Annotated in this window: 44 protein-coding genes and 1 tRNA gene (1 of these 45 cut by a window edge); 30 read left to right on the top strand and 15 right to left on the bottom strand. The window is 65.0% G+C overall.

Annotation, left to right across the window (positions count from 1 at the left end):
* Positions 1 to 77: 77 nt before the first annotated feature.
* From IEW15_RS06285 to pip, 3 genes are all read right to left on the bottom strand, one after another.
* Complete coding sequence (locus IEW15_RS06285) at positions 78 to 605, bottom strand: Fic family protein (RefSeq protein WP_188575899.1); 528 nt, start codon at positions 603 to 605, stop codon at positions 78 to 80.
* A 676-nt stretch (positions 606 to 1,281) separates the two neighbouring features.
* A tRNA-Arg gene (locus IEW15_RS06280) sits at positions 1,282 to 1,358 on the bottom strand.
* Positions 1,359 to 1,474: 116 nt separating this feature from the next.
* Positions 1,475 to 2,476 (bottom strand): prolyl aminopeptidase, encoded by a 1,002-nt coding sequence (pip, locus tag IEW15_RS06275; protein ID WP_188575897.1) that lies wholly within the window; start codon positions 2,474 to 2,476, stop codon positions 1,475 to 1,477.
* A 388-nt stretch (positions 2,477 to 2,864) separates the two neighbouring features.
* Here pip and IEW15_RS06270 point away from each other — a divergent pair, with 388 nt between their 5' ends.
* On the top strand, positions 2,865 to 4,304 hold the full coding sequence (locus IEW15_RS06270) for a M48 family metalloprotease (RefSeq protein ID WP_188575896.1): 1,440 nt from the start codon (positions 2,865 to 2,867) through the stop codon (positions 4,302 to 4,304).
* A gap of 3 nt (positions 4,305 to 4,307) precedes the next feature.
* On the opposite strand, the gene IEW15_RS06265 is transcribed toward IEW15_RS06270, so the two are convergent.
* From IEW15_RS06265 to IEW15_RS06235, 7 genes are all read right to left on the bottom strand, one after another.
* Positions 4,308 to 4,799: a PaaI family thioesterase gene (locus tag IEW15_RS06265; RefSeq protein WP_188575894.1), complete on the bottom strand. Its 492-nt coding sequence runs from the start codon at positions 4,797 to 4,799 to the stop codon at positions 4,308 to 4,310.
* A 45-nt stretch (positions 4,800 to 4,844) separates the two neighbouring features.
* Positions 4,845 to 5,285 (bottom strand): PaaI family thioesterase, encoded by a 441-nt coding sequence (locus IEW15_RS06260; protein WP_188575892.1) that lies wholly within the window; start codon positions 5,283 to 5,285, stop codon positions 4,845 to 4,847.
* A 333-nt stretch (positions 5,286 to 5,618) separates the two neighbouring features.
* Entirely contained in the window at positions 5,619 to 6,515 is an 897-nt protein-coding gene (locus tag IEW15_RS06255; RefSeq protein ID WP_188575890.1) for an RNA polymerase factor sigma-32, read from the bottom strand.
* A gap of 274 nt (positions 6,516 to 6,789) precedes the next feature.
* Positions 6,790 to 7,287, bottom strand: coding sequence for a CarD family transcriptional regulator (locus IEW15_RS06250; RefSeq protein WP_188575888.1), 498 nt, complete (start codon positions 7,285 to 7,287; stop codon positions 6,790 to 6,792).
* 470 nt (positions 7,288 to 7,757) lie between these two features.
* On the bottom strand, positions 7,758 to 8,096 hold the full coding sequence (fdxA, locus tag IEW15_RS06245; protein WP_188575887.1) for a ferredoxin FdxA: 339 nt from the start codon (positions 8,094 to 8,096) through the stop codon (positions 7,758 to 7,760).
* Between the two features lie 209 nt (positions 8,097 to 8,305).
* A complete protein-coding gene (locus IEW15_RS06240) occupies positions 8,306 to 8,806 on the bottom strand; it encodes an RNA-binding S4 domain-containing protein (RefSeq protein WP_229707856.1) in 501 nt (166 codons plus the stop codon).
* Positions 8,803 to 11,598, bottom strand: a complete 2,796-nt coding sequence (locus tag IEW15_RS06235; protein WP_188575885.1) for a helicase-related protein — start codon at positions 11,596 to 11,598, stop codon at positions 8,803 to 8,805. The genes IEW15_RS06240 and IEW15_RS06235 overlap by 4 nt, the downstream gene beginning before the upstream one ends.
* 236 nt (positions 11,599 to 11,834) lie before the next feature.
* Between IEW15_RS06235 and htpG the strand changes: the two genes are divergently transcribed.
* Complete coding sequence (gene htpG, locus IEW15_RS06230) at positions 11,835 to 13,808, top strand: molecular chaperone HtpG (protein ID WP_188575883.1); 1,974 nt, start codon at positions 11,835 to 11,837, stop codon at positions 13,806 to 13,808.
* Between the two features lie 123 nt (positions 13,809 to 13,931).
* On the opposite strand, the gene IEW15_RS06225 is transcribed toward htpG, so the two are convergent.
* The 3 genes from IEW15_RS06225 to IEW15_RS06215 form a co-directional block, all read right to left on the bottom strand.
* Positions 13,932 to 15,461 (bottom strand): MFS transporter, encoded by a 1,530-nt coding sequence (locus tag IEW15_RS06225; protein WP_188575881.1) that lies wholly within the window; start codon positions 15,459 to 15,461, stop codon positions 13,932 to 13,934.
* A gap of 261 nt (positions 15,462 to 15,722) precedes the next feature.
* A complete protein-coding gene (acnA, locus tag IEW15_RS06220) occupies positions 15,723 to 18,425 on the bottom strand; it encodes an aconitate hydratase AcnA (RefSeq protein ID WP_188575879.1) in 2,703 nt (900 codons plus the stop codon).
* Between the two features lie 355 nt (positions 18,426 to 18,780).
* Positions 18,781 to 19,638, bottom strand: a complete 858-nt coding sequence (locus tag IEW15_RS06215) for an alpha/beta fold hydrolase (protein WP_188575877.1) — start codon at positions 19,636 to 19,638, stop codon at positions 18,781 to 18,783.
* A 252-nt stretch (positions 19,639 to 19,890) separates the two neighbouring features.
* On the opposite strand from IEW15_RS06215, the gene IEW15_RS06210 reads away from it, so the two are divergent.
* The 18 genes from IEW15_RS06210 to IEW15_RS06125 all read left to right on the top strand — a co-directional run bounded on the left by IEW15_RS06210 (position 19,891) and on the right by IEW15_RS06125 (position 39,786).
* Positions 19,891 to 20,697, top strand: coding sequence for an ABC transporter ATP-binding protein (locus IEW15_RS06210; protein ID WP_188575875.1), 807 nt, complete (start codon positions 19,891 to 19,893; stop codon positions 20,695 to 20,697).
* Positions 20,697 to 22,625: a long-chain fatty acid--CoA ligase gene (locus IEW15_RS06205; RefSeq protein ID WP_188575873.1), complete on the top strand. Its 1,929-nt coding sequence runs from the start codon at positions 20,697 to 20,699 to the stop codon at positions 22,623 to 22,625. Before IEW15_RS06210 ends, IEW15_RS06205 begins: the two co-directional genes overlap by 1 nt.
* A 92-nt stretch (positions 22,626 to 22,717) precedes the next feature.
* Positions 22,718 to 23,611, top strand: a complete 894-nt coding sequence (locus tag IEW15_RS06200) for a branched-chain amino acid ABC transporter permease (RefSeq protein ID WP_188575871.1) — start codon at positions 22,718 to 22,720, stop codon at positions 23,609 to 23,611.
* 10 nt (positions 23,612 to 23,621) lie between these two features.
* Positions 23,622 to 24,692, top strand: a complete 1,071-nt coding sequence (locus tag IEW15_RS06195; RefSeq protein ID WP_188575869.1) for a branched-chain amino acid ABC transporter permease — start codon at positions 23,622 to 23,624, stop codon at positions 24,690 to 24,692.
* Positions 24,693 to 24,933: 241 nt separating this feature from the next.
* On the top strand, positions 24,934 to 26,166 hold the full coding sequence (locus tag IEW15_RS06190) for an ABC transporter substrate-binding protein (RefSeq protein ID WP_188575867.1): 1,233 nt from the start codon (positions 24,934 to 24,936) through the stop codon (positions 26,164 to 26,166).
* Positions 26,167 to 26,302: 136 nt separating this feature from the next.
* The gene (locus tag IEW15_RS06185) at positions 26,303 to 27,151 is read left to right on the top strand and encodes an ABC transporter ATP-binding protein (protein WP_229707857.1); all 849 of its coding nucleotides are present in this window, start codon (positions 26,303 to 26,305) and stop codon (positions 27,149 to 27,151) included.
* Between the two features lie 81 nt (positions 27,152 to 27,232).
* The gene (locus IEW15_RS06180; RefSeq protein ID WP_188575863.1) at positions 27,233 to 28,507 is read left to right on the top strand and encodes a phenylacetate--CoA ligase family protein; all 1,275 of its coding nucleotides are present in this window, start codon (positions 27,233 to 27,235) and stop codon (positions 28,505 to 28,507) included.
* 1,080 nt (positions 28,508 to 29,587) lie between these two features.
* Complete coding sequence (locus IEW15_RS06175; protein ID WP_012112309.1) at positions 29,588 to 30,334, top strand: hypothetical protein; 747 nt, start codon at positions 29,588 to 29,590, stop codon at positions 30,332 to 30,334.
* Between the two features lie 118 nt (positions 30,335 to 30,452).
* A complete protein-coding gene (locus tag IEW15_RS06170) occupies positions 30,453 to 30,665 on the top strand; it encodes an AlpA family transcriptional regulator (protein WP_012112310.1) in 213 nt (70 codons plus the stop codon).
* Between the two features lie 42 nt (positions 30,666 to 30,707).
* Positions 30,708 to 31,583, top strand: coding sequence for a ParA family protein (locus IEW15_RS06165; protein WP_012112311.1), 876 nt, complete (start codon positions 30,708 to 30,710; stop codon positions 31,581 to 31,583).
* Positions 31,567 to 31,827: a hypothetical protein gene (locus tag IEW15_RS06160; RefSeq protein ID WP_012112312.1), complete on the top strand. Its 261-nt coding sequence runs from the start codon at positions 31,567 to 31,569 to the stop codon at positions 31,825 to 31,827. The genes IEW15_RS06165 and IEW15_RS06160 overlap by 17 nt, the downstream gene beginning before the upstream one ends.
* On the top strand, positions 31,820 to 33,484 hold the full coding sequence (locus IEW15_RS06155) for a ParB family protein (protein WP_012112313.1): 1,665 nt from the start codon (positions 31,820 to 31,822) through the stop codon (positions 33,482 to 33,484). The genes IEW15_RS06160 and IEW15_RS06155 overlap by 8 nt, the downstream gene beginning before the upstream one ends.
* Before the next feature lie 15 nt (positions 33,485 to 33,499).
* A complete protein-coding gene (locus tag IEW15_RS06150; protein WP_012112314.1) occupies positions 33,500 to 34,060 on the top strand; it encodes a DUF2857 domain-containing protein in 561 nt (186 codons plus the stop codon).
* 3 nt (positions 34,061 to 34,063) lie between these two features.
* The gene (locus tag IEW15_RS06145; protein WP_012112315.1) at positions 34,064 to 35,314 is read left to right on the top strand and encodes an STY4528 family pathogenicity island replication protein; all 1,251 of its coding nucleotides are present in this window, start codon (positions 34,064 to 34,066) and stop codon (positions 35,312 to 35,314) included.
* A 331-nt stretch (positions 35,315 to 35,645) separates the two neighbouring features.
* A complete protein-coding gene (locus IEW15_RS06140; protein ID WP_012112316.1) occupies positions 35,646 to 36,434 on the top strand; it encodes a PFL_4669 family integrating conjugative element protein in 789 nt (262 codons plus the stop codon).
* Complete coding sequence (locus IEW15_RS06135; protein ID WP_003098978.1) at positions 36,431 to 36,958, top strand: DUF3158 family protein; 528 nt, start codon at positions 36,431 to 36,433, stop codon at positions 36,956 to 36,958. Before IEW15_RS06140 ends, IEW15_RS06135 begins: the two co-directional genes overlap by 4 nt.
* A gap of 73 nt (positions 36,959 to 37,031) precedes the next feature.
* Complete coding sequence (locus tag IEW15_RS06130; RefSeq protein WP_003098976.1) at positions 37,032 to 37,472, top strand: single-stranded DNA-binding protein; 441 nt, start codon at positions 37,032 to 37,034, stop codon at positions 37,470 to 37,472.
* 283 nt (positions 37,473 to 37,755) lie between these two features.
* The gene (locus IEW15_RS06125; protein WP_003116834.1) at positions 37,756 to 39,786 is read left to right on the top strand and encodes a DNA topoisomerase III; all 2,031 of its coding nucleotides are present in this window, start codon (positions 37,756 to 37,758) and stop codon (positions 39,784 to 39,786) included.
* Positions 39,787 to 40,509: 723 nt separating this feature from the next.
* On the opposite strand, the gene IEW15_RS06120 is transcribed toward IEW15_RS06125, so the two are convergent.
* The gene (locus IEW15_RS06120; protein ID WP_003098972.1) at positions 40,510 to 41,145 is read right to left on the bottom strand and encodes a cation transporter; all 636 of its coding nucleotides are present in this window, start codon (positions 41,143 to 41,145) and stop codon (positions 40,510 to 40,512) included.
* 384 nt (positions 41,146 to 41,529) lie between these two features.
* Here IEW15_RS06120 and IEW15_RS25795 point away from each other — a divergent pair, with 384 nt between their 5' ends.
* Positions 41,530 to 41,766: a hypothetical protein gene (locus tag IEW15_RS25795; RefSeq protein ID WP_003098970.1), complete on the top strand. Its 237-nt coding sequence runs from the start codon at positions 41,530 to 41,532 to the stop codon at positions 41,764 to 41,766.
* Between the two features lie 12 nt (positions 41,767 to 41,778).
* The gene (locus IEW15_RS26570) at positions 41,779 to 42,153 is read left to right on the top strand and encodes a DUF3703 domain-containing protein (protein ID WP_011516992.1); all 375 of its coding nucleotides are present in this window, start codon (positions 41,779 to 41,781) and stop codon (positions 42,151 to 42,153) included.
* A gap of 67 nt (positions 42,154 to 42,220) precedes the next feature.
* Here IEW15_RS26570 and cadR read toward each other — a convergent pair whose 3' ends face one another.
* On the bottom strand, positions 42,221 to 42,619 hold the full coding sequence (gene cadR, locus IEW15_RS06110; RefSeq protein ID WP_003098965.1) for a Cd(II)/Pb(II)-responsive transcriptional regulator: 399 nt from the start codon (positions 42,617 to 42,619) through the stop codon (positions 42,221 to 42,223).
* 91 nt (positions 42,620 to 42,710) lie between these two features.
* On the opposite strand from cadR, the gene IEW15_RS06105 reads away from it, so the two are divergent.
* The 8 genes from IEW15_RS06105 to IEW15_RS06070 all read left to right on the top strand — a co-directional run.
* A complete protein-coding gene (locus tag IEW15_RS06105; protein ID WP_003098961.1) occupies positions 42,711 to 45,623 on the top strand; it encodes a heavy metal translocating P-type ATPase in 2,913 nt (970 codons plus the stop codon).
* Positions 45,624 to 45,626: 3 nt separating this feature from the next.
* Positions 45,627 to 46,127, top strand: a complete 501-nt coding sequence (gene lspA / locus IEW15_RS06100) for a signal peptidase II (RefSeq protein ID WP_003098955.1) — start codon at positions 45,627 to 45,629, stop codon at positions 46,125 to 46,127.
* A gap of 336 nt (positions 46,128 to 46,463) precedes the next feature.
* Positions 46,464 to 46,775, top strand: a complete 312-nt coding sequence (locus IEW15_RS26730) for a hypothetical protein (protein WP_003108988.1) — start codon at positions 46,464 to 46,466, stop codon at positions 46,773 to 46,775.
* A 337-nt stretch (positions 46,776 to 47,112) separates the two neighbouring features.
* A complete protein-coding gene (locus IEW15_RS06090; RefSeq protein ID WP_003116833.1) occupies positions 47,113 to 47,325 on the top strand; it encodes a hypothetical protein in 213 nt (70 codons plus the stop codon).
* 21 nt (positions 47,326 to 47,346) lie between these two features.
* Positions 47,347 to 47,739, top strand: a complete 393-nt coding sequence (locus IEW15_RS06085; RefSeq protein WP_003116832.1) for a hypothetical protein — start codon at positions 47,347 to 47,349, stop codon at positions 47,737 to 47,739.
* A 182-nt stretch (positions 47,740 to 47,921) separates the two neighbouring features.
* On the top strand, positions 47,922 to 48,608 hold the full coding sequence (locus tag IEW15_RS06080) for a hypothetical protein (protein WP_003116830.1): 687 nt from the start codon (positions 47,922 to 47,924) through the stop codon (positions 48,606 to 48,608).
* 83 nt (positions 48,609 to 48,691) lie between these two features.
* Positions 48,692 to 49,429: a DUF5983 family protein gene (locus tag IEW15_RS06075; RefSeq protein WP_003116829.1), complete on the top strand. Its 738-nt coding sequence runs from the start codon at positions 48,692 to 48,694 to the stop codon at positions 49,427 to 49,429.
* A 97-nt stretch (positions 49,430 to 49,526) separates the two neighbouring features.
* On the top strand, positions 49,527 to 49,782 hold the 5' portion of the coding sequence (locus IEW15_RS06070; protein ID WP_003116828.1) for a hypothetical protein. 23 nt of this gene lie beyond the right edge of the window; the window shows 256 of its 279 coding nt (coding positions 1-256); the start codon lies at positions 49,527 to 49,529; its stop codon lies beyond the right edge, outside the window.

Genomic DNA, 49,782 nt, shown 5'->3' with positions numbered 1-49,782 from the left:
GCGCGAGACCCCCGCCAAGCTCCCAAGCCGTCAGCAGACGGCGTCAAACCATGGGTAGCGGGCATTCGGCAACAGCCTCAATAGGGTGTTTTATTAGCGGAAATCTGCTCGGGGATTGTCTTCTCACCCGGCAGAAGAATGCCGCTTTTGACACATAGTATAACGTAAGATACCGCTCTTGATGTTCTACCATTTCCATCATCAAACGGATGGATCCAATTTAATCTCCAAAGAACATATGCAGACAAATATGTCGCTGATTTTTGTCTCCAGTTGTCATTTATATAATCACACATATCCTCCACCAAGCGAGGAACTAAATGCGCCCCCGGAGGCTGGTGCGCCGATTTCGAAATCGTTACCGACGAAGCTCTAAAAGTTCCCGCATGACTACTAAGGCCATTCAAGGCAGCGCGCTGCAGATCCAATATCATAGAGGGCCGAAAACGGAATGGGCGGTCAGTGTAAGCCACCCACTCCGTTATATAACTCACCATAAGGTCAAACTGCGCACTAGCGTTCGCAATCTCACGGCGCGCCTTTTCATCGGCACCAGATATTAATGCAGGCTCATCCGTCTTGGAGTGCCGATCATCTTCAGCCATGCTTATCTATACCTTCGATAACCTCGTTGACCATTTTACGGGTTATGATTCCATTCTCGATATTTGTGTTCCCATAGACAAAGCTCCGCCTCTGCTCTTCTTTGTCATGAGCCGTCATGCGGACTGACTTGGCTCTCTCCAAAAGATATTCCAGATCGTGGTTCATTGACCGCCTCAAGTAAAACAAGAGAGCACCTAGCGTGCACACAGTCTCGAAAATACAACATGCGGATAGGCATAAGCAAGAGGACAATATGTGGCGTATATATACACACCTCTATATTATATTAAATCTAAATTAAGAGAAAGTATTCGAAAATTTTTGAGTAATTCAAGGAAATAAAAAAGCAAAAATGATGTTCATCTTTGCGATATTCACACGTGTCGACAGAGGGTCTGCCTCGATGTCCATGTGAATTTCGCCTAGGAGCGCCTACCCTCCACGTTTCTCAGACCCCGTGTACGCCCCCTCCACCAATAGAGAAAAGACGCTTCTGCCTCTCAAGAAATCCCCCCCCTTTCACAGGTACTCGCCGTGCAAAAAAGCCCAGCAGACCCGAAACAAGTATGATGAGATTCATGAACATAATGAAGATTTGCATGAAGCCCATTGTAAAACCAGCCCAGGCAAAACTGTAAAGCCCGTGACATGCAACAAACTAAGCTCTTGAAAAACTGGCGTCCCCGGCAGGATTCGAACCTGCGACCCCAGGATTAGGAATCCTGTGCTCTATCCTACTGAGCTACGGAGACGCCGGGCGCGGCGGCGGTGGCGTCTGAGGTGAGGCAGACAGGCGCGGCGGCGGCTGGACCTTTCCTATCATGAAAGCCCCTTGCCCGAAAGACCCAAGGCGTTCCCGGAAGGCCCCTCAGGCGCGCCCGCCGCGGGCAAGCTGGCGGCCGAAGCGGTCGGCGGCCTGGACCAGGGCACGGCGGGTGCCGGGCTCGAAAGCCGAATGGCCGGCATCGGGGATGATTTCCAGCACCGCCCGCGCGCCAAGCGTCGCCGCCAGGCGGTGGGCGGCGTCGGGCGGGCAGATCACATCATAGCGGCCCTGGGCGATATGCACCGGCAGTTCGCGCACCCGCTCGTCGCCCGCGATCCGGTCGAGCAGCGGCCGCGCGGCCAGGAAGCAGCGATGGGCGAAATAATGCGCCTCCAGCCGCGCCACCGCCAGCGCCCCGCGATCGAGCGCCACAGGGCTCGCGCCGGTGAAGGCGGCAGGCGGCGGCGGGCGCAGGGTGGCGCAGGCGGTTTCATAGCCCGACCAGGCCCGTGCCGCCGGCGCATGCACGCGCGGGTCCGGGTCCATCAACAGCGGCAGATAACCCGCCAGCGGATCGGCGCGGGCGCTGACCGGCAGTTGAGCCAGAAAGGCCGCATGGGCTTCGGGGAAGAACCGGCCCATATCGTGGAGGAACCACGCCACCTCGGCATCGGTGCCAAGAAAAATGCCGCGCAGCATCAGTGCCGTCACCCGGTCAGGGTGCGTGGTGGCATAGGCAAGCGCCAGGGTCGAGCCCCAGGACCCGCCGAACACCGCCCAGCGCTCGATGCCCAGATGCCGGCGCAGCCGTTCGATATCGGCCACCAGATGGTCGGTGGTGTTGGCGCGGGTTTCGCCATGCGGAGTCGAGCGGCCGCAGCCGCGCTGGTCGAACAGCACCGCCCGCCAGATCCGGGGGTCGAAGAACCGCCGATGCGCAGGCTCCACCCCGGTGCCTGGCCCCCCATGCAGGAACACCACCGGCACCCCGTCGGGGCGGCCGCAGGCTTCCCACGACATCACATGACCATCGCCCAGATCCAGTTGCCCGCCGGCATCGGCCTCGATCGGCGGGTGAAGATCGCGGGAGCCGGCATCCATCATCGACACTGTATCCCAAAGGGTGGGAGAACCGCGGCGGCGCCATCAACCGCAACGCAGGCAGCGATCGCCGCCTGTCGCCTGAGTGTCGCCCATCGCAGCCCGGTCATGCAAGCGGCGGTCACCGCTTTGGCACAGGAGGCGGATGCGATCGCCCCAGCCTTGTCACGCCGCCACGGGTTGCGCGCAACCGCCGCAGCCGCCATCTTGAGCGGAGCGTCCCCATGTCATCACTGCAGCAGCCCTGCCCGCAGCCGCCCCTGACCGCGAGGCCCAGCCCATGCCATCAGTCGTCCGCCCTGTCTCTACCAGCCCCTCACCCGCAGATGCCCGCCATGGGGAGGCGTCCGCCCTGGTGCCGCGCCCGGCGCGGCGGGGGCTGAAGCACGGCATGCGCCGTCTGATGGGGGCCGCCGCCATCGGTCTGGCGGTGGCGGGCTGCGCCGGCAGCCCCGCCGGCGGCCAGGGCTTCAGCCTGGTCGGCGACGAACAGGCGGCCCGGATGGGTGCCGAGGAACACCCCAAGCTGGTCGAGGCCTTCGGCGGCGAATACAAGGATGAGAAGCTCCAGCGCTATGTCGAGGATATCGGCTTCCGGCTGATGTCGGTGACCGAGATGGCCGACCAGCCCTTCACCTTCACCATCATCGACAGCCCGATCGTCAACGCCTTCGCCCTGCCCGGCGGCTATGTCCACGTTACCCGCGGCCTGATCTCGCTGGCGCGCGACGAGGCGGAACTGGCCGGCGTGATCGCTCATGAAATCGGTCACGTGACCGGCCGGCATTCAGCCCAGCGGATGACCAGCGGCATGATCGCCCAGGTCGGCGCCGGCCTGCTGGGCGCGGTGCTGGGCAGCGAGGTCGTCAGCCAGATCGCCAATATGGGCGCCCAGGTCTATCTGCAATCCTATAGCCGCGATCAGGAATTCGAGGCCGACGAGCGCGGCACCCGCTATCTTCAGGCCGCGGGCTATGACCCCGGCGCGATGGCGAGCTTCCTTCAGCGCCTGAACGATTATTCGGCCTATGAGGCCGCCCTGCGCGGGCAGGACAACCCGGCCGAGCAGTTCAACCTGATGGCCTCGCATCCGCGCACGCCCGAACGGGTGGAACGCGCGGTGCAACTGGCCGGGGGCGCCACCGGTGTGCGCAACATCGACCCGCAGTTGAACGCGATCGACGGCATGATCTATGGCTCGTCACTGTCGCAAGGCGTGCTCAACGGCCGCAGTTTCCGGCATCCGGATCTGCGCTTCGCGTTCGAGGCCCCGGAAGATTACGTCATCATCAACAGCGACGAGGCGATCACCGGCTATGGCCCCGATGGCGCCCGCTTCGTGTTCGACATGGGCGCCGCCCCCAAGGGCATGGCCCTGACCACGATCCTGTCGCGCAGTGCCGCCGAGGGCCAGCCGCCGCTTCAGAATGTCGAGCGGATCACCATTAACGGCCTGGATGCCGCCACCGGCCATGCCCGGGTGCGCGACCGCGGCGGCGCCACGCTGGAGGTGCGCCCGGTGATCATCCGCGCCGACGATAAATCGGTCTATCGCCTGCAACTGATCACCCCGGTGAACGTGCTGCCCAAGGTGGAAGACAGCCTGCGCCGCTTCACCTACAGCTTCCGCCGGCTGACCGAGGCAGAGGCCCGAGCCGTCAAGCCGCTGCGCATCGACATCGTCACGGTCGGGCGCAACGACACCACCGCCAGTCTGGTCAAGCGCATGGCGGTGAATGAACGGCCGGAAGACCTGTTCCGCCTGCTGAACGGCCTTGAGCCCGGCCAGAATCCCCAAACCGGCCAGAAAGTGCGCATCGTCACCGAGTGAGGATCACACCCCGGCGGGCCGCCCGGGGCGCAGGTCCACCCGCCGGGTGGAGACCAGCCCCGTCGCCACCGGCCGGTCGTCCGGCACGGCCCCGTCGGCGTCGCGGCAGACGACATCCACCGCGCTGACCGCGATGCGGCCGCCCGGATCGATCACCCGCGCGCGGGCCAGCAGCCCGGCCGCGCGGGCCGGGCGCAGCAGTTTCACGGTGTAATCCAGCGTCACCAGCGCCTGATCGGCGCCAAGCCCGGTGGCATTGGCGGACCCGCCGGCGAAATCGATCAGCGCACCGATGATGCCGCCCTGGAACAGCCCCTGATGCTCGCCAAGCTCGGGCCTGAACGGCAAGTCTAGCACCACCCGGCCGGGCGCCACCTCGACGAAACTGAACCCCAGCAGCCGGGCCGCGGGCATCGCCAGCACGAAGCCGCGCAGCCGCTGGCCCAGGGCATCGAGAGCAAGGGCATCAAGGGCGGAAGGGGATGTGTCGGTCATGGGATGTCTCCATGGTCTGCCGGGCAGCCGCCGACGTGGGGGATATCAGCGCCGGGCGACATGAAAGGTGGCGCTGCCGCGGGCGATGGCGGCGCCGTCGGCCGTGACCAGGCATTGTGCGAAACCGAGCGTGCCGCCGGCACGGATCACCTGCGGCGTCACCGCCAGCCATTGGCCGATCCGGCCGCTGCCGATGAAATCCACCGACAGGCTGACCGTCAGCGGTGCCGCCCCCTCGGGCAGTTGCAAGGCGCAGCTCAATCCCATGGCATTGTCGGCCAGGGCCGAGATCAGGCCGCCATGGGCCAGACCGCGTGAATTGGTATGGGGCACCGCCAGCCACAGCCCCAGGATCACCGTCCGGTCCACGATCCTGGACCAGAGCGGCTTCCACGGATCGGTCAGCGGGCTGTCGCGGAAATGCGGCGTGAAGCCTTCAGGGGGCGGGGCGTGATCGGTCGATGGTGGTGGAGGGCGGGTGGTCATCGGAGAGCCTTTCGATCGGGCGCCGGCGGTGAGCCGGCGATCAGGCACCTTCAGCCTATCACCCGCCCCCGCCATATTCGCGCCGAAGCCGCCCGAACAGCGCTTTAGTCACCATCGGGTTGCATTGGCCCGCCGGCTTCAACCCGGTCTCACCCGGCGCGGACGGTCCGCCCCGGCGACGGCATCCTTCGGGTGTTGCGCGCCGTGCAGACGAAAAGCGGCCCCGACCTGAACGGCCGGGGCCAAGGGATACTTGACATGCGACAGTATGTCCAATCCCCGACCGGCAACCTCGATGGCCGGAAGACTGAACCGCGTTTGAGGCGGCCGGGCTCAGCCCGCCACCGCCTCGATCCGAAGGCGTTGATCAGCCTCGCGCATCTGGCGGGTGATCGACGTCCGAAGCTTTTCAATGGCGCGCTGCTCGATCTGGCGGACCCGCTCCTTGCTGATCCCCAGTTCGTGGCCCAGCTCCTGCAGGGTCACGGCGTCCTCGCGCAGCCGGCGTTCATGAATGATCACCCGCTCGCGCTGGCTCAGTTCGGTCAAGGCGCGTTTCAGCCAGCGCGACCGGGTGTCGCTGTCGCGCAGCTCCACCACCACCTCTTCGGGGCTCGGCCGGTCATCCGCCAGGAAATCGATCCAGCTATCACCACCGTCCTCGTCCAGCCCGGCATTCAGGGAGTGATCGGCGACCGACAGCCGGCCTTCCATGGCTTCCACCGCCTCCACGCTCACGCCCAGATCGACGGCGATCTTCAGCCGTGCCTCATGGCTCATCGGGCCATTGGTGCCCTCGCCCATCCGGGCCCGCAACCGGCGCAGGTTGAAGAACAGGGACTTGTCGCCGGCGGTGGTGCCGGTGCGGACGATCGAATGATTGCGCAGAATGAAATCCTGGATCGCAGCCCGGATCCACCACATGGCATAGGTCGAAAAACGCACATTGCGGTCGGGGTCGAAGCGGCTGGCCGCCATCATCAGCCCGACATTGCCTTCCTGGACCAGATCACCCATCGGCATCGCATAATTGCGAAACTTCGATGCCAGGCTCACCACCAGCCGCGCATAGGCGCGGACCAGCTGGTGCAGGGCATCGACATCGCCCCGGTCGCGCCAGGCCCGTGCCAGATCCTGTTCATCCTCACGCGTCAGCAGGGGGACCGCCATCGACCGGCGGACATATTGCCGGTCGGCGGTCTGCGCGTTCTGAATGTCGAAACTGGCCATGGCCGCCTCCCGTCATGCTGCGCGGACTGTCGCCTTGATGCCTGCCTTTACGCGTGCGGCGAGCGGGCGGATCACCCCGGCCCCAGCAAAATCATCACAGCGTGCTGCCACCATCCTGATTGAAACCGGCATCCTGATTGAAACCGGTATCCTGACTGAAACCGGCCCTGGCCCCATCGGTTCCACGCATGAAAAGCCCCGCCGGGATCGCTCCAGGCGGGGCTTTTCGAAGGCATCGGCGGTCTGCGGTCCGACACGGCCGCAGATCGTCGGATCAGGCGGCCCGGTCCAGCAGGATTTCCAGCTGGATCGCCGCCGTCTTCAGGTCAAGCTGTTCGACCGCGGCATATTCGCGGGCCAGCCGGTCCAGGGCCAGCTGGTACATCTGGCGCTCGCTATAGGACTGCTCGGCCTGATCGCCGGCGCGGTGCAGGTCGCGCACCACTTCCGCGATCGAGGTCGGGTCGCCCGAATTGATCTTGGCTTCATATTCCTGGGCGCGGCGGCTCCACATGGCGCGACGCACGCGGGCGCGGCCTTTCAAGGTATCGAGGGCCGTCGTCATCTCGCCCTGGGTCGACAGGGCGCGCATACCGGCCTTCTCCGCCTTGAACACCGGCACCCGCAGGGTCATGCGGTCGTCGTCGAAGCGGATGACATAGAGTTCGAGGGCCATACCCGCGATTTCCTGTGCCTCAACCGCTTCGATCTTGCCGACGCCGTGCGCCGGATAGACGACGATGTCGCCGGTACCGAACCTCTTCTTCGCCATGGCTCCGCTTCCGTTCTGACAATCCGCTCCCGCAGCGCCACCGGCATACCCATCCTGCCGTCAGCCGCATCGACGGCCCGGCAGGATCCATGGAAAACCATCGGACGGCGTCCACGGGGGGGCGTGAACGCTTGGGCATGCTGAACGCGGCGTGCCGCTACGGGAAAACGCTTATGGCCGGGGGCTGGTGCCCGGGGCCGAATGAACGCTGGTTCGGCAACGATCGGGGCGCCGTCAAGCGGTTGCCCGGTGATCGACAATCGGTATCGATGGTCGATGATCGGACAACCGTTGGCCGCGCCCAGGGAGACGCGTCAAGTCGCCTCAGAATCGTCACCTCAGTGCAAAAATGAAGATACCATGACGGGGCCACGAGATAAAGCCCCGCGCACATGCGTTGGCTGCATGTGCGCGGGGCCGTATCCGCATGACCGTCAGGATGATGCGTGATGCAGCCGGGCTTCGACTGATCAGTCGGCAGAACCCGGCTTGTCGCTGAAGTACTTCGCAAGTTTGTCGGGCACGCCGTTGAATTCGTCGGCGTCCGCCGGGGCTTCGCCCTTGCGCGAGATATTCGGCCAGAGCTCGGCATATTTCCGGTTCAGTTCCGCCCAGGTCTCCAGGTCATCCTCACTGTCCGGCTTGATTGCCTCAGCCGGGCATTCCGGTTCGCACACGCCGCAGTCGATGCACTCGTCCGGGTGGATGACCAGCATGTTCTCGCCCTCGTAGAAACAATCCACAGGGCACACCTCGACGCAGTCCTGATACTTGCACTTGATGCAGTTGTCGACGACCACGTAGGCCATGATGCTGCTCTCCTCGGGAACACGGTCGGCGGCGTAGGACGGCAAGCGGGTGCAGGCGTCGGACGGCGCGTCCTATTTTACAACCGGGGCGCGCGTTATCGCGCCGCGATCCTGTCTTCTGACGCAACCATACTGATTCCACGGCGCCGGAAAAGTCCTTTGTGGAAGCATTTTTCCGGCGTTGCCGCAAGGGTGAATGACAGGGTGTGTCAGATCACCGCGGGATTGCACGCTGTCGCGCGCGGCGGCGGCAGATCCGCATCCGCCGGCCGAAGGTCCAGATACAGGCCCCGCGCCTCGTCGCCCGGGCCCCGCCGCGCGCCGATCCGCGACACCTGCACCACCTTGATCTTGTTACCCCAGGGAAAGGTCAGCACGTCGCCGGGCTTCACCACCTGCGCCGCCTTGGTCACCGGCATGCGGTTGATGCGGATCAACCCATCGGCACAGAGCTTCGCGGCCTGGGTTCGTGATTTGTAGAACCGGGCACACCACAGCCATTTGTCCAGCCGTTGGCGGCCACCGGCTTCGGCGGCAGCATCACGGCTGGCAGCCGCGGCACCTTCCATGAACAGGGCCGTCGCATCGGCACCGGCATCCTTGGCGGTCCGGGCCGGCGACTGCTGTCCGGTGGTGGTCATGGCGTTCGCCATGGCCGTGGAACGTGTGGCGGTGGAACGGATCGGGCTGGCGGCAGTCCTCTGGGTCATCGGCTGGCACCTCTGCGGATTCGTGCTGAGCCTGCTGGGGTATTCCGCCGCGCCTCATCGGGGGCTGCGGCGTCCTGGCCGCCCGGCCCTGCGAACAGGGCGCCGAGCTTGGCGAAGGGGTTTGTCGGATCGATGGCGGCAACCGGCGCCGGTCTGGTGGCACCAGGATTGCCGCCCCGGCGCGGCTTGCGGGCCGCGGGCGCGGCAGGCGCCTCCACCACCCCATCGGCCGATGGAGCATTGCGCACAGGCGCCGCGGTTCCGGTGCCTTTGTCACGCGATCTGGCCGGCCGGCGGGTCTTTTGCGGCAGCAGCATCACCCGGCCGTCCTCGCCGGCCTGGCAGCGATAGCCCAGCCCCGCCAGCAGCGCCGGCGCATCGGCGGGCGGGCAGCCCAGCGGCGCCAGCAGGGCGGTGTCGACAGCGCTGCCGCCCGCCACCTGCGGTCCGCGCAGCAATGCCCGGCATTGCGCGTCCAGCCGTTCCACCATGTCCACCCGCACCGCGCGCGGACCCAGCACCACATAGCCCGCCGTCCGCAACGCGGTGGCGCGTGCCGGCGACACCGGCAGATCCAGGCTCAGCGAGGTGCGCACGCCGTCGGCGGCTTCAGGCAGCAACGCCCCGCTGCGGGCGGCGATGAACGGCCGGCGCAGGGCAATCCGCCCCGGCTCGAACAACGGCTTCAGATACAGATACCGCCGGCCCAGCCTGACCCCGAATCGCGCCAGCCGGCGCTTCTGATCATCGTCGAGCCCGGCGACCAGATCGCGGGCAATGGTTGCATCGGTGATGCCGCCGGCTTCGACCATCTGGAATGCGATGCCGCGCGCCGGGCCTTTCAGCGCCCCGGCCGCCAGTCGCAGCAGCGGCTCATCGGCTTCGGCCGCGCGATCGGCCAGCACCTGTTCAACCCGTCGCACCAGATCCGCCAGCGGCTCGGGCGGCAGATGGTCGCGATGCGGCAGCACCAGCCGTGGCCGGCCTTCCGTGTCACGGCCGAGCCGGCCCAGAACCGCGCCGTCCATCCGGACGTCGATGCCGTCGGCCGCGCCGTCGCCGGGCATGCCCTCGCCACCCGTCTCGTCCGCCGCCGACGCGTTGGCCAGCACGACGAGCGCCGACAGATCGGGCAGCGCCGCCAACCGGGCGAAACGTGCCTCCATGAACCGGCGCAGCGCCTTGCGCACCCGCTCGCGCACCGGCCGGATCTCCAGCAGCAGCGCCGCCTCCGGGTCGGGCCGGAAATCGAAGCCCGCCAGCCGGCCGATATCGCGCCCGTCCAGATCCACCCGGCCGTCATGGGCGACCAGCGGCTCCACCGCCCGCCAGGCTTCGGCCTGCCGGCTGGCACGGGCCATGTCGCGATCCACGAAGCGCTGGGTCAGCCGGTCGTGCAGGGCATCCGACAACCGGTCCTCGATCCGCCGCGCCATCATCTGGAATTCACCGGCATCGGCCACCCAGCCGGGCCGGTTGGCGATATAGCTCCAGGTGCGGATCCGGGCCAGCCGCTCGGTCAGCCGGTCCAGATCGCCATCCACACGGTCCAGCCGGGCCAGATTGTCACCAAGCCAGGCCGCCGGCAGCCGGCCTTCATTGCCGGGCTGGGTCAGATGCAGGAACAGCCGGCGCAGCAGGCCGACATGGCCCGCCCCCACCGCCGCGTGGAAATCCGGCACCCGACACACATCCCACAGCAGCCGCACCGCATCATGGCCACGGGCGCGCTCGCGCAATTCCGGCTGCCGGCCCATATGAACCAGGGCCAGATAATCCTCGGCCGGCGGCGCCGGCGCCAGGGCGTCGATGTCGGGCAGCACGTCCAGGCTGCGGACCAGATGATCGATGCTGCGGAAATCCAGCGCCCGCGACCGCCAGAACAGCCGCCGCAGCGGCTGGAAATCGTGATCCTCGATCGCGTCGACCAGATCGGGCGAAAGCCCGCCGACCTCGGCGGTGGTGCCGAAGCTGCCATTGCGCAGATGCCGCCCGGCGCGGCCGGCGATCTGCGCCAGTTCCTGCGCCGACAACGGCCGCAGGTCGCGCCCGTCGTATTTACGCGTCGACGCGAAGCAGACATGGTCGACATCCAGGTTCAGCCCCATGCCGATGGCATCGGTCGCGACCAGGAAATCGACCTCACCCTGCTGGTACATCTCGACCTGCGCATTGCGGGTGCGCGGGCTCAACGCGCCCATCACCACCGCGGCACCGCCGCGCTGCCGGCGCATGATCTCGGCGATCGCATAAACGTCGGCCGCCGAGAAGGCGACGATCGCGGTGCGCGGCGGCAGCCGGGTCAGGCTCTTGGCGCCGGTATAGGCCAGCTTCGACATCCGCGGCCGGCTGTCGATCTCGATGCCCGGCAACAGCCGGCGCAGCAGGGGTGCGATGGTCTCGGCGCCAAGGAACATGGTCTCGGCGAAGCCGCGGGCATGCAGCAGCCGGTCGGTGAAGATGTGGCCGCGATCCGGATCGGCCGCCAGTTGGATTTCGTCGATGCACAGAAACTCGACCCCCAGGTCGAGCGGCATGCTTTCAACCGTGCACAGGAAATAGCGCGCCTCGGGCGGCACGATCTTTTCCTCGCCGGTGATCAGCGCCACCTTGTCGGCGCCTTTCGCCCGGGCCACCCGGTCATAGACCTCGCGGGCCAGCAGGCGAAGCGGGAAACCCATCATCCCCGTGCGGTGCGCCAGCATCCGCTCGACGGCCAGATGGGTCTTCCCCGTATTGGTGGGGCCGAGCACCGCGCGCAGGCGGGACGGCCCGTCAGCCGACATCATCATGTCCTTAAGAATCGTATGTCGGCGCCTCCGGTTCAAGTGCCGAATGATGCAAGCGCGATGACAATACCGCGATGCCACATCGGCCGGCCTCGACGGTCGTTCTTCAACCTCCGATGCGGCCGCACCCTTGATCTGTGACGCCTCGCACATATATGCGGGCGAGCCTGTCGTTCAGACCGGCCCTGATCATTCTCTACCGCCCTGAACTCCACCTCTAAAGACGGACGCCGACCCCGATGGCCGAAGACACTCTCGAAACTGAAGAGACCCGCGTGTTTGATGCCGATGTCGGCCGGATTCTCGACATCGTCGCCCATGCGCTCTACAGCGAGCGCGAAGTCTTCCTGCGCGAACTGATCGCCAATGCCGCCGATGCCTGCGACAAGCGGCGATTCCTGGCCCAGACCGATGACAGCCTGGCCGATGGCGCCGGCGAGCCGGCGGTGACGCTGATCCCCGATGCCAAGGCCCGCACGCTCACCCTCGCCGATACCGGCGTCGGCATGAACCGGGCCGAGCTGATCGAGAATCTGGGCACCATCGCCCGCTCCGGCACCGCCGAATTCGCGAAGAAGCTGTCGGGCGACGCCAAGACCGACGGCAGCCTGATCGGCCAGTTCGGCGTCGGCTTCTATTCGGCGTTCATGGTCGCCGACAAGGTCGTGGTCGAAACCCGCCGGCTGGGCGAGACCCAGGGCTTCCGCTGGACCTCCGACGGCCGTGGCGGCTACACCATCGAGCCGATCGACCGCGACGCCATCGGTACCGATGTCATCCTGCATCTGAAGGACGACGCCTCGGAGTATCTCGACCCCTACCGGTTGCGGAGCGTCGTCAAGCGCTGGTCCGACCATCTGGCCCTGCCGGTGAAGCTCGACAGCAGCAAGGCCAAGGATGCCGACGATCAGGCGACGGACGATACCGATGCCGGCGTCGAGACCATCAATGCCGCCAAGGCATTGTGGACCCGGCCCAAATCCGAGATCGAGCCCGAGACCTACACCGCCTTCTATCGCGACATCGCCCATGCCTTCGACGAGCCCTGGGCGGTGATCCACAACCGCAATGAAGGCACCATCGAATACACCAACCTGCTGTTCATCCCCACCGACCGGCCGCTCGATCTTTACGAGCCGGAGCGCAAGCCCCGGCTGCGGCTGCATGTCCGGCGAATGTTCATCACCGATGACTGCGAGGCCCTGCTCCCCGGCTGGCTGCGCTTCCTGCGCGGCGTGGTCGACAGCGCCGACCTGCCGCTGAATGTCAGCCGCGAGATGCTCCAGAACACGCCGCTGCTCACCAAGATCCGCCAGGGTCTGGTCAAGCGCGTGCTGGGTGAACTGGAGGCCCGCGCCAAATCCGACGCCGAGGCTTACGGTACATTCTGGGACACCTTCGGCGCGGTGCTGAAGGAAGGTCTGTACGAGGATTTCGAGAATCGCGACCGTCTGCTGGGCCTTGCCCGCTTCCGCTCCACCGAGGTCGATGGCTGGACCAGCCTGGCCGATTACGTGTCGCGGATGAAGCAGAACCAGACCGTGATTTATGTGATGGTCGCCGACAGCATCGAGGCGGCGCGGGTCAGCCCGCAGATCGAGGGCTTCAAGGCCCGTGGCCTGGAAGTGCTGCTGCTGGGTGATCCGATCGACGGCTTCTGGACGATGATGACGCCCGATTGGGGCGGCAAGCCGATCCGGGCCGTGGGTCGGATCGGCGATGACGAGCTTGCGGCCTTCCCCAAGCTGGCCGAGGCCGACGCGGCAACCGATGGCGACGACACCACCAGGGACGCGACAGCCGCCGATGGCACGCTCGACGGTGCTGCCCTTGCCGATCTGATCGCGCGGGCACTGGGCGACAAGGTCCGCGGTGTGCGGCCGTCGGCGCGTCTGGTCGACAGCCCGGCCTGCCTCGCCGCCGGTGCCGATGGCCCCGATCCGGCGCTGGAACGCCTGCTTGCCCGTTCAGGCCGGGGGGGCCCCGCTCGTGCGCCGATGCTGGAGATCAACCCCGACCATGCACTGCTGAAGGCGCTCACCCGCCTCGCCACCGAGGCCGGTGGCGAAACCGAGGCGCGGGTGACGGCCCTGGCCGGGCCGGCGGAACTGCTGCTCGATCAGGCGCGTCTGGCCGAAGGCGAGGCCCCGGCCGACCCGGCCGCCTTCGCCCGCCGCCTCGCCAGCCTGATGACCCGCGCCTACGGCGCCTGATCGGCCAGGCAGCCTGACCCGCGCATCCGCGCGCGCCATGACCAGAACCCCGCGTCAGCCCGATGGGCCGGCGCGGGGTTCTGGCCGTTTCAGGGGGCGGCGGCGGTCGAGAGCGGCCGGGCGTCAGATGCCGCTGCCGCCCTGTTCGGGCCGGCGCGGTGACGAGGCCGGGGTGGTGGTGTCCTCGGGTGCCGGCTGCTGCGGCGGCGTGCCGGCCGTCACCGGCTCAACTGGCACCGGTTCATCTGGCGTTGGCTCAGTTGGCGCCGGGGCATCTGGCGCTGGAGCATCCGGCGTCGTCTCGGTGGCCATCATCCCGTCATCGCTTTCCAGGGCCGCCTCGGCGCCTGAAATGTCCGTAGCCATGGCCGCCACCGCCGGGGTCGTGCGCGGGGAGATCACCATCGGCGATTTGGCGCTGGCCGGCACCTTGGGCTGCACCCGGGCGCGATAGATGGCGAAGGCGGCCAGAACGCCACCGGCCAGCGCGCCCCAGGCGAACAGCCCGGAGGGGCCGATCAGTTCCATGATACCCGATGCCAGGATCGGGCCGATCGCCGAGCCCAGGCCGCCGCCCAGCACCAGCCCGCCGGCGGCGGCGATCATCCGCCCCGGCTCGACCAGATCGTTCACATGGGCGGTGGCCACCGGATACAGCGCATAGCCGGCGCCGCCGACGATCGCGGCACCGATGAACAACAGCCACACGGCGGCGCTCGGCGACAGGATCTCGGCGAGCAACCCGCTGCCGGCGAGCACGCCACCGCCGCGCGGCACCTCCGCCGCCGTCATTCCGGCGGCACCGGCCAGCACCACTAGGCTGCCGATGGTGACCATGATCGCGGCGCCCGCCAGCACCCGGCGGCGGTCGATACGATCCGACAACAGGCCCACCGGCCACTGCAACACCAGCCCACCCACGAAGACCGTGGCGATGAAGGCTGAAATCTCGGGCGTCGACAGCCCGATGCCATTGGCGAACACGGCACCCATGCCGCCCTGGATCGAGCCGATGATCAGGCCGCTGAAGATCACCGCCGCCAGACCCAGCGGCGACACTTTCCACAGCGATGCCAGCCCCAGACGGCGGCTGGCATGGATTTCCGGCGTCAGGCTGCGGGTCAGGGCCAGCGGCACCAGCGCCAGCGACAGCGCCATGGCCGCCAGGGCATACAGCACCGGCGAGCGGACGTCGTCGAGCGTCAGCAGGAACTGGCCGCCGGCCAGGGCCAGATTGAGCGAAATGATGTAGGCCGACAGCACCTTGCCGCGGGTCTGGTTGGTGCTGGCGGAATTCAGCCAGCTTTCGGCGGTCATGAACAGGGCCGCCATGCAATAGCCGGTCACCACCCGCAGGGCCGCCCACCCCGCCAGATCCAGGAAGAAGCTCAGCGACAGGATCGCCACCGACCCAATCGCCGCGAAGGCCGAGAACGCCCGGATATGCCCCACCCGCACGATCACGCGCTGCGCCGTCGCGGCACCGATGATCCAGCCCACGAAATGCGCGGCGCCGACCAGACCGATGGCGATGGTGCTGACACCTTCGGCCGCGAGCCTGAGACCCACCAGCGACGAGAGCATGCCGTTACCCAGCTGGGCGATGGCGATGCTGAGCAGCACCGCGGCGACGGAGGCGAGAACTGTGGTCATCGGTCCCTGAAACCCGGCCCGGCCAAGGCGGCGGGCCGTCCTGTCTGGAATAGCAAGCTGGGCAGGCCGCGCGACGCGCGGGAACTGGCGCCCGGTGAAGCCGTCAGGATCAGTAAAACATGGCTGCACCGGGCTTGCCACCTTGGCCGCCCGGCTTCCATGACATGTCTGCAAAACGACACACGCCCCGGCACCAGATGGCGCCGGGGCGTGTGCCGGATATGTGCGGTTCAGGTCGTCAGACCAACGGAGCAGCCCGGATCAGGCGGCGCCGCTGGCGATGCGGCGCAGCACGTAATGCAGGATGCCGCCATTCTTGAAGTATTCCAGCTCGTCCAGCGTGTCGATGCGGCAGACCAGCGGCGCCTCGACCACCTCGCCATTGGCGCGGGTCACCTTCAGGATCAGCGCCTGACGGGGCTTCAGGTCGTTGCCCAGGCCGATGATGTCATAGGTCTCGGTGCCATCGAGGCCGAGCTTCGAACGATCCCAGCCCTCGCCGAACACCAACGGCAGGATGCCCATGCCGACCAGGTTCGAGCGATGGATGCGCTCGAAGCTCTCGGTGATCACCGCCTTCACGCCCAGCAGCATGGTGCCCTTCGCCGCCCAGTCGCGCGACGAACCGGTGCCATATTCCTTGCCGGCGATCACCACCAGCGGCGTGCCGGCCTCGACATACTGCATGGCGGCATCATAGATGCTCATCTGCTCGCCGGTCGGCACGTGGCGGGTGTAACCGCCCTCGACACCGGGGACCATCTCGTTGCGGATGCGGACATTCGCGAAGGTGCCGCGCATCATGATCTCATGGTTGCCGCGACGGGCCCCATAAGAGTTGAAGTCGGCCGGCGCCACGCCATGCTCGGTCAGGTACTTGGCGGCGGGGCTGTTCCTGGCGATGTTGCCGGCGGGCGAGATGTGGTCGGTGGTGACGCTGTCGCCCAGAATGGCCAGCGCGCGCGCGCCGTTGATCGGGGCGATCTCGTCCGACGCCACCGGCGACATGCCCTCGAAATACGGCGGCATCTTCACATAGGTGGAGTTTTCGTCCCAGACATAGGTGGCGCCTTCCGGCGCCTCGATCGCCTGCCATTCGGCATCGCCGCTGAACACGTCGGCATATTCGCCGCGGAACATCTGCGAGGTGATCACCGAGCGCACGGTGTCGCGGATCTCGGCCGAGGTCGGCCAGATGTCGCGCATATAAACCGGCTTGCCGTCGCGGTCCTCGCCGATCGGGTCGTTGGCGACATCGACCAGCACCGAGCCCGCCAGCGCATAGACCACCACCAGCATCGGGCTGGCCAGATAGTTGGCGCGGACATCCGGGTTCACGCGGCCTTCGAAGTTGCGGTTGCCCGACAGCACCGAGGTCACGACCAGATCATTGGCATTGACCGCCGCCGAGACCGGCTCGGCCAGCGGGCCGGAATTGCCGATGCAGGTGGTGCAGCCATAGCCGACCAGATTGAAGCCGAGCGTGTCCAGCGCGTCCTGCACGCCAGCGGCGCGCAGATATTCGGTCACCACCTTCGAGCCGGGGGCGAGCGAGGTCTTCACCCAGGGCTTCACCGTCATGCCCAGCGCCGCCGCCTTCTTGGCGACCAGGCCCGCACCCAGCATCACGTCGGGGTTCGACGTGTTGGTGCAGCTGGTGATCGCCGCGATCGCGACATGGCCATGGGCCAGCTTGTAATCGGTGCCGGCGACATCGACGGAGACGTCGGCCGCGGTGTCCTTGCTCTTGGTCAGGGTCGGCAGCGCCGCCTTGAACGAGGCCGGGATGTCCGACAGCGTCACCCGGTCCTGCGGGCGCTTGGGGCCGGCGAGCGAGGGCTCGACGGTCGACATGTCGAGTTCCAGCGTGTCGGTGAACTCAGGGTCCGCCGAACCGGCCTCGCGCCACATGCCCTGGGCCTTGGCATAGGCTTCCACCAGCGCCACGGTCTCGTCGTCGCGGCCCGACAGGCGCAGATAGTTCAGGGTCTCGCCGTCGATCGGGAAGAAGCCGCAGGTCGCGCCATATTCGGGCGCCATGTTGGCGATCGTCGCACGGTCGGTCAGGACCATGTTGTCCAGGCCTTCGCCATAGAACTCGACGAACTTGCCGACCACGCCCTTCTTGCGCAGCATCTGGGTGACGGTCAGCACCAGATCGGTCGCGGTGGTGCCTTCCTTCATCCGGCCGGTCAGCTTGAAGCCGACGACTTCCGGAATGACCATGCTGACCGGCTGACCCAGCATCGCGGCCTCGGCCTCGATACCGCCCACGCCCCAGCCCAGAACCGCCAGGCCGTTGACCATGGTGGTGTGGCTGTCGGTGCCGACCAGGGTGTCGGGATAGGCCAGCATCCGGCCGTCTTCCTCGGACGACCACACGGTCTTGGCCAGATATTCCAGGTTCACCTGATGGCAGATGCCGGTTCCCGGGGGCACGACGCGGAAATTATCCAGCGCGCTCTGGCCCCAGCGCAGGAACGAATAGCGCTCGCCGTTGCGCTCCATCTCCAGCGCCACGTTCTGAAGGAACGCGCTGGCGGTGCCATAACGGTCGACCTGTACCGAATGGTCGATGACCAGATCCACCGGCGACAGCGGGTTGATCCGGTTGACGTCGCCGCCAAGCTCGGCCATCGCCGCGCGCATGGTGGCAAGATCGACCACGGCGGGCACGCCGGTGAAGTCCTGCATCAGCACCCGGGCCGGGCGATAGGCGATCTCGTGGTCGCTGCGGCGATCCTTCACCCAGGCGACCAGCGCCTTCACGTCGCCGGCGGTGACGCTGCGGCCGTCTTCATGACGGAGCAGGTTTTCGAGCAGCACCTTGAGCGAGAAGGGGAGCCGCGAGACACCCTCGAGGCCGGCGGCCTCTGCCTTGGGCAGGCTGAAATAGTCATACGCCTTCCCGTCGACCGTCAGGGTCGTCCGGGTGCTGAAGCTGTCAAGGCGGTGTGCTGTCACGACGACCTTCTCCTCACGATGGACCTTGTCGCCTTGTCTTGTCGACTGACGGGCATCGCGTTCGGGCGACGGGTGACGGGTCCGGCCGGACCGACACACCCGTGAAGCCCCCCGCTCAGGTGCCTGATCGCGGCGATTGGCCGGATGTGCGGGCGGAGCGGGCGGAGTCTGGGCGGCGGAAGGTCGGACAGTCCGCCGCGGCCGTCCGACATGTGGCCAAGGCCCCGGTTATCCGGGATCATCGGCACGCATGCAGACGTCGCGGCGTCGATGCCGCGTTCGCGCGCCGTGATATCAGGGATCGCCCGGAAAGTCCACGAAAACCGCCGGATGCGCAGGGCATCCGGCCCCTCCATCAGCCCTCCGCCAGCCGGCGCAGGAACGGCATCAGGGCGGCGTCGGTCGCGGCCGGCGCCTGGATATGCGGGCTGTGGCCGCAATCGGGGATCATCAGGCCGGTGGCGAGCCCGGCCGGGGCACCGCCGGGCAGATCGGCGCCGATGCCGGCCACGATCGCCTCCACCTGCGCGGGGCTGCCATATTCATCGCCCACGCCCTGCATGATCAGTGACGGGCAGCCGATCGCGCCCAGCCGGCCGGTCATCTCCCAGGCGCGGAACTGCGGTGTCAGCCAGGTATCCGACCAGCCATGGAAGGCCCCTTCGGTATTGTCGCCGTGATAACGCGCCAGCCGGGCGCGCATCCCCTTCGGGTCGGTCAGCGTCGTTTCATAAAGTGCAACGGCATCCCGGATGCCGGCGATGGTGATATCCTCCACGAAGACATGTGCCGCCATGGTGGCAATGCCGGCGATGCGCCTGCCCAGCGCCGCCGCCGCCAGCAATGCGATGGTCCCGCCATCGGAATGGCCGACCAGCAGCGCCTCGCCCACCCCCGCATGATCCAGAACCTGCGGCAGCACGACCTCGCTTTCGCGGTTCAGATAGTCGATCGGGCGCGGCCAGCGGTCGAGCGGGCTGGACCCGCCATAGCCCTGGCGGTCATAGGCCAGCACGTCCAGGCCGGTGGCGCGGGCGATGCGCTGCGGAAAATCGCGCCACAGCTCGAAACAGCCCAGCCCCTCATGCAGCAGCACGACGGTGGGCCGGCGCATGGCCGTGGCACCGATCCCTGCAACAGCCGGCTCCGCAACCGCGTGATGAACGCGCAACCGCATGCCGGCAACGTCCACGTGCCGCATCTCGAAGATCATCGGGGGTCATCCTCCAGTATGGTAACAGCGTTATTAGAATATCGCTGGGTTTGCCTTCGCAACTATGGCAAACAGATAGTGATCATGCCACTTGGGATTTGACCCCCCAGGTTCACGATGATGTAATGCCGTTACAAAACGGTATTCAAAACAAGAACAAAGGCGCATCCACCGGAACCGCCATCACCGGCATTCCGGGTGAGAAAACGGGAGCCGTTGCCCGATGCGCCCATACAGGGAGACCGAAGGCCCATGGGCGACCAGACCCCGCTCCTGGAGGTCAAGGATGTGTCGTTGCGCTTCGGCGGCGTGCGCGCCCTGACCGAAGTCAGCTTCCACGTGCGCGCCGGAGAGCTGTTCTCGATCATCGGCCCCAACGGCGCCGGCAAGACCTCCATGCTCAACTGCATTTCGGGGCGTTACACGCCGACCGAGGGTCGGATCCTGTTCGACGGCCGCGACGTGACCGGGATGACGCCCAATCACCGCGCCAGCCTCGGCATGGGCCGTACCTTCCAGAACCTGGCGTTGTTCGCCCATATGTCGGTGCTCGACAACATCATGGTCGGGCGCCATCACCTGCTGAAGAACAACATCCTCTCCGGTTCCTTGTACTGGCTGACGGGCGCGCAGACCGAAGAACTCGCCCATCGCCGCGCGGTCGAGGACATCATCGACTTCCTCGAAATCGCCCATGTCCGCCGGGCCACCGCCGGCCAGCTTTCCTATGGCCTGCGCAAGCGGGTGGAACTGGCGCGCGCCGTGGCGCTGCGCCCGAAGCTGCTGCTGCTCGACGAGCCGATGGCCGGCATGAACCTCGAAGAGAAGGAGGACATGGCCCGGTTCATCATCGATCTGTCGGAAGAATGGGGCATGACCATCGTCATGATCGAACACGACATGGGCGTGGTGGCCGACATCTCGCACCGGATCATGGTGCTGGATTTCGGCCGCAAGCTCGCCGAGGGCTCCGCCGACGAGGTGCTGAACAACGAGCACGTCAAGAAGGCCTATCTGGGCGAGGATGATGACGACGACGGCGAAGAGGCGGTGGCGTGATGACGCAGCAGTTCCCCGATTTCTCGGTTCACGACACGCTCCCCAAGCTGCTGGCGCATAACGCCGCGACCTGGCCCGGCGAGGTGGCGCTGCGCGAGAAGGAATTCGGCATCTGGAACGAATACACCTGGTCCGACTATAATGACCGGGTGCGCGAGCTGACGCTGGGGCTGATCGAGCTTGGCGTCACCCGTGGCGAGGTGGTGGCGATCCTGTCCAAGAACCGCCCCGAAGCGCTGTATGGCGAGATCGCGATCCAGGCCGCCGGCGCCATGAGCCTCGCCATGTATCAGGACGCCATGGGCAACGAGGTCGCCTATCTGCTGACCTATGCCGGCGCCCAGGTGGTTCTGTGCGAGGACGAGGAACAGGTCGACAAGCTGCTTGAGCTGGAAGACCAGATCCCGACCGTGCGCACCATCGTCTATGCCGATGCGCGTGGCATGCGGAAGTATGACGATCCGCGGCTGAGGGATCTGGCCGAGGTCTATGCGCTGGGCCGGGCGCTGCATGGCCGCGAACCCGACCGCTATGCCCGCGAACTGGCCGCCGGCCGGGGCAGCGACGTGGCGATCCTGTGCACCACGTCGGGCACCACCTCGAACCCCAAGATGGCGATGCTGGCCGGACGGTCGTTCCTGGAACATTGCGCCCGTTACCTGATGGTCGACCCCAAGGGGCCTGCCGATGATTACGTCTCGGTGCTGCCGATGCCGTGGATCATGGAACAGATCTATGCCGTGGCACAGCCGCTGATCTGCCGCATCCGGGTCAATTTCGTCGAGGAACCCGAGACGATGATGGCCGATCTGCGCGAGATCGGGCCAAGCTTCGTGCTGCTGGCGCCCCGGGTGTGGGAGCAGATCGCGGCCGACGTCCGCGCGCGGATGATGGAAAGCACCCGGCTGAAGAACGCGCTCTATGATTTCGGCATGAAGCGGGCGCTGAAGGCGGTCGATCAGGGCCGGACATCGAAGCTCGCCAGCTTCATCGTGCTGCGCGCGCTGCGCGACCGGCTGGGGTTCTCGAACCTCAAATCCGCCGCGACCGGCGGTGCCGCCCTCGGCCCCGACACCTTCCGCTTCTTCCAGGCGCTGGGCGTGCCGCTGCGCCAGATCTATGGCCAGACCGAAACCGCCGGTGCCTTCACGGTTCATCTGGCCGGCGATGTCGACATGAACACCGTCGGCAAGCCGTTCCCCGGGGTCGAGGTCAAGATCGTCGACCCGGACGAGAATGGCGTCGGCGAGATCGTGGCCCGCCATGGCGGGTTGATGGCAGGCTATTACAAGAACGAGAAGGCCACCCGCGAGGATCTGCGCGATGGCTGGATGCATTCCGGCGATGCTGGCTTCTTCAACCCGCAGGGCCATCTGGTGGTCATCGACCGGATCAAGGACATCGCCGAAACCAGCGGCCGGATCCGGTTCTCGCCTCAGTTCATCGAGAACAAGCTGAAATTCTCCAGCTTCATCGGTGAATGCGTGGTGCTGGGCCATCAGAAGCCTTTCGTCACCGCCATCATCTGCATCCGCTATTCGGTGGTGTCGAAATGGGCCGAACAACGCGGCATCGCCTTCACCACCTATACCGACCTGTCGGCCCGCCAGGATGTCTATGACCTGTTGTCGGCCGAGGTGGAACGGGTGAACGCGACGCTGCCCGAGGCGCACCGCATCAAGCGCTTCCTGTTGCTCTACAAGGAACTCGACGCCGATGACGGCGAGTTGACCCGCACCCGCAAGGTGCGCCGCAACGTCATCAACGACCGGTACGGCCGCATCATCGACGCGATCTATGCCGGCCAGGACAAGATCGACATCGACACCACCATCACCTTTCAGGACGGCAAGCAGGCGCGGATTCAAACGGTCCTGCGCATCGTCGACATGGGGGATCCGGTGGAACCGCTGCGCAAGGCGAGCTGACCGGCAGACCAGCCGGACCGCCCCTTTGCCGCAGCCGCCACATCCGACCCCGGCGCACCCCCAAGGCGTCCTTGCGAGGAGACCCACCCCTCATGACCTCGTCACTCTTCGTCCAGCTTCTGGTCAACGGGCTGATCGTCGGCACGCTCTATGGCGTGGTGGCGATGAGTTTCGTGCTGATCTACAAGGCCTCGCAGATCGTGAACTTCGCGCAGGGTGAATTCCTGCTGATCGGCGCCTGGGTGTGCTGGTGGATCATGACCGATCTGGAGCTGCCGTTCTTCTGGTCGTTCATCTTTACCCTCGCCTTCATGATGGTGTTCGGCATTCTGCTTCAGGTCATCGTGCTCCGACCACTGATCGGCGAGCCGATCATCTCGGTGATCATGGTGACCATCGGCCTGTCGATCTTCTTCCAGGCGATGATGAAGTGGATGTTCGGCGTGTTCGTGCAGCCCTTCCCCAGGATCTTCGAAACCGAATCCATCAACATCGCCGGCCTGCAGGTGCAGACCGCCTATGTGATGAGCCTGATCATCTCAGTGATCGCGATGGGCCTGTTCGCCTATTTCTTCAAGTTCTCGAAGATCGGCCTCGCCATGCGGGCCACCGCCTTCAACCAGCAGGTCGCCCAGTCTCTGGGCGTGTCGGTCAAGCAGATGTTCGCCATCTCATGGGCGATTTCGGCGATGGTCTCGGCACTGGCCGGCGTGGTGGTGGGCATCGTCAACGGCGTGTCGTCGGGTCTGTCGCTGTTCGGCTTCAAGGTGTTTCCCGCGGTCATCCTGGGCGGGCTGGACTCGGTCATCGGCGCGGTCGTCGGCGGGCTGATCATCGGTGTGCTGGAGAATCTGGCGGAATATGTCGACGGCCAGTATCTGCACTTCGGCAACCTCTATGTGGTCGCCCCGTTCTACGTCCTGATCATCATCCTGATGATCAAGCCCTATGGCCTGTTCGGCACCAAGAACATCGAGCGCGTGTGAGGACGAAGCGATGAGCAGCATGTCCCTTCGTCCCTGCGGCGACTATCGGACCACCTATAAGAAAGACACCACGATCTTCCCGACCAGATGGTCGCGGAACTTCGCCATCCTGGGTATCGTGCTGGCGGCGCTGTTTCCGCTGGTCGCCAGCATCTATCACATGAACCTCGCGATCACGATCGCGATCTATGGCATCGCCGCCCTGGGGCTCAACATCCTGGTCGGCTTCACCGGCCAGATCTCGCTGGGCCATGCCGCCTTCTTCGGCTTCGGTGCCTTCTCGTCGGCCTTCCTGAACAACACCTATGGCGTGCCGGTGGTTCTGGCCATCCCGCTCGCCGGGTTGATGACCACCGCGATCGGCATGATCGTCGGCATCCCGGCGGCCCGCATCAAGGGGCTGTACCTCGCCATCGCGACGCTGGCCTCGCAGTTCATCCTGCAGGACTTCTTCGCCCGGGCCGATTTCTTCACCGGCGGCTCGGCCGGCGCGCTTGCCCAATCGTTCTCGCTGTTCGGCTGGGAGGCCTATGGCGAGCACAACTTCTATTACGTGGCGCTGGCCTTCATGGTGCTCAGCTATCTGCTGGCCACCAACATGCTCCGCACCCGCGATGGCCGCGCCTTCGTGGCGGTGCGCGATCATTACCTCTCGGCCGAGGTGATGGGCGTCAACCTCACCAAGTACCGGCTGATGTCGTTCGGTATCAGCTCGTTCTATGCCGGCATCGCCGGCGCGCTGTACGGGCATTACCTGGGCTTCGTCTCGGTCGAAAGCTTCACCATCCTGCTGTCGATCCAGTTCCTGGGCATGATCATCATCGGTGGTCTGGGATCGGTGATGGGCACACTGATGGGCACCGCCTTCATGGTGCTGCTGCCCGAGGTGCTGGAAGGCGTGGTCGCCTGGCTGGGCTCGGCCGGCATCGTCGGTCAGTCGTTCATGACCAATGTCGTGTTCATGAAAGAGGCCTCGATCGGTCTGGTCATCGTGCTGTTCCTGATCTTCGAACCCGACGGGCTCGCCCATCGCTGGCGGCAGATCAAGGCCTACTGGAAGCTCTATCCGTTCTCGTATTGAGGTGTGAGGGGCCGGCCGGGCTCACGGGTCCAAATCCCGTCGCCCCGCCGAATTCCCCGCACACCGGCAGTCAGCGGCGCTATCATTCGCGTGATCCGCGCAAATCATGTGCCGTACCAGCCGCGGAGCCGTCATCCGGCCCCGCACCATGCGGGCCACAACGGACCACCAAGGTCCAGCGCCCGATGGGCCCGGAGACAACGACAACGAAATGACGCGCCGCGTCATCAGGGAGAGAAGAATGCACAGGAAGTCCCTTACCGGCCTGCTCACCGCCGCCCTCGTCGCCGGAACCGCAACTGCGGCTCTGGCAGCCGACGAGATCAAGATCGGCAATCTGGTCGATTACACCGGCTCCACCTCCACCGTCAGCAAGCCGTTCTCGGAAGGCAAGATCGATGCCTTCGAGTGGATCAATGCTCATGGCGGGATCAACGGCAAGAAGATCGTTCTCGATACGGTCGACTATTCCTATCAGGCACCCCGCGCCATCGCCGCCTACAAGCGCTGGGTGTCGGACTTCGGCGCGGTCGCGATCGCGGGCTGGGGCACGGCCGATACCGAGGCCTTGGTCGGCTTCCTGGCCAAAGACGAGATGCCCTTTTACTCAGGCTCATATTCGGCGCATCTGACCGATGCCACCGGCAAGGTCGCGACCACCAAGACCCCGGCGCCCTATAACTTCTTCTACAACGCGTCCTATTCCGATGCGCTGCGCGGCATGTTGCAGTGGGCGGCAGAGGACTGGAAGAAGCAGGGCAAGGAAGGCAAGCCCATCTATGTCCATATGGGCGACAACCATCCCTACCCGAACGCCGCGCGCAAGGCCGGTGAGGAGTATGCCAGGGAGTTGGGCTTCGAGGTGAAGCCGGCGATCCAGTACACGCTGGCGCCCGCCGACTTCAAGGCGCAGTGCCTGACGCTGAAGGAAACCGACGCCAATTACGCCTATCTCGGCAACACCGCCGGCTCGAACATCTCGCTGCTGAAAAGCTGCGAGACCGTGGGCGTCACCGCGCAGTTCATGGCCAATATCTGGGGCTTCGATGAAAGCGCCGCGGAAGCCGCCGGCAGCGCCGCCAACGGCGTGGTCTGGATGGTCGGCTCGGCGACCTGGAACGATGATGTGCCCGGCATGAAGCTGGTGCACGAGATCGCGGGTGGTGGTGACTATCGGCCGGTTCACTACGTCCGTGGCGTCTGCACCGCCTATTACATGAAGGAAGCCATGGAGTGGGCGGACAAGAACGGTGGCATCACCGGCCCGAACATCAAGAAGGCGATGTACCAGAAGACCGACTGGGTGCCCGAGGGCCTTGAAGGCGTGTGCTTCCCGTCGACCTGGACCGAGGAAGACCATCGCGGGACCATCGACATGTACGTCTATCAGGGCGAGATGAAGGACGGCAAGTTCAGCATGAACCGGCTGGCCGAGACCCGCATCGACCGCCGGCCTGAATGGCTGGGCTGGTAATACCCGGCAGTTGTGCCGGCCGCCCCTGGACCGGGCGGCCGGCACCCGTCACAGGCCCCTGCCAGCCACCGCTGAGCCACACGCTTCGCCCGCCTGCCCTTCGCCCTCCGTCCGCACGAGACCCGCAACGATGTCGATGACCCAGACAGCACCCGCCGCCACCGCGGCCGCTGGCCCCCGGCCTGCCGCCACGGAAGAGCCGATCCTGACCGTCAACAACATCGAGGTCGTCTACAACGACGTGATCCTGGTGCTGCACGGTGTCAGCCTGACTGTGCCACAGGGGCAGATCGTCACTCTGCTCGGCGCCAACGGTGCCGGCAAGTCGACCACGCTGAAGGCCATCTCCGGTCTGCTGAAAAGCGAGGATGGCGAGATCACCCGCGGCGACGTGACCTTCATGGGCGAGCGGATCAACGGGCTTGAGCCGCACGAGATCGTCAAGCGCGGGCTGTTCCAGGTGATGGAGGGCCGGCGCGTGGTCGAGGACATGACGGTCGGCGAGAACCTGCGCCTCGGCGCCTATACCCGGCGCGACAGCGGGGTGAAGGCCGATATCGAGATGGTCTATCACTATTTCCCGCGCCTGAAGGAACGCACCGGTCTGGCCGGCTATCTGTCGGGCGGCGAACAGCAGATGCTGGCGATCGGCCGCGCGATGATGGCGCGCCCGAAGCTGATCCTGATGGACGAGCCGTCGATGGGCCTGTCGCCGCTGCTGGTGAAGGAAGTCTTCTCGATTATCAAGAAGATCAATGAAGACCAGGGGATCACAATCCTGCTGGTGGAACAGAATGCCCGTCAGGCTCTGAAGCACGCGTCCTATGGCTATATCATGGAGAACGGCAAGATCGTTCTGGATGGCCGCCGCGACGAGTTGATGGATAACGAGGACGTCAAGGAATTCTATCTCGGCAGCGGGGGCGGAGAGCGCAAGTCGTTCAAGTCGATCAAGTCGTTCAAGCGCCGCAAGCGCTGGCTGTGATCATCGGCTGACCGGCTGCCCCGCCTTCAGCCCTGCCTGCCATCGAGACCCGCCTTCGGCGCCCGCATCCGGTACAGGACGATGACCGACAGCATCCATTTTGACGACCGCGAGACCATGGATCCCGAGCTTCGGGAGACGGGTCTGTTCGAGAGGCTGCCGGCGCAGATCGCTCTGGCCAAGGCCAAGGCGCCGGCGCTGGCACGGCTGCTGGCCGATGTGAACCCGCTGGCGGTGACCAGCCGCGCGGCCCTGGCGGACCTGCCGGTGCTGCGTAAATCCGACCTCACCCGCCGGCAGGCAGACGAGCCACCCTTCGGCGGGCTCACGGCCGAGGCACCCGGCGACATGGCGCATCTGTTCATGTCACCGGGCCCGATCTATGACCCGCAGAGCGCCGACACCGATCCGCACCGCTTTGCCCGCGCCTGCTGGGCGGCCGGGTTCCGGGGGGGCGACATCGTCCACAACACACTGGCCTATCACTTCACGCCCGGCGGTTGGATGTTCGACAGCGGCGCGCGGGCACTGGGCTGCGCCGTCATCCCGGCTGGCGGCGGCAATACCGAACAGCAGATACAGGCCATCGCCCATCTGCGCCCGACGGCATTCACCGGCATGCCGTCCTTCCTGAAGCTGCTGCTGGAGCGGCTGGAAGAGGCTGGCCAGACCGCGCACAGCATCACCAAGGCACTGGTCACCGGCGAGGCGCTGACCCAGACCCTGCGCGCCGAACTGGGCCAGCGCGGCATCAGTGTCGCCCAGGTCTATGCCACCGCCGATCTGGGCCAGATCGCCTATCAGGGCCCCACCTCCGACGGGATGGTGATCGACGAGGATCTGATCGTCGAGATCGTCCGTCCCGGCACCGGCGACCCGGTGCCCGAGGGTGAGATCGGCGAGGTGATCGTCACCAGCTTCAACGGCGCCTATCCGCTGATGCGCTTTGCCACTGGCGATCTGTCGGCGCTGATGCCCGGCACCAGCCCTTGCGGGCGCACTGGTCAGCGCCTGCGCGGCTGGCTGGGCCGTGCCGACCAGACCACCAAGATCCGCGGCATGTTCGTTCATCCGGGTCAGGTGGCCCAGGCGATCAAGACCGTGGGCGGCATCGCCCGCGCCCGGCTGGTGGTCACCAATCCCGATGGCCGCGATCTGGCGGTTCTGCGCTGCGAGGCGGGCGCCGACTGTGGCAATGGCGCTGCCCAGACCCCGACCGACCAACAGGGGCTGAGCGGCCGCCTGGCCGATGCCTTCCGCACCGCCGCCAATCTGCGCGCCGACATCGAACTGGTCGCCCCGGGCTCGCTGCCCGACGACGGCAAGGTCATCGAGGACGCCCGCACCTACAACTGAACCGTGGTGCTGTCGGCGCACGACCAACGAGATCCTCCCCGCCAAGGCAGCTCGCGGGGCATGACACCGCCGATACGCGGCGCCATGCCCCGCTTTTTTTTTTCGAAAGCGCTATGGCGCACGCCCTATAGCGCTGCAAAACCGCCCGCACATCCGCACAAAGGATCCGTCCCAAACGCAAAACGGGCTGATCGTCACCGATCAGCCCGTTCGCATCTGCGTTACCGCAATGTCTGGAGCGGGAAACGAGACAGGCACTAGGGCGCTAAATCCTTGTTTCCCAATCACATTCTTCGCCGCCGTGAGCAGCGAAGGCCTGAATTATAGCCTTGTTCTTCGCCCTCGGCAACAAAACTCATCCAACAACTTCCATCAGCGTCCAAGGACTGCCATTTCATCCCCTGACAACCGACGCAGAATACACGGCTACCAGAGGCCCGCCCCTGCAACGCCGCTCGACACTCAGGTCTCCTTGCGTCAGGAATGGCATCAGCATCGAACGTTGAGACCGCGCTTGGTTTGATGCCGTGCGCACCACAGCCCAAGGCTGTTCGTGATGAAGGCCAAGCGGCGAGCAAGGAAAGATGGGGCGCATGTTCACATCACCTGGTCAGCTGGCGACCGTGTGGGAGCGGCGCGCAACAGCCTCAAACTGGCCACAGCCCAGGATCGCTGGATGCTATGTCGATATATCAGGATGCCAGAACAAGCATCACACGCGCGGTTTTCTCTGCGTCCCTCTGGACGTTGAGCAACGACTGCGCCCCAGCGCGACTTGTGAAACCGTAGGGATATCAGACCATAGCGAATCGGTCTTGATACGCCTGACGCACCCCATGACGCTGGCACCGTGAGCGCCATTGTCGAGCGTGCTTCTTCCTTGTTACTCGACGGGCCGGCAACTGGTCGATTCTTGCACATTGAGCAAGAGAGGGCCACCTGTGGCGGATGCCATGATCTCGTCCGCCCACGTTCCGGGGCATTCGTCCCTGGCATCCGCCACAGGCATAACGACACAACAGCCCTTGGCAGGGCGAGAAAGGAGCCGGTGATGTAGCGCTTCCGAAAGGAGACGAAAACATGCACAAGGAGCCACCATTATCAAAGGTGTTCTATCGTCCCATCGAAGCTGCCATACGGTGGGCTGGGTTGTTGCGGTACAAGGCGTCGATCCTCGCCTCGATCGCATCACCGCGGTGCCTGCCGCAGACATTGGACTGCCCGCGATGGAACGAGTGTCGGCTGTACTCGGAACGCATCTACGACGGCATCCTCAACTCGGAACTGCCCTTTGGCAAGAACGGGATCACGCTCAATGACCCAGAGTTGGTGAGTTCACCCGATCTGACCATCCGCCACGTCGATCTGAAACGCTGGATGCGCACTCACTATCCTGAGCATCGACCCGGATTCCTGTTCAGCCGCAGCGAGCGCATGGCGCATCCCTCCATCACCCTGGAAACAGGACAGGCAATCCTGCTGGAACGGCAGGCTCTGCAGGCCGCGCTGGACCATAGCCGGCGTGAGATGCGCAAACTTCAAGCGCAACACGAAGCCTTGCTCAAGCAGTCCGCGGTGCTGTTGGCATCCAAGCAGTGCGCGATCAGTGATCGAGCGGAGACCACGTACCTGAACATCATCGGTGGCATGCTGACGCTGATGCTGGGTCAATCCCCATCGGGTGTGCCGTACTCCAGCTTCAAGACGCAGGAGGCAATCGTCACCGCATTGCTCGCCCACTATGGCGGCACCATGGGCATCACGGAGCGAACCTTGAACGGCAAGTTCGCCAACGCCAGGAAGAATGTGCGTAGCGCAGCCGCGTGAATTCTTCCATCTTGTATGTGCAGTCTCGGAGATTGCATTTGCAATGTCTTTTTGCAGCCATGTCTATTGAATAGAGGTCACGCCAACAAACGCCACTGAGCGTTCAGGAGTGACCGCCATGTCGCAAGTACCTGTACTGCCACCGCACGAGCGCCGCATCCTGCGGCTCGATGAAGTTGAAGCGAAGTCCGGCTTCAAACGCGCCCACATCTACAACCTGATGAAGAAGCGCCAGTTTCCACAGGCGTTGCGCCTTGGCGTGCGCGCGGTGGGCTGGGATTCGGTCGAGATCGATCAGTGGATCGCCGAACGCCTTAACAACCGCACCTGACTCGCTCCCCCTCGGACTTCCCATCGCCAAACGGAGAGCGCCATGCAGGTCGTATCCATCATTTCAACGAAAGGTGGCGTCGGCAAGACGACCACGGCCGCCAACCTCGGCGGGCTCGCCGCGGACGCGGGGCTGCGCGTGCTGCTGCTCGATCTCGACGTGCAGCCCACCTTGTCCTCCTACTACGATCTGGCTCACCGCGCGCCCGGCGGCATCTATGAGCTGCTGGCGTTCAACGAGCGCGGTCTCGACCAGCTCGTGTCCCGCACCATCATCGCGGGCCTGGACCTGGTGCTCTCGAACGACCACCGGGGTGAACTGAACACCTTGCTGCTGCACGCGCCAGACGGGCGCCTGCGGTTGCGCCACCTGCTGCCGGCGCTGGCGCCGCTCTATGACCTGGTGCTAATCGACACCCAAGGCGCGCGCTCGGTGCTGTTGGAGATGGCGGTGCTCGCCTCCGGCCTGGCGCTGTCACCCGTGACCCCGGAAATCCTTGCGGCCCGCGAACTGCGGCGCGGCACCATGCAGTTGCTGGAGGACATCGCGCCGTATCGGCACCTTGGCATCGAACCGCCACCGCTGCACCTACTCATCAATCGTGTCCACCCCGTGTCCGCCAACGCACGCATGATCCAGCAGGCGCTGCACGACCTATTTCAGGATCACACGGGCATCCGCGTGCTGGGCACCGACGTGCCGGCCATCGAAGCCTATCCGCGCGCTGCAACCCGCGGCATGCCGGTGCATCGCGTCGAGTATCGACAGCCACCAGGCAGAGTTGCGCCCGCTGCGCTCGACACCATGCGCACGCTCGCCGGCGAACTGTTCCCGCAGTGGCAAGACAGATTCGCCCGCGTGTCCGGCCGTCCTCCACGTTCTATTGAAACCGGGAGGTCCCGTGGCGAGCGCACATGAACTGTCCCGTGGCCACAAGCGACTGCGCGCCCTGATCGAGTTTGCGGTGAGCGAAGGCTGGCACGTCAAACGTACTCGGGGTGGACACCTCAAATTCACCAAGACCGGCTGCGCCGCCATCTACACCAGCTCGACAGCGAGCGATTACCGGGCAGACCTCAATGCCCGTGCGCAGATCCGCCGAGCCGAGCGCGAGGCCCGCATGGCCCGGCCCGCCAACGCCGAGGGATGCGGCCATGGCTGAGATGACCTCCCAGGACATGGCCGGCAAGCTGCTTGCCGCCGGGTTCGAGCGCAGTGGGCCATCGGCCACGGCTTTGAGTGACCCCATCGCCGACACGCCGATGGTCGTGACGCTGGACCAGTTGCGGCCCTACGACCACGATCCCCGCAAAAAGCGCAACTCGGCCTACGATGAAATCAAGGCCTCCATCCGCGAGCGCGGCCTGGATGCGGCGCCAGCCATCACACGCCGTCCTGGCGAGGCGCACTACATCATCCGCAACGGCGGCAACACCAGGCTGGCGATCCTGCGCGAACTCTGGACAGAAACGAAGGACGAGCGCTTCTTCCGCATATCGTGCCTGTTCCGGCCGTGGCCTGCGCGCGGGGAGATCGTCGCGCTGACCGGGCACCTCGCCGAGAACGAACTGCGTGGCGGCTTGACGTTCATCGAGCGCGCCCTCGGCGTCGAGAAGGCGCGCGAGTTCTATGAAGCGGAAAGCAGCACGACCTTGAGCCAGTCCGAGCTGGCCCGTCGCTTGGGCGCCGACGGCTTCCCCGTGCAGCAGTCACACATCAGCCGCATGGCCGATGCGGTGCGCTACCTGCTGCCTGCGATCCCGACCGTGCTGTATGGTGGCCTCGGTCGCCACCAGGTCGAGCGGCTGTCGGTCATGCGCAAGGCCAGTGAGCGCACGTGGGAGCACTATGCCAAGGGCCGCTCCCTGCCGCTCGACTTCGACAGTTTCTTCCAAGAAGTGCTGTCGCAGTTCGATACCCAGGCCGACGAGTTCTCGCCGCAGCGTGTGCAGGACGAGTTGATCGGTCAGATGTCCGAGCTGCTGGGCATCGACTACGACGTGCTTGCCCTGGACCTGACCGAATCCGAGAGCCGCCACCGCGCCCTGGTCAGCGACCCAACCCCGCCATCGGCGCCGCCGGCATTGCCTGAGCCTGGGGCCATCGCACGGCCGCCGATTGAACCGGCACCGTCCCCCGCCACAGCAGCACATTCTGCAGGCCACTCTGCCGCCGCGCCGACAAGGCCCCAGGACGATGCGGCCCCGCGTGAGGCATCCGCAGCCACCCCTGCGGCAGCGGCTGGCGATCTACTTGACGAGCACATCGTCTCTCCGGCACCCACGACGCAGCGGCTCCAGTCCATCCAGCGCATGGTCGCCGACCAGTTGGGCGATGCGCTTCCGCCCGACTTCTCGGCCAACGTGCTGCAGTCGATTCCCGTGCAGGCCGGTGGCCTCTATCCCATCTCGGACATCTGGCATATCGACCCAGGTCTCGACGCACCCGGCCGCCTGCGCGTCCACATCGCGCAGTTCGCGCGCGAGATCGCGGGCGAGGTCGACCTGGACGCGTGTGTCGAGGATCGTTCAGATGGCATCGGGTTCGCGTGTCGTGCCCCGACCCAGGTTTCGTCGCCGCTCGCACGTGCCGTGCTCGCGCTGCTGGTTTCCCTGGCCGGTCAGCAGTCGGCCGACGTGGGCTTGGACGGCGGGCACTTCGTCACCGACCTGCCAGCGCTGTTGCACGGCCAAGGCCAACGTCATGCCGACGGGGCCCGGCGATTGAGCGACACCGCGCTGGTCAAGCTGTTTCGTCTGCTGCGGCTGGCCCGGCGCCTGCTGGATCTGGAAGCCGGCGCTCTCGGTCCTGGGACCTGAGCGAGGGAGGCCCGCATGTCCGCACCTAACCCACTCAACCAGGCCGTCATCGCGCAGGCGCTCTACGATCTGCGCAACGGGCAACTGCGCCGCTGCAAGGCGATGGGATTCGGTGAGGAAGAATTGGATGCGCTCAAGCATCCGGCGCTGATCAGCGTACTGGCCAATGCCAGCGTCTCGTGGTGCTCTGTCTCGGTGAACCGGGAAGTGCTCCGGCGATTGCTCAAACAGGCGCAGGACGTGGAGAAGGAGATCGCCACCGTCGATCGCATGTTGCGCCTGGGGGCCAGTACGGAAATGGCGAGCCGTTTTTATGGGCTGACGCACCAGGAAGTCGCGCTACGGCGTGAAGTTCTCGGCCTGCCCAAACGCAAGGGGCGCCATCCGGTTCTGGACGAGGAGCAGGACACCGAGCTGTGGCGACGCTGGAAGGCCGTGACCAGCAGCAGGAATGTCGAGCTGGAGGATGAGACCTCGGTTCTTGATGCGGCAATGGACCTCGCCGAAGGCATGGAACTGCCGCTGTCGGTGGTCTGGGCTGCGATCAAGAACTGGATCGATCAGGGATTGGGTTGAGTCATGGCCGTGGACGACGCTGCACCACGAGCACCACGCCAAGGCCCGGTCGCCCTCGCTGATCTGTTCGACAGCGCGCTGAAAGACCTTGCACCGAAACCTCGCCCGCCCGCGTCCGCGCCAGCTCCCGCATCCGCAACATCTCCTGTCTCCGCAACCGGCGACGGTTTTCTGTTCAGCGGCAATCGGCACGAGAGCGTGCCGCGACGGCTGTTCCTGGACCGACGCCTGACGCCGCTGGAACGCAATGCCTGGCAAGTCTTTCGGATGATGCTCAACGAGGATGGGGTCACGGCGTTTCCGACGTATGAGCAACTTCGCCCGTGGCTCGCGTCAATGCCCTGCGCCGGACAGGCCTCTCACGAGACCGTGGCACGGGCGCTGACGCTGTTGCGCCTGACTCGCTGGTTGAGTCTCGTGCGCCGCAGGCGTGACCCCAAGACCGGGCGCATCCTCGGCAACCTCTACGTCCTGCACGATGAGCCCCTGACGCCTTTCGAGGCGATGCAGCTCGACCCGGACTACTTGGAGCTCGTCAGCCAAGCCCTGGGCCATTCGGCCAAGGCCGTCCAGGTCGTGGGCTTGCACACCCTCAAGGAAATCGCCGAAGACCCGTTGTTGTCTGGCCGCACGTTGCCCTCGCGGCTGCAGGTCCTTGCCGAACGCCTCGCGAGCCAGGGCATTGGGTCGCAGGAGAGTTATCCACAGAAGGATAGGGTTCACGATTCCGAAGAAGGGGCGCCGAGCCTTCTTCGGAATTCTGATGACCCCTCTTCGGATTCCGAAGCAGGGCCGAAACCCGCGTCAGACGGCGCTCTTCGGAATCCGAAGCAGGACCGTACTGTACGTAGTAGTCGTATGAATGAAGTACGTACTACCGCGCGTGAGCGTGGGCAGGCGCGTGCGATGCCAGGAGTTCGCCTGCCTGATCGCTTTCTCGGCTTGAAGGAAGAGCAGCAGGCCGCCGCCATCGTGGCATTGCAGCAGGTCGATGCTCCGCTACGCCAGGCCGTGCTGGACGAATGGGCGGATCGCTGTCGCGGCAGCACCATCCGCAACCCGGCAGGCTACCTGTTCGGCATCATCCAGCGCGCCATCCGTGGCGAGTTCAACGCCTGGGCCAAGCAAGCCGGGTCAGCACCGCCACCTGCCCCTGCACGAGATGCACCGCCTGAACCACCGCGCAATGTGGTTCCACCCGAGGTGGCCCGGCAGCACATTGACCGGCTGCGCGACCTTCTGCGCAGTAGCTGAGCGCGACGAGCGACAAGGGCGTGAAGCAGACGTCGATGGCCGTCAGTAGAGCTATCCCCAGGGGATAGATGTACTACAAGCTGTAACGCCGACAGGCACGGCATGGCACTTCGGTCCAGGGGGGCCGTAATGGCGTCGGTTGCATGAGCGCACGCACCATTTGCGCGAGCAGCGCTCCATGGCTTTCGATGGAGCTATCCCCTGGGGATAGCTCGTGTCACAGGCCACCGCTGCCACGACAACCGGGTCCCGGTTCATTTCGGTTTGTTGACTGACTGCCTTCCGTTGCGTGCCGATCCTGACCGCTCCTTTTCCCAAGCGAGCGGACGCCATGGCAACCAACGAACCTCTGCAACTCAATCTCGGCTCTTTGCGCAGCGCGATGTCGCTGACGCTTCACACCCACCACGCCTCGCGCATCTGGCATGGCCGCGCCGCCGCCGAGGGGCGACCCGGCATCGTCGGCCTGAACGGCTACATCGCCGTGATGAACAAGATGAAGCGCGGCTCGGAGCAGGACGACCCGTACAGCGACTGGTGGATGTTGCGCATCGAGGAAAAGCTCGACCAGACCAGGACCACGTTGCAATCGCTGCGCGAGCAGGTTGACCAGGCACTGGCCGGCGTGCCTGCGGCGTTGAGCCTGGGTGAGAACCTCAACGTGCAGCCGGTGAAGCTCCCCTTGTTCGTGAACGCGCAGCTCGGCTTTGCCGCCGTCTATCTGCTGGCCGACTACGACGACATCGCCCGCAAGCTGATCCTCGCCCACCACACCGCGCTGATCGATCGCTCGACGTTGGAGCGCTGGCTCAACGAAGGTGCCCACGCGCTGCGCAGCCTGTTCAGCCTGGCCCAGCAATACCGCTACTCGGGCTGCACCCGCGACGACTTCGCGGCCAAGAACGCCGCAGCTCGGGCAGCATTGGAGAAGTTCGGCGAACTGCCGCAGGACGTGCTCGAAGGCATGCGCCGCTCGAAGTTTGCGCCGCCCGTCGTGCGCCGTGGTCTGCAACAGCGTGGTGATAGCGCTGCCGCAGCCGCATCTCCCACCGACGAAGGCGCTGCCGCCGATTCGGCCGAGGCCAAGTCCACAGCCGCCGGCGAGGACGAACCGGCATGAGCGACCCGAACCGCGAACCGCGCTACTTCCGTCGTCTGGAACAGCCAGCCTTCATGCGGCTGGAACACGCGGCCTCTCTAAAAGGCCTTTTAAAGCCTTTTAAAGGTAAAGGGGACTTCGAGGCCTGGGCCAGCCAGTGCTTCGCCATGCGCGACGAGTTGATTGCCCTGGCGCAGCGACAGGTGCTGCCACAGGCGTGCGGGCATCCCTTCCACCTGCTTCCCGTCGAGCTGGCCCAGCAGACCACTGGCGCAGGCACGACCTTTCTTCGCTGGCGCAAGCACGATCGATCGGCCATGGGCGTGGCGTTGTGGCAGGAGCTGATGGCGAGCCCCAGCACGCCGGTCAACCTGCTGCACGACCTGCACGAGATCGAACTGCAGCGCGTCATGCTGAACATGCAGATCAGCCTGCTGCACACCCTGGGCAGGCAAGCACAGGAATGCGCCAGCAAGGCCGCGCAGGCGGACAACACCTACCTGCGCCGGCTCGCGTCCGTTCCTGCCGCAGTGCGCGATCGGTGATTGCGCCTGCCATCCGAGCACGCGCCCGAGCCCAACGAGGCACGGGTATTTCAACCACCACGGAGATTCCAACATGAGCACACAATTCATCGGCGAGGGCAACATCGGATCGCCTCCCGAGTACCGCGAATTCCCCAATGGCAACGACGATCCTCGCCGGTTGCTCCGGCTGAACGTGTACTTCGACAACCCCGTCCCCACCAAGGGCGGCGAGTTCGAGGACCGCGGCGGCTTCTGGGCGCCGGTGGAACTCTGGCACCACGACGCCGACCGCTGGCAGCAGCTCTACCAGAAGGGCATGCGGGTGCTGGTCGTCGGCCGCATGGAGCGCGACCCCTGGACGGACAACGAAGATCAGCCGCGTGAGACTTGGCAGGTCAACGCGCGCAGTGTCGGCATCCTGCCGTACCGCATCGAGTCTGTGGCCCTCAGCCCGAAGCCACAGGAGGCAGAGCCGAAGCCCCAGGCCACCCAGGAATCGACGGCGCCGAAAGAGACCAAGCGCAGGAAGTGATCGGGCATGGAGGGCGGCTGCCGCAGTGCTTCGCCGCCCTCCATGCGCTGCGAATTATCCCCAGGGGATAGCTCCACCAACGTCCACCGAGTTCCACGCGCGCTCCCGGAAATCGCGGCTCTCGGCCCGCACACTTCCGGCCACGCACCTTCCCCGCACTCGCCATTTCATCGGCGTGAAAGCGGTCGCTGCCGCATGCGGCTTGTTTGCTGCTGCCAGGGGCTGCGCTCGGCATCCTCGATCCCAGCAACTCCATGAACAACAGGAATCGGGATGGACGGATATGCGGCTGTTCTTGTGCGAGAAGCCCTCCCAGGGCAAAGACATTGGCCGGATTCTCGGCGCCACGCAGCGCGGTGAAGGCTGCCTCAACGGTTCCGGCGTCACGGTCACCTGGTGCATCGGCCATCTCGTGGAGGCGGCGCCGCCCGAGGCCTACGACGAGCAGCTCAAACGATGGTCCGTTGAGCAGTTGCCCATCATTCCCCAGCACTGGCGGGTCGAGGTCAAACCGAAGACCGCCACGCAATTCAAGGTCGTCAAGGCGCTCTTGGCGAAGGCGACTCACCTGGTTATCGCCACCGATGCCGACCGCGAGGGCGAATTGATCGCCCGCGAGATCGTGGAGCTTTGCGGCTACCGCGGCCCCATCGAACGCCTGTGGCTGTCGGCGCTCAACGATGCGTCCATTCGGGCGGCACTGGGCAAGCTGCGGCCTTCGGCCGAGACGCTTTCGATGTACCACTCGGCGCTGGCGCGCTCCCGTGCGGATTGGCTCGTGGGCATGAACCTGAGCCGGCTGTTCACGGTGCTGGGGCGACAGGCGGGTTACGACGGCGTGCTGTCGGTCGGCCGCGTACAGACCCCGACGCTCAAGCTCGTTGTGGACCGCGACCGCGAGATCGCGCGCTTCGTGTCCGTACCATACTGGGCCATCGCCGTGTCCCTGTTCGCAGGCGGTTCGACTTTCGCCGCGCAATGGGTTCCACCCGATGCGTGCACCGACGACGCAGGCCGCTGCCTGCGGCAGCCGGTCGCACAGCAGACCATGCAGCAGATCCGCGCTGCGGGCAGTGCCCACGTCGTGTCGGTGGAGACTGAGCGTGTCCGCGAAGGCCCGCCGCTGCCGTTCGACCTGGGCACCTTGCAGGAAGTGTGTTCCAAGCAGCTTGGGCTGGACGTGCAGGAAACCTTGGAGATTGCCCAAGCCCTGTACGAGACGCACAAGGCCACGACGTACCCCCGCTCGGACTCCGGCTACCTGCCCGAGAGCATGTTTGCCGAAGTGCCCACCGTTCTCGACAGCCTGCTCAAGACCGATCCCTCGCTGCGCTCGATCATGGGCCAGCTCGACCGCTCGCAGCGCTCGCGCGCCTGGAACGATGGCAAGGTCACGGCGCACCACGGCATCATCCCGACGCTCGAACCGGCGAAGCTCTCCGCCATGAGCGAGAAGGAACTGGCCGTGTACAGGCTCATCCGGTCGCATTACCTGGCGCAGTTCCTCCCTCACCACGAGTTCGACCGCACTGTGGCCAAGTTTTCGTGCGGGGGGCAGAACCTGGCGGCCACGGGCAAGCAGGTTGTCATCCCGGGTTGGCGCCAGGTGCTCGCCGAGCCGCAGGCCGAAGACGGTGATGGCGAGGGCGATACTGCGGTCCGCGCCCAGGTGCTGCCCGCGCTGCCGAAACTGTATGAGGGCCTGGCATGCCAGGTGGCCGACGTCGATCTCAAGGCACTCAAGACGCTGCCGCCCAAACCGTACACGCAAGGCGAGTTGGTCAAGTCCATGAAAGGCGTCGCCAAGCTGGTGTCCGATCCCCGCCTGAAGCAGAAGCTCAAGGATACGGTTGGCATCGGCACCGAAGCGACGCGGGCCAACATCATCGGCGGCCTGATCGCTCGCGGCTACCTCGTGAAGAAGGGGCGCGCCATCCGCGCCTCGGATGCGGCTTTCACTTTGATCGATGCCGTGCCTGCGGCGATTGCCGACCCTGGCACCACCGCCGTCTGGGAACAGGCGCTCGACATGATCGAGGCCGGACAGCTCACCCTGGACGTGTTCATCGGCAAGCAGGCCGCGTGGATTTCGCAGTTGATTGCGCAGTACGGCAGCGCCTCCCTGTCCATCAAGGTTCCCCAAGGGCCGGCATGCCCGCAGTGCGGCGCACCCACGCGCCAGCGCAGCGGCAAGAGCGGCCCGTTCTGGTCGTGCAGCCGCTACCCGGACTGCAAAGGCACGCTGCCAGTCGAATCCGGCAGCTCCAAGCGCGGCGCCTCGCGCCCGCGCCGTAGCGGCCGCAAAGGCTCCTGACCGCCCCCGTTCCCCGTGAGCCGTGCCCGCCTTCGGCGGCGTGGCCCCTGTCCCGCACTCCGCCGCATGCCCTGCGGGACGCCCAGCGCGCAACGCCTTCTTGATCCGTGTGCGCGTCCCGCCCAGCCGTCCCCGGCCGCGGGACCTGAAGGTAGCTTCTCTGCGAGCCGCACCACGCGCGTTCTGTTGATCTGCGTTTCTTCCGCCCTCTGCGAAGGGTCTCCCGGTGGCTTGCCAGGCTGCACGAGCCACCGGGAGACCCTTCGTGGTCAGCGGTAATCGGTGCCGGTGCCCGCCGGTGCAAAAACGGGCTCCCTTTGTGCGCGGATGTGCGCCAGACGATGCCGGCCCCAGCCACGACATGGGCCGGGTGTGATTGCTTGATGAGCAGACGGTTCTAGCGACGACCGGGCCTGCCAATCAGCCCACGGGTGGTTCCTCTTTTCTCCCGAGCCGAAGGCCGTTGGGCCTTCGGCGCCATTCTCCTGCCCATCAACGTCCCGGCCCGGCCATTGGCCTGGGCCACACGAACAGGAGAGACGACATGCACCCTCAACCTTGCGCACCGCTGCTGTACGGCAGACGGAGGTCGAGAACGGCATGCCCGCCTATCGCGCGGCCATCGCCAATGGTACGCTCGGCTGCAGCCGAGGCCGTAGCCCAAAGGCTGGACTACCTCTTTTGCAGAGGTAAACCTCGGGATGAACTGGGCGAAAACATGCCTTATGTGCCCGCCTTACGGCGAGCTGTTTCCGATGCTTCGCGCAGGATTTCCCGCCCCCCATTCGCTGCGATTGCGGCCACGATGACGCCCAGCACCAGATCCGGGATGTTCGACCCGAACCCCATCACCAGCACCCCGGACAGCACAATCGCACCATTGACGATGGAGTCGTTGCTGGTAAAGATCGCTGACGCCTTGAAGTTCACATCTTCCCCGCGATGGCGGCGCAGTAGTCTGAGGCACACTAGGTTCAAAGCCGCGTTCAGCGCGGCCATGGCCATCATGGCTGGGCCGACAGGCTCTTCCCCTCCAGCGAAGCGGCGTAGGACTTCCAACAGCAGCAGCGCGGCCAGGCCGATTAGCAAGAAACCCGACAAGCGGGCCGCGCCCACCTTGACCGTTGCCGCACGACCGACGGCATACAGGCTAACCGCATAGACCGACGCATCGGCGAGGTTGTCCAACCCGGCGCCCATCAGCGCCGTAGAGCCAGCCCAGATGCCAAGGGCAATGCCGGCGGCGGACTGCGTCAGGTTGATCAGCAACACAGTCAGAAGAATCTTTCGGTCCTTCGCATCGCTCGCATCTAGGCGGCCCAACTCGTCGTTTTCGTGATTTCTGTGGTTTTCAGCCATGCATTGTTCCTTCCAAATCGATGGATGCTGAAGCCTGTAGCGGCTGGAGAGTCAAGGCGCAGATGCAACGAACTTGCCACAGGGTCTTCCCGGACGCCCTTGACTCTACCGTAGCTAGAAGGTTTTCCAATCCAGTCAGAGCTTTAGGACAGAACAGATGAGCACCAATGCGCCCCCTTCATTGCGACTGTCATCCGGTATGGCTGCTATCCACTGATCCGTGGCGCCACTGCGGTTGTGCTCTTCGGCGAGCTCGCGACCGGCCGGCCGTCTTTTCCGACGGAGCTACTCACAGTGATCGTCGCGCTCGCTTGTGCCGCCTTGCTAGAGGGCGGGCGGCCTTTCCACTCCCCGTTGAGCCAGTAGCGGCGTTCCAAGCTGTGGTTGGCCGTCGGCGCATGGCTCGGCTTCTTGGTCGTGCATCTGGCCTTCCAGCACTCCAATCTGGGATACCGGGTCGGGCCGTTGGGATTGTTGATCGGGGTGGCTGAAGCCCATCGCTGGCATCACAAGCGTGAGCACGAAGACGCCCAAGTCAACTACGGCGATTTCTGGATGCCCGGGGGCCACTTGTTCAGCGCTTTCCGGTCGCAAAAGCACACGCTGGGCGCCAAAGAGTGACACTCAAGAAAGATGGACTTTCCAATGGACTACGGCCCGCAGCTTGTCTATCCCTTCCGGAGCCGGCCAGCAGCGGCAAACGCTTGCGCTGCTGGCTATACGATCTTGCCCACGTCGCATTCTTGCGCGAGTCGGGCCTTGCGGCTTCTTGCGAAGCGATCGCGAGTTGCGTGGCGTGCCCATGAGTCGGGCCGCGTCGTGGCGCACTGCTACCTTGGCCTGCACCTGCACCTGCGCAGCCACGCCGCGATGCTCGGTCTGGCCTGGAGAACCCGTAAGGTGGCGGAGATTGCGGCGCGCAGGTCGTCCGGCTCGCGCTGGCTCCTGTGGGCCACGCCCTCGGTCGCACGCCGTCTCAAAACGTCAGAATCGCGCGCTTTCGCATGATGGAGCGCGGCACGTGGCTCTCAGAACTGGACCCGATCACTTCCAGCACCGATGACACGCTCGAGCTTCAGGCGGGCTCGGCCAAGCTGTTGAGAATGCCGCACTCGCGCGAGGTTCGGGCGCTATCGCAGGAGCGTCGCAGATCCATTAACTCGCGCTCCAAGGCGCGCAATTCCTTCATCTTGGTCCGCACTTGCGCGATATGAGCGTCGACCAGCGCGTTCACCTCGCCGCAGCCCAACTCTGGCCGATCCCGTAAGTTCAGCAGTTGACGGATCTCATCCAGCGTCATGTCCTTCGCCCGGCAGCGGCGGATGAACAGCAAGCGCTGCAAATGGACTTCGTCATAGAGCCTGAAGTTGCCCTCGCTACGTGCAGGCTCGGGCAGCAAGCCTTCTGACTCGTAAAAGCGCACGGTCTGCACCAAGCAATCTGCCTTCTTGCCCAGTTCACCGATCCGCATCATGGTTGCTTCCTATAAAAAACTTGACTCTATATCTACTAGAGGTTTTCTAATGATGGCATCCGGGGAAAACCTTGTCAATGAAGAGCGATCTATGAACAAAGAACCTTCCAGCCCATGCGCCTGCTCCGGCGGCAATGGCCAACAGACGGCGTGCGCCAGTGAGCAGGCCAGCACTGAAACCACCGTTTTCCACGTGAGCAACATGGATTGCCGCAATGAGGAAGCACTGGTGCGGCGAACGCTGGAGGGCATGCCCGGTGTCGAGCGGCTCCTGTTCGATCTTCCGCAGCGTTTGTTGACCATTTCGCACCGCGAAGTCTCGGCCGATGCCTTGGAGCAAGCGCTGAATTCGGTGGGCATGAAGGCTCAGGCTGTCCGAGACGCCGCCGTGTCGACCACCTACCGCATCGAGAACATGGACTGCCCGAGCGAGGAGAAACTCATCCGCTCGCACCTCGGGGCAGTCGAGGGAATTCAGGACCTCGACTTCGACCTCGCTGAGCGCACCCTGTCGGTGAAACACCTCGCTCAGGCACGCGCGCAGATGGAGCAGGTCCTGGCCTCGATCGGCATGCGCGCCAAGGAGCAGACCTTCGGCCACACGGGGCCGATCGAAGCCGCGGCTGTGATCCCATCCTCGGCCCTGCAGCAGCAACCAACCGCTGCCGTTTCCGCGCCGCCGATCGGCGAGCGGGTGACGTACCGGATCGAGAACATGGATTGCCCGACGGAAGAAGCGCTGATCCGCGACCGGCTGGGCAAGCTGCCGGGTGTGACCGCGCTCGACTTCAATCTGATGCAGCGTGTGCTGGGAGTCCAGCACACGCTGGCGACCTCAGCGCCGATCGAGAAGGCGCTTGCTTCCATTGGAATGCAGGCTGCGCGGCAGGACATGCAGACAGCCACCACGGTACTTCGCATCGCGAAGATGGACTGTCCGACCGAGGAAAGTCTGATCCGCGGCAAGCTGCAAGGCATGCCGGGCGTGCAGGGAATGGATTTCAACCTGATGCAGCGCACGCTCACGGTTCGGCACACACCCGACGCGATCAAGCCGGCAGTCGAAGCCATCGAATCGCTGGGCATGGAAGCCGAGGTCCAGAGGACTGATGAGCCGCGCGATGCCCCGGTGGCCGCGCACAAGACCAATTGGTGGCCGATGGCGGTTTCGGGCGTTGCGGCGGTGGCCGCCGAAGGCGTGTACTGGGTCAACGACGGCAATCATTGGGCCGTGATCGTGCTGGCACTGGTTTCGATCTTCACCGGCGGCCTCAGCACCTACAAGAAGGGCTGGATCGCGCTGAAGAACCTCAACCTGAACATGAACGCCCTGATGGCCATCGCGGTCACCGGCGGCATGGCGATCGGCCACTGGCCGGAGGCCGCCATGGTCATGTTCCTGTTCGCGTTGGCGGAAGTGATCGAGGCGAAGTCGCTGGACCGCGCCCGCAACGCCATTCGGGGGCTGATGGACTTGGCGCCCGAGACCGCGACCGTGCGGCAGGCCGATGGCTCATGGACAGAGCTGCCGGCCAAGGAGGTCGCAAAGGGCGCGGTGGTCCGCGTGCGTCCTGGCGAGCGCATCGCACTGGACGGCCTGATCACCTCGGGTCGATCGGCCATCAACCAGGCGCCCATCACCGGCGAGAGCCTGCCCGTCGAGAAGGCCGAAGGTGACCAGGTCTTCGCCGGAACCATCAATGAGACCGGCTCTTTCGAATACAAGGTGACCGCAGGCGCCAGCGACTCGACGCTCGCGCGCATCATCCATGCCGTGGAGTCCGCGCAGGGCAGCCGTGCGCCCACGCAGCGCTTCGTCGACCAGTTCGCCCGCGTCTACACGCCGGCGGTGTTCGCGGTGTCCGTGCTGGTTGCCGTCGTGCCGCCGCTCGCCTTCGGCGGCGCATGGTTTGACTGGGTCTACAAGGCCCTGGTACTGCTGGTGATCGCCTGCCCCTGCGCTCTGGTCATCTCCACGCCGGTCACCATCGTCAGCGGCTTGGCCGCTGCCGCCCGACGCGGCATCCTGATCAAGGGTGGCGTCTACCTGGAGGGCGGGCGCAAGCTCAAGGCGTTGGCCCTGGACAAGACCGGCACACTCACACATGGCAAGCCCGAGCAGACCGACTTCGTGCCGCTGATCGGCGAGGCGCAGGAAGTTGCCGCCTGGGCCGCAAGCCTCGCGGCACGCTCGGACCATCCTGTGTCTCAGGCCATCGCCCGCAAGGCGAACCGTGACGGCATCGCGCTGCACGAGGTCGACGACTTCGCGGCGCTGCCTGGCCGCGGCGTGCGCGGCCGCGTCGCCGGGCGCATGTTGCACATGGGCAACCACAGGCTCGCCCAGGAGCTGGGCCTGAGCGAAGCGACGCTCCAGGCTCGGCTGGAGACCCTGGAGCGCCAAGGCAAGACAGCGATCCTGCTGATGGACGATGCGACCGTGCTCGGCATTTTTGCAGTGGCCGACACCGTGAAGGAAACCAGCCGTGAGGCGGTGGCCGACCTGCAGGCGCTGGGTGTGCGCACGCTGATGCTGACGGGGGACAACCAGCACACGGCCGCGGCCATCGCTGCCCAGGTCGGAATCTCTGAAGCCCGTGGTGACCAACTGCCCGAAGACAAGCTCAAGACCATCGAAAGCCTGGTCGGCGGCGAGGGCCAGGTGGGCATGGTGGGCGACGGCATCAACGATTCGCCCGCGCTCGCCCGTGCCGACATCGGCTTCGCCATGGGCGCGGCCGGCACCGACACCGCGATCGAAACAGCCGACGTCGCCCTGATGGACGACGACCTGCGCAAGATCCCCGCCTTCATCCGGCTGTCGCGTAGCACTGCGGCGATCCTCACGCAGAACATCGTTCTGGCCCTTGGCATCAAGGCGGTGTTCCTTGCGTTGACGTTCACAGGGCATGCCACCATGTGGATGGCTGTGTTCGCTGACATGGGGGCAAGTCTTTTGGTTGTCGTCAATGGGCTGCGCCTCCTGAAGTTCAAGGCGGCATGAACAATGGATGAACCATCTCTTCGCAAGACGCAGTGGTACTCACTCGCGATCGTTATATTCGCCGGCGATCAGGCAGCTAAGAGCTACATTGACGCGACAACTCCCTTGGGTTGGTCGCACGAGGTGGCGTCATTCTTCAACCTAGTTCACGCTCTCAATCCCGGCGCGGCGTTCAGCTTCCTTGCTGGCGCGGGCGGCTGGCAGCGGTGGTTTTTTCTGGCGATCGCGTTCGCAATATCGGCATGGCTCGCATGGCTGCTCTCCCGGCCGCTGCGCAAAACGGAAGGCCTTTCGTACAGCCTCATTCTGGGCGGCGCATTGGGCAACGCGTTCGACCGCGCCACGCGCGGGCACGTTATCGACTACATCGACTTTCACCTGCACGGCTGGCACTGGCCCGCCTTCAACATCGCTGACATGGCCATCGTGGGCGGGGCGATCGCGCTGGTGGCCCAGTCGTTCATGAGCGTGGAGAACCCGGCCGCCACAAAGGAGTCCCAGTGACATTGGGACGATCCGGAAATTCGCAATGCACACGGTGCAGGACACCAATCTGAAGAGAACGGCCCCCAGCATGAGCGGCCGCGGCTTGGCCCTCATGCTAGCGCCCACCGCCGCTTTTGCTGCAACGCCCTGTTGCGATGGCGGCGATTGCTGCAACGACGTCGCAATGCCTTGCTGTGAATAAACAGCACGCAAGCCAGTTGACCTGGCAATTATGAAAGTCCATCACGGCGATGCTGGCCTTTTTCGTTCCAATGAGCCGTCACGGAGAGGTGATGATGAAGCTATGCCGGGATCCTGCAAGCTTTAGGACGGTCTTCTTTACCGCATAGCGATATGCTGATGTCACCCGTTCGCCTCGCCTGGCAAGTACAAGTAGTTCGTCGCGGTTTTCTGGCCGTGTCCGCCCGCTTCGCTGGCCCTTTTGCCCCAAACAAGCGCAATCATGCCTGCGTTACCACCAAAGTTCGCCCCCGCCAGTTGCTGTTCCTAAAGGGCATCAAGCTCAACGCCATCGCCGACCGGCCAGCGTATTTCGCATCGCTGCGTGCCCGTCGGGGCCAGCCCATCGTCATCCTCGCAGAGCTGGGACCGGACGAGGCATTCGCCCTGTGGAAGCAGCATGTACTGGGCGACAGGCCTCGCTGACCCAGTTTCGCCTCATCCTCCTGACAGCCCCGCACTTATTGCGGGGCTTTCTTTTTTCCGCGTTCGCCAATCGGGGCTGTTGCAAATGCCGATTTCCGGCTGACGCGGCTCGCCTCGCGCATGAAGCTGCCCGCATGTGTCGCTGATTCGTCAGCACCATGCCAGCAGCCAGAGTTTCCAGGCTGCCGCGGATTCTTTCCGCGCTACCCGCCAGTCCGCCATCGCATCGAGTCTGCGGACGCGCGTCACCCGTGACGCCGATGCTTTTTTCTCAACCGCGTGCGGGAGCTGCCATCCCGTGAGGGACGAGGCCCCGCTTTTTCCAAGGAGCCCGTCCATGTCCCAGCAAGCCTCTTTCGGCCAGTTGGCCTTGATCCATTGCGGCAAGTTCCTGCCGCTCGAAATCCTGCATAGCGCCGCCGGCCACTACATCGGCACGCGCGATACAGAAGGTCCCGTTTCGCGGGAATCCTGCCAGTACTTCCGCAGCTATGCCGCGGCTCAACGTGCCCTCGAAAGAGGCGGCTGGTCCCAGCTCGCCACACCCTGATCCAACTGGAGGAACCACGTCATGAACCAGCTTTTGCCCCAGGAAGTCGTCGATCAGATCATGCGGGAAGAGCAGCATTTCGCCGCCGCGCCCCAAGCCTTCTTCGAGGTCTGGAAGCGCGGCGTCGAGATCGCAGGCCCGCAATGGTTTGGCGACGGCACGCGCGAAGGCCTGAACCAGGCAAAGAGCAAGTGGGATCTGCGTCCCGACATGCTGCGTGCCAACGACGCACTCGGCGTCCTGAGCAGCGGGGAACGCATGTTCCTGTCCGCCATGTTCAGCTTCTACAACGCGCGCGAGGGCGGTGCCATGCTCAAGCGCTGCCACTTCCAAGGACTGTCGGACTTCGATGGTCTCGATCTGCAACGTCGCCAGGTGATCGCCGACCTGCTGCTGAACTACAGCGGTTGGTGAGCCGGTCCCTGGCACACCTTCATCACTGCGTTCACGGGACCCCATGAGGGACATGCGCCTCGTTCGAGGCCATGTCCCTCGCGTTTTCTCCCCGCCCAGCGCCATCCGGCATCAGGCGGTTTCCCCTGCGGATGCCATCGTCCGCAAGGGCTGGCTCCGTTCATTCATCGAAAGGAGCCTTCATGGCCAACAACTACTACGAAGCCACCGGCGTTCTCGTGCTCGACCGTGTGACGCCCGTCATCCAGGCGCTGTTCGGCGCCTTCGCGCTGGACGAGAGCCACCCCGGCAACGGGCAGGCCTACATCGCCCAGATCGCCGAGACCACCAATCCGCAATGGCCGGACGTGCTCGATGGCCTGGAAGACCTGGCCACGCAACTCGGTATTCCGATGCCGGACGACGAAGGGCTGTCGATCCCGCCGCTGCTCGAACTGCTCGCCGTGCACTTCCGTGCCGATGAGGACGAAGAGCTGGGGAACTTGATCGACCGTCATTCGTTCGAGGACACCGCCGATCTCGACGCATTGTTTCTGATCGCCACCCGGTTCGATGACGGGCACCACCTGACCGCCATCCAGTTCGAGGGCTGCTGGTACTGCAGCAAGCCGCGGCTGTTCGAGTTCGGCGGCAACGGCTGCTACCTGAGCCGCGAGGTCCGCTTCATCAGCTCCTCCTCCCAGGCCCTCCAGCTCGGCGACCAATTGCGCAAGACCATTGTGGCCGCCGACATCGAAGAGGCTTCGGCCCTGATCGCGCTGGAGACCATCAATCTGCTGGCGGGCGTCAGCGACGAGCCATTCCGCATGAATTTGCGCCGGCGCGTCGCCGAGCGATTGGCCCAAACGCCAACGATCAGCGTCACCTGACGCTGTTTCCTTTCTTTCCACCCACCGGGGTCAATTCCCGGTGGCGGGGATTTGCTCCATCATTATTCTGTTGGAGAAATCCCATGTCCCAGAATCCCAATCCCTTTCTACGCGGCTACTGGAATCTGAAAATCGTCCGCACGCTGTCCATCAGCTACGAGGACGGAAGCCCGCATGTTTGGCGAAACATCCACCCGAGCCAGCAGCACCTCTGCGACGCGGCGCTGGTTTCTTCTCCTTGCATCATCACCAGCGACTTCGCGGTGGTCAGGACTGGCACCGAACCTGTCGGCGCCGCACTGATCGCCGAATGCGACGCGGCTGAAGGGGGCAGCGGCGAAGGCATGGTGGGTGCCGTGGTGTACGCGATCCACGGCGACGACTTCGACGGCCGCCCCGTCCACATTGGCGACACCTATTCGGCCGAGGCCGCACGGGAAGTCGTGCAGCGGTTGAGCTTCGAGACCGGCTACTACAGCCGGTGCTGGGAAATCAGCAGCGCGCACATCAGCCGCGAAACCGGCCAGTACCTGGCCAACCTGGCTGACCTCGCGACGCCGGAGGCCTTTTTGTTCATCGCGTTCCGGATTCCCTACAGCCCGGCGATCGGCGTCAAGCTGATCTCCACGCCCTGGACGGACCAGCACCTGCAGGACGTCGAGGGGATCGCCGCCGAGCAGCTTCGGCAGGAGCACCGCAGCAAGGGCATGCCGGACGAGCTGGCACAGATCCTTGAACTGGCCGGCCAGGCCGACGTGCGCATCCTCATCCTCGATGCCGACGCACCCGTGTTGCCGGGCCTATCGCTGGCCGGCGAATAGCTGCCACACACATCCCCGGCCTTCCTTGTCCTCACCGCATGCCGGCCCGGTCTCCCGCCAGAGAGCCGGGCCGGCGCACTTTCACAGGAGCGATCCCATGTTCCCCGACCTCATCACACCCGCATCCGACTTCGAGCACCAACTCGGAGCCTGCGTCAACGCCATGAGCCAGGAAGATGCCATCGGCCAGATCCTGGTATTCGAGCGCATGAGCGGCACGCTGCACATGCGCCATATCGCCAGCGCCGACCTGGTGGACACCGACGTGGACGACTACGAAATGGTCGTCTTCGACGGTGGCAACACAAGCGGCGACACGTGGAAACACGTGTTCTTTCCGCGTCAGCGCGAGC

It is taken from the genome of Tistrella bauzanensis (genome assembly GCF_014636235.1).
Classification (GTDB): domain Bacteria; phylum Pseudomonadota; class Alphaproteobacteria; order Tistrellales; family Tistrellaceae; genus Tistrella; species Tistrella bauzanensis.
The sequence above is the reverse complement of the archived record's forward strand: the minus strand, read 5'-3'. Positions and strand labels throughout refer to the sequence as shown.

Coding starts and splice junctions, on each gene's coding strand:
- IEW15_RS06285 (WP_188575899.1), bottom strand. CDS start 605: ATGGCTGAAGATGATCGGCACTCCAAGACGGATGAGCCTGCATTAATA.
- pip (WP_188575897.1), bottom strand. CDS start 2,476: ATGATGGATGCCGGCTCCCGCGATCTTCACCCGCCGATCGAGGCCGAT.
- IEW15_RS06270 (WP_188575896.1), top strand. CDS start 2,865: ATGCGCCGTCTGATGGGGGCCGCCGCCATCGGTCTGGCGGTGGCGGGC.
- IEW15_RS06265 (WP_188575894.1), bottom strand. CDS start 4,799: ATGACCGACACATCCCCTTCCGCCCTTGATGCCCTTGCTCTCGATGCC.
- IEW15_RS06260 (WP_188575892.1), bottom strand. CDS start 5,285: ATGACCACCCGCCCTCCACCACCATCGACCGATCACGCCCCGCCCCCT.
- IEW15_RS06255 (WP_188575890.1), bottom strand. CDS start 6,515: ATGGCCAGTTTCGACATTCAGAACGCGCAGACCGCCGACCGGCAATAT.
- IEW15_RS06250 (WP_188575888.1), bottom strand. CDS start 7,287: ATGGCGAAGAAGAGGTTCGGTACCGGCGACATCGTCGTCTATCCGGCG.
- fdxA (WP_188575887.1), bottom strand. CDS start 8,096: ATGGCCTACGTGGTCGTCGACAACTGCATCAAGTGCAAGTATCAGGAC.
- IEW15_RS06240 (WP_229707856.1), bottom strand. CDS start 8,806: ATGACCCAGAGGACTGCCGCCAGCCCGATCCGTTCCACCGCCACACGT.
- IEW15_RS06235 (WP_188575885.1), bottom strand. CDS start 11,598: ATGATGATGTCGGCTGACGGGCCGTCCCGCCTGCGCGCGGTGCTCGGC.
- htpG (WP_188575883.1), top strand. CDS start 11,835: ATGGCCGAAGACACTCTCGAAACTGAAGAGACCCGCGTGTTTGATGCC.
- IEW15_RS06225 (WP_188575881.1), bottom strand. CDS start 15,461: ATGACCACAGTTCTCGCCTCCGTCGCCGCGGTGCTGCTCAGCATCGCC.
- IEW15_RS06215 (WP_188575877.1), bottom strand. CDS start 19,638: ATGATCTTCGAGATGCGGCACGTGGACGTTGCCGGCATGCGGTTGCGC.
- IEW15_RS06210 (WP_188575875.1), top strand. CDS start 19,891: ATGGGCGACCAGACCCCGCTCCTGGAGGTCAAGGATGTGTCGTTGCGC.
- IEW15_RS06205 (WP_188575873.1), top strand. CDS start 20,697: ATGACGCAGCAGTTCCCCGATTTCTCGGTTCACGACACGCTCCCCAAG.
- IEW15_RS06200 (WP_188575871.1), top strand. CDS start 22,718: ATGACCTCGTCACTCTTCGTCCAGCTTCTGGTCAACGGGCTGATCGTC.
- IEW15_RS06195 (WP_188575869.1), top strand. CDS start 23,622: ATGAGCAGCATGTCCCTTCGTCCCTGCGGCGACTATCGGACCACCTAT.
- IEW15_RS06190 (WP_188575867.1), top strand. CDS start 24,934: ATGCACAGGAAGTCCCTTACCGGCCTGCTCACCGCCGCCCTCGTCGCC.
- IEW15_RS06185 (WP_229707857.1), top strand. CDS start 26,303: ATGACCCAGACAGCACCCGCCGCCACCGCGGCCGCTGGCCCCCGGCCT.
- IEW15_RS06180 (WP_188575863.1), top strand. CDS start 27,233: ATGACCGACAGCATCCATTTTGACGACCGCGAGACCATGGATCCCGAG.
- IEW15_RS06175 (WP_012112309.1), top strand. CDS start 29,588: ATGCACAAGGAGCCACCATTATCAAAGGTGTTCTATCGTCCCATCGAA.
- IEW15_RS06170 (WP_012112310.1), top strand. CDS start 30,453: ATGTCGCAAGTACCTGTACTGCCACCGCACGAGCGCCGCATCCTGCGG.
- IEW15_RS06165 (WP_012112311.1), top strand. CDS start 30,708: ATGCAGGTCGTATCCATCATTTCAACGAAAGGTGGCGTCGGCAAGACG.
- IEW15_RS06155 (WP_012112313.1), top strand. CDS start 31,820: ATGGCTGAGATGACCTCCCAGGACATGGCCGGCAAGCTGCTTGCCGCC.
- IEW15_RS06150 (WP_012112314.1), top strand. CDS start 33,500: ATGTCCGCACCTAACCCACTCAACCAGGCCGTCATCGCGCAGGCGCTC.
- IEW15_RS06145 (WP_012112315.1), top strand. CDS start 34,064: ATGGCCGTGGACGACGCTGCACCACGAGCACCACGCCAAGGCCCGGTC.
- IEW15_RS06140 (WP_012112316.1), top strand. CDS start 35,646: ATGGCAACCAACGAACCTCTGCAACTCAATCTCGGCTCTTTGCGCAGC.
- IEW15_RS06135 (WP_003098978.1), top strand. CDS start 36,431: ATGAGCGACCCGAACCGCGAACCGCGCTACTTCCGTCGTCTGGAACAG.
- IEW15_RS06130 (WP_003098976.1), top strand. CDS start 37,032: ATGAGCACACAATTCATCGGCGAGGGCAACATCGGATCGCCTCCCGAG.
- IEW15_RS06125 (WP_003116834.1), top strand. CDS start 37,756: ATGCGGCTGTTCTTGTGCGAGAAGCCCTCCCAGGGCAAAGACATTGGC.
- IEW15_RS06120 (WP_003098972.1), bottom strand. CDS start 41,145: ATGGCTGAAAACCACAGAAATCACGAAAACGACGAGTTGGGCCGCCTA.
- IEW15_RS26570 (WP_011516992.1), top strand. CDS start 41,779: ATGGACTTTCCAATGGACTACGGCCCGCAGCTTGTCTATCCCTTCCGG.
- cadR (WP_003098965.1), bottom strand. CDS start 42,619: ATGATGCGGATCGGTGAACTGGGCAAGAAGGCAGATTGCTTGGTGCAG.
- IEW15_RS06105 (WP_003098961.1), top strand. CDS start 42,711: ATGAACAAAGAACCTTCCAGCCCATGCGCCTGCTCCGGCGGCAATGGC.
- lspA (WP_003098955.1), top strand. CDS start 45,627: ATGGATGAACCATCTCTTCGCAAGACGCAGTGGTACTCACTCGCGATC.
- IEW15_RS26730 (WP_003108988.1), top strand. CDS start 46,464: ATGCTGATGTCACCCGTTCGCCTCGCCTGGCAAGTACAAGTAGTTCGT.
- IEW15_RS06090 (WP_003116833.1), top strand. CDS start 47,113: ATGTCCCAGCAAGCCTCTTTCGGCCAGTTGGCCTTGATCCATTGCGGC.
- IEW15_RS06085 (WP_003116832.1), top strand. CDS start 47,347: ATGAACCAGCTTTTGCCCCAGGAAGTCGTCGATCAGATCATGCGGGAA.
- IEW15_RS06080 (WP_003116830.1), top strand. CDS start 47,922: ATGGCCAACAACTACTACGAAGCCACCGGCGTTCTCGTGCTCGACCGT.
- IEW15_RS06075 (WP_003116829.1), top strand. CDS start 48,692: ATGTCCCAGAATCCCAATCCCTTTCTACGCGGCTACTGGAATCTGAAA.